The following is a 57,671-nucleotide window of genomic DNA, read 5'->3' as shown; positions in this document are numbered from 1 at the left end:
TGCTGATTCCCGCAGCCTCCGGGGCAGACGCAGTGCCTGGATCAAGAGAGGAATAAAGCGCCGAGTGGGCGGGCAAAAGCGTTCTCACGCGACGTTTTGCCACCCGGGGGTCGATCGCATCGATGGGACAATTTCCTTGTTCCAGATCAAAACGAACTAAAAGCGAGCGAGCCATGCAAACCGTCCACGAGACCCCCGTTCCTCTGCCCAGCGCCCCCTCGCGCCACGCCGCTCATTGCTCGACCTGCGCGTTGAGGCATTACTGCCTGCCGCAAGGCCTGTCTTCCGACGACGTCAACAGGCTGCAAAAGGTGATCATCAATGCTCGCACGATCAAGCGGGGCGAAACCCTGTTTCGCGTTGGAGACACCTTCGACACGCTCTACGCCATCCGCTCCGGCTCGATCAAAACGGTTGTAGCAACACCGAACGGCAACGGCCGCGAACAGGTCATGGGCCTTCATCTCGGTGGCGACGCGCTCGGTCTGGAAGGATTCGACAATGGCCGGCATGCGTGTCACGCCATCGCCCTCGAAGACAGCTCGGTTTGCCTGGTCCCCTATGTGCACTTGGAGCGCGCCTGCCGCGAAACCAGCGCCCTCCAGCGCCGGCTGCTGCAGTTACTGAGCCGTGAAGTCGTCCGAAAGGCGACGCAAACCCTGATTCTTGGCACGTTACGCGCCGACGAGCGGGTCGCCGCCCTGCTGCTGGATCTCTCCGCCCGGCTGAGCCACCGCGGTTACGCGGGCAACGAGTTCAACCTGCGCCTGACGCGCGACGACATGGGCAGTTTTCTCGGCATCACGCTGGAAACCGTCAGCCGGACGCTGTCGCGTTTTCAGGCAAAGGGCCTGATCGAAGCAAAGGGCAAGCTCATCCAGATCCTCGACTTCGACGGCCTGCGCGCGATCTAGCACGCCGTCCAGTTTCCGGCCCGCTTTCCCCGCCCCTCCTCCGGCCCGCTTGCGAGCCAAGCAGGCTTGGCATGTCCTCTGCTACGATTTATCGTTTTGCATCGGCCCGTGCCCGGAGACAAAGCGAAATGAATCGCGAACCTACCCCGCTGCATCCGCTGCTCGCCCGCCTGCGTGAGGCGCGCCAGATTACCGACGCGTTGTTCACCATCGTCAAACGCGAATTCCTGTATGAGCGCCCGATTTCCGAGCGGCATCGGATCGTGTTCTACATCGGGCATTTGGAGGCCTTCGACCGCAATCTGTTCGACCAGCGCCTCTTTGTCCTGCCCAGCCCGAATCCCGAATTCGACCAGTTATTTGCGTTCGGCATTGATCCCGTCGATGGCGGCCTGCCCAGCGATCAGCCTCAAGACTGGCCGTCGCTCGACACGATTCGCGCCTATGTGCAGCGAATTCGTGATGACATCGATGCGCGTTTCGATTCCGTCGAAATTACAAAACGTGCAGATAAGCACGACAATTCCAGCGCACCGGAGGCCACGCCCGAGACGCTGCTGGAGGTCGCTATCGAGCATCGGCTGATGCACGCGGAAACGCTCGCGTACATGTTGCATCAGTTGCCGCTGCATCAGAAGACCGGCCCCGCGATCACTGAAGACACCGCAGAACATCCGCTCGACAGCACGATGGCGCGGGAAATGGTCCACGTGCCTGCGGGCCGGACGACGCTGGGCTTGGCGCGTGATAGCGGCACGTTCGGCTGGGACAACGAGTTCGGTGAACGGGGCGTGGACGTGCTGGCGTTCGAGATGGACCGCTACATGGTGACGAATTCGGACTGGCTGGATTTCGTCGATGCCGGCGGTTACGCGCATCGGGATTACTGGCGAGACAGCGACTGGGCGTGGAAGGAACGCGAAGGCATCGACAAGCCGGCGTTCTGGGTGCGTGATGAATCGCAAGCGGAATCGTCAGTGGGTTGGAAGCTGCGGACCATGTTCGCCGAGATCCCATTGCCCGCGGACTGGCCGGTATATGTGAGTCACGCCGAAGCCAGCGCGTATGCGAAATGGGCGGGCAAGTCGCTTCCAACTGAAGCGCAATGGCAACGTGCCGCCGACACCGCGCCGCACGCCCGGCAGGGCAATTTCGATTTCCGCCGCTGGGAACCGTCACCGGTCCAGGCTCACCCGGAGAACCGCAGCGCGGCGGGCGTGGTGGGACAGTTTGGCAACGGCTGGGAATGGACGTCGACGACCTTCGCGCCATTACCCGGCTTCGAACCGTTTCCGTTCTACCTGGGTTACTCCGCGAACTTCTACGACGACCAGCATTTCGTGCTCAAGGGCGGCTCGCCACGCACGGCCGCCTGCATGCTGAGACCGAGTTTTCGTAACTGGTTTCAAGCGCATTACCAGTACGTGTATGCGGGGTTTCGCTGCGTGCGGGGGTGACGAGCAGTACGGCTACGCCTCCGCGCTTAACAAAAAGCAGACACGTGACGCACGTGATCAAATTGGAGTTGCTCCAATGCCGCTATCCATCTGCGTATTTCAAGTACCTGCAGTACGAATTGCCCGCGCGGCCTGTTAGCGTCCGGGCTCACTCGCCTAGAGGCGAGCAAGCCTCAACCGCGGAGCGCTACCGTGACCACAACGAGAGCCGAGAAGATCAGCGCCGGGGCGAGATGCTGAAACGGCTCCCGATTTCGTAGCAATGTGAAGAGCGCGCCAATCATGATCGCACCGGCCAGCGTCAGGCCTAAAACTCTGGTTTGTTGTCCAGGAAGAAGTGCTGCACTGAGCAACTCGAGAGCGCCACAGAGCAACCGAAACCATGCCGGGTAACCCCAGCGTGCGAAGTCGCGCTTCACCGCGCCGCGTCCGGCGAGATTGACCACGCCGGCAATCGCGAACAGGACCGCTACGATCATCGCGAGAATCGATTCAAAAGATGCTGTGTCTAACGCCATCGTCATGCTCCATTGCTTGGCTGAAAGTGCTTCTGCACGGAGAGGTCCGCAATCAGGCCGGGGCCGCGGGGTTCCCACGCAAGAACTCGCCGGGCATGCTGGCCGCTAACCGTCTGATCGAGTGCCAGTGCGTCAGCGAACGGTCCAAGCGATTTGCGAGCATCGTCGAGCGGCCATGGTTCGACGCGGTCGGCGCCGACCGAGGCCCGAATCGCTTCACCCATTTCAGCAACGGCAACAGCGTCTTCCGCGACCACGTTGAAGATCTGTCCCGCGACTCGGCCGTCCCCACTTGCCGCCCGCTCCACCGCGCTCAGGTAGGCCGTGGCGAGATCATCGACATGAACGGCAGGCCAGTGGTTGCGACCATCTCCGATGACCCTCACACTTCCTGTCTGACGAACCATGCCGGCATGCATGCCGAAGACACCGCCGCCGTAGCCGTGCACCATCGCCGGCCTGAGGATCACTGCAGAAATCGAGCGGCGTGCTGCTAGCGCCAGCACCTGCCGCTCCACTGCGGGCCGCCAGGCGACGAGTGGTGTCGGGTTCAGCGCCGATGCTTCAGTCGCGGGCTCCCCCTCCGTATTGCCGTAGACCCAGGTGCCCGACGTATAGACAAACGCCGCGCCCGGATGCAAATGCGAAAGCATCGCTACCGCCGAGTCCTCATCAACAGCAGCGGCGGAAGCATCGTTGGTCGACGCCATGTGCACCACGCCATCAGCGGCGCCCGCAGTCGCAGCGAAAGACTTTGGCTCACGCAAGTCGCCGCCATGCAGTTTCACGCCGAGACTTGCCAGCGCGCTCGCGGCCGCCGACCTGTCATCGCGCACCAGCGCCGTCACCCGATGGCCGAGGCTGATTGCTTTGCGCGCGACCGATTGCCCGATGTAGCCTGTACCACCTGTAATAAATAGTTCCATAGCGTTCTCCTCAATGATTGCCTGCGAAATTGGTCAGTCACACGAACGAGACTCATCGGTCTCGTTTCGACAAATTTAAACGAGACTGACCAGTCTTGTCAACTAATCGATGATCTGTTATTTATCTGGCATGAACACGTCCTCCCTCCCCGACCTGAGCCCGCTGCAACGCCGTAAGCGATCCGCCATCCTCGACGGCGCGAAAACCGTTTTTTTAAGCCAGGGTTTCAGCCTGGCGACGATGGACGATGTCGCCGCAGCCGCGGGCGTCGGCAAACAGACGGTCTACCGCCACTTCAAGTCGAAGGAGGCGCTCTTCGTTGGTCTGGTGAGCTCGATGTGCGCTCAGGTGGGTGGATTTCTTGCCAGCGCTCAGGACGAGCAATCCGATGGATCACCCGAAGTCGAGTTGCGCGAGTTGGGATGGGTGTTGGCACGAAGCCTTATTACGCTGGACAATCTGCGGCTTTACCGCGCCATTGTTGCTGAGGCCGAGCGCCTTCCGGAACTTGGCCAGGTGTTTTACGAAAATGGTGCAAAGGTCGTGCGTGCCTTCGCCGCAAAAATTCTGCGAAAGCGATTTGACGAATCGACTGCTGCATTGCGGGCGGCGACATTCGTTCAGTTGGTGCTTGGCGACGCGTATCTGGAACTGTCAATTGGCTACACGGTGCCCAATGTTGAAGCGCGCTTTGCGCTGCAGATTGACGAGGCGGTGGCGGCTGCACTTCGCTAAGGAGCCCCGCTAAAATTGCTTTCGCAAATGACGACGCGAATTGCCTTGCCCGCACATCAACTCTGCGGCTTCGATTTGACGGGTCGGACGCATCGCCTTGAGGGCTATGAACGTGTTGCCAGCACGGGTTTATCGGCGAGAAGCGCCTGTACTTCTCGGCATATACCGTCGAGTAACGTCTGCTTCCGCCCTACCGTCCCCGGTTCAATACCCAAAACGGTCGCGAGCCGTTCGTGAGATACGTCGTGCGCCGTTGCTTTTGTAAGCATCCGCGCATCTTGCGCCTGCGACAGGCGACCGATGTGTTTGTTGTATGTGTAACCGCTAGTCGAATGAGAGCTTGCCGGCCGAGTTATCCCTTTCATCTCCGTCCAGATCCCGCGCCTGCCCCCGCCATGCCACACGCAGGCGGCATTTCAAAAGCCGTAGAACCGGGCGGCGTTATCCACCAGAATCCGCTTGAAGTTCTCGTCGCTAGATGACCATTGCTTCAGCAAGTCCAGCAGAACCGCTCCGTCAACCATGCGAAAAGGCGTGACTGCATCGCTGGAATGAACGTCGCTGCTGTGCCAGCCGATATGGGGCCAGTCCGAACCCCACACCACCTGGTCCGGATTCGCCGCTATCAACGCCCGCGCGAACTCACCGGCGCCGGTCAAGTTCGCCTGCCCCCGCGTAATGCGATCGGCGCCGGACAGCTTCACCCAGCAGCGGCCGTCGCCCAGCATCGACAACAAGGCAGAGAAGCCGGGTTGATTAAGCCCCTCCGCGGCGACTGGCATTCCCATGTGATCGATGATGGCGGGCACCGGCAAGCGATTCAGGAGCGGCGCCATCTCAAGCAACTGCTTCGACGTCGCGAAGAACTGCATATGCCATCCAAGGTCCGCGAGCCGCTTGGCCAGTCGTTGCGTTTCGTCCCAGATGCCCGATGCTGTTGCCTGGCCGACGGAGACGAGGTTGATGCGTACTCCGCGCACGCCCGCAGCATGAAAGCGCTTCAATTCCGCGTCGGCGATGTCCGCGTCAACCACGGCCACGCCACGTGCGAGATCGCCGAGCGAATCCAGCGCATCGAGCATGCACCGGTTGTCCGTGTGATAGCCCGAAGCCTGAACCAGCACATTGCGCGTTAGTCCCAGCCGCTCCTGCCGCTTGCGATAGGCTTCCACGGGCGCTTCGCCCACGGTGTAGCTCCGAAACCCGGAAAGCGGATAGCGCGCCGGGTTTCCGAAGACGTGCATATGACAATCGCAAGCACCTTGAGGTATTGCGCCACCGGGCGCCCTGTTGTCTTGAGGATTCGACACGAAGTTATCTCCGTCAGATTGACTTGCTTAATAGAATGGAAGGTGACCGCGCAGATAAGAAAAAGCTCAATCACGCCAGCTTTTCCTATAATGTATACTGCTGTATTTTTAAAACCATCAAGACTCCAGGCCTGCCCCATCGCGGGCGCAGGCGGCTTGAAAGCAACGACAGAGGAAATTTAATAAATGGCTGAGAGCAGCGCTCGCGGGTTGGGTCAGAAAGCGTATCAAGCGCTCGTCGAAGCGATTGAGGACGGATCCTTGACGCCGTCTTCCAGAATTGTCGAGGTGGAATTGGCCGCGCAGCTGAACATGAGCAGAACCCCTGTGCGCGAGGCGGTGCAACGTCTGGAAGCAGAGGGCTTGCTTGTACATGAACCACGCAAGGGCCTCACGGTCTCCCGTCTCACACAGGAACGAGTCGTCGAACTTTACGACATGCGCGAGGTGCTCGAGGGCGCTGCTGCGGCGTTCGCCGCACAGCACGCCTCGAACGCCGAAATCGAAGTACTGCAGCAACTTTGCCGCCATGAGCACGAAGTTATCGGGGACCCGGTCATGGGGGCGCGGCACAATCGCTATTTTCATCAGAATATCTTTCGCTCCGCTCACAACAGCTATTTGCTGCGCAACCTGAGCACGCTTACCTCATCAATGGCACTGCTCGGTAACTACACGCGCCATATAGAAGGGCGCGCCGAAAAAACCGCGCTGGAACATCTGGCGATCGTCGAGGCAATCGCGTCACGCAATCCGGTCCTGGCCGAGCAGAAAGCGCGAGCGCATATCCGCTCGGCCCACGAAGCCCGGCTCAAGGACATGTCGGGCTTCTAGGTGCCAGGGCTTTCGGCGCTTCCCTGTCAGGCAGCTCCAGCTGCAAGGGGCGCCACGCTTGCGCCACGAATAGCATGACGCTCCAGCGCAGCAGCGACAAACCCCTGCACCTTCATCTCCTCCACGAAGCTCAACAGGTACTCGCCACCCGCCACGCCGCGTGCCTTGGGCGTGCCCATCGCCTGGTTGATCACCATGAAGCGGCCTTCGAGCATGCGCAAGCCGGCGCGCTGTCGGGCATCGCTTTCGAGCTGCTGGCGCACGCCCGCCGCCACTTCCAGCTCTTGCGCGATCATCGTCTCAACGACGGACGGCGAAGTCGGCGCGCGCACGATCGTCGCCTGCTTCAGTTCGCGACTCAGGTATAGGTCATAAGCACTGCCCTTGCCGACTACGACCCGATGAGCTTCACGGTCGACTTGCTCATTGCAAGTGATCGTCGAATCCGAGGCCACCAGATAGGCCCCTTCGATTACGACATACGGCGCCGTCTGAATGATGTTCGCGCCGCGGATGGGATCGACGGCCACGAACGCGATATCCCATTCGCCGGTCGTCGCAGCGTCGACCACTTTACCCGCCGCTGAATAGCACACGAGCTCGAGCGGTATCCCGAGCCGTCTCGCGAGTTCCCGGGCAAGATCCACGGACACGCCGTACAGTTCGCCGCTCGCTGTATCCTGCGCCGCGAGAATCGGATTGCCGACGTTGATTGCAGCGCGCATGACACCCGACGGTGCAAGGTCACTGAGAATGGCTGTTGATGACATGGCGGTCCATGGTTCCCAATTGATGTTTCATGAAGTGATGAATTCGTGCCCCGGTGAAAGCACAAATTTGCTTCGCACTGCTTCTCGGGTTCACGCGCAGGTTCACGCGCGATACAACGGCCTCAGTGAACATACGTCATCGATATTCTCGAAGCTCCACAACGCATCGAGTAGCCGTTCCGAGCGGTCCTGCCCGAGGATGGGCACGATCAGATCGAGCGCCTTCGCGTTTTCTTCGTCTGGCGTCAGCGGATTCTCGAAGCTGCCCTTCGCGGACATGGTTTGTCCCTTGAGCACCGCGCCGTTCCTGAGATGCACCTCCATCACGCAGCGCCACCGGCGCTGGACGTCCGTCAGGGAAGGATCGGGCACTGCATGTACGCGTGAGCGGACCTCCAGCGCCTGCGGATCGTTCATACGCGCGTAGTCGTGCGCCGACTTGAAGGTCAGTTCGCCGTCGATCAGCATGATGGCTAGCAGATGCTGCGCGTTGATATCGGGCATCGGCCGGTTGTCGACGATCATCAATTCCTTGTCAGGCATGTTGGCGACGATCTTCTCCACGTCGGGCGCCCGGAAGCCGTGCTCGCGCATGAGGTCATTGAGGACGTGCATCGGTCCCTGGATAGGACCGCCAATGGGCCAGCGCTTGATCGACGCCCGCATCATTTCGTAGTCCTCGCCCAGCCCACGCGCGAGCGCTTCGCGATCGAAACCCTCTGGTCCAAACGCATGGAAGAAATCCCGCTCGCCTGAAAAAATATCCTCGACGCCCGTCCATCCGTAGGACGCCATGGCGGCCGCCTGCAGGCCATTATGCGAAGACATTCCGCCCATGGCGAACGCCTTTTCGATGTGCTGAGGATCACGAAACATCGTGTAAAGACCTGAATGCTGCTGACCGACATAAGACAATGCATACCGCACTTGCAGCGGCGTGAGCTTCAGCAGACAAGCGGCCGCCCCCGCCGCGCCCCACAATCCGCCAGCCGATGCGGCATGGTGCCCGAGCAACTGATACGGCACAGGCCGCAAGGCCAGCAGCATGCGCGGACCAATGTCATAACCCGCAACGATGCCCCTCAGCACTGCCTCGCCACCAAGCCGGTCGCGTTCGCCGATCGCAAGCGCCGCTGGAATCACCGCGGTGCCCGGATGCGTGGACGACGGCGGATGGGTGTCGTCGGTTTCGTCCGCATGCCCCAGCATGCCGTTCGCGAGGGCGGCGTTCTGGATTGTCGTCAGGATGTCCGTGCCGATAATGCCGGCCTGCGGCGTTCCTCCCTGTGGTCCGATATATTCGATGGCCTTCTTTCCCGGCTCGAGTCTCGAACCTGAAATCATGGCTGCGAAGGTGTCGATCAGGTGCAGCTTGGCCCGTTGCGCCACTTCCTTCGGAATCGGCCGATCACGCGCTTCGGAAATATACTGGCTCAGCTTCAGCATGACGGGCGAGACATAGGCATTGTTCATAATGATCTTTGGCAAATTGATGGTTTCGTAAGAGGCCGGCTTGATACGATTAACGCGAGTGTCGAGTGTCTATTGGACCTTGATGCCGAATTGCTTGATGAGCTTCGACCAGGTATCCGTGTCGGCCTGGATCCGGGCTGCGAACGCCGCCGGCGTGCTCGATTCCGGCGTCAGGCCTTCGTTCTCCATGCTCCTTTTCACGTCAGGGTCGGCGAGCGCCTTGAGGAGTTCTTCGTGCAGCTTGGTGATCACCGGGGCGGGCGTTCCGGCGGGCGCCAGCAATCCGTACCAGGTCACGACGTTGAACCCCGGCAGGCCGGATTCGTCGACCGTGGGCAAGTCGGGAAACACCGACGAGCGCTTCGCTCCGCTGACGGCAAGGGGCTTGAGCTTTCCCGACTTGATGAACGGCAGCGTAGACGCAATGCTTCCGAAAGCCATTTGCGATTGACCGTTCAGCACGTCGAGAATGGAAGGACCACCGCCGTTCGCCGGTACGTGGACGACGTTGATTCCCGCACGCGACGCGAACAGCGCGCCCGCCAGATGCAAGGGACCGCCCACGCCCGATGAGGAATAGTTGAGACTGCCCGGGTGAGCTTTTGCGTAATCGATCAACTGCTTGACTGTATCGATGTGAAGCGATGGACTCACGACCAGCACGTACTGAGCGTCTCCAACAAGACTGATTGGCGAGAAGTCGCGCTGGACGTGCACGGTCAGATCCGGGTAGAGCGACGGATTCACCACGAGGGCCGTACTGAAGCCCATCAAAAGCGTATAGCCGTCCTTGGGTGCACGCGCCGCAAGCACGGTCGCAATATTTCCCGCCGCGCCGGGCCGATTGTCGATGACGATGGTCTGCCCCATGGCGTCGCCCATTTTCTTCCCCAGAATGCGCGATAAGGTGTCCGTGCCTCCGCCGGGGGGAAACGGCAGTATCAGGCGAACAAATTTGCTGGGGTAAGCGTCGGCAGCGGCAGCCGGCATCGAAGCTGAAAATAAAGCCAGAAACAAAGCTGCAAAAAAGCACAGCAGCGCGGACGCAGACCGCTTCATCCGGTTCTCGCCAACATCATTCATAGTGTCTCCTGGGCGTTCTCACGCCATCGGGTTATCTTGTTGCTGGATCGATGCCGGGCGTCAGGCGGCGCTTGTCAGGCACCGCGCTAATTCCTCGATGCCCGCGTTCTCCAGATTCCACGCGAGGTCGATCACGCGTTCGCTCTTCACGTCGGGCCAGCCCGCGAACACGGCGCACGCGCGGAACTTCGCCTCGACTTCGGCATCTGTCATCGGGTCGGCCAGGCTGCCCTTTCCGAAGTTCCGCCGACCTTTGAAGACACGTCCGTCTTTCATCGTAATGTCGATGAATGTTGTGACAATCGTATAACCCTCTTCACGTGCCCGCGCCTCGCTGAACGTACGATAGTCGACGCGTTCGATCAGCGCCTGGATGTCGGGGCGAGTGACGAAGTCGTCTGTAAAACATGAAAGCGTGAGCGTGCGTTCGGCAAGCAAGCCGGCCAGGCAAAATTCGAGGCTGAACTTGGCCTCGAGTTCGTTTTTCGGCCGATGATGCAGCAGCGTTCGATGAATATTCTCACTCGTGGTCAGCTCGATGTGCTCGACCCCGGTTGCCTCGATGCCGTGATCGACGATGAGCTCCAGCATCAGCGTCATGCCAGGATGGCTCAAGCTGCCCGTGGGCCACGGCTTGAGCCAGACGCCCCGGTCCGCGAATGCCCACGGGTTGCCCAAGCGCGCTTCGATCCGCTCGGCTTCGTAGCCGCCGCCTTGCGCGCTGAAGAATCCGCGGCGTGCTTCAAGGATGCCGTGCGATGCAGTGAAACCCAACGCTGCCAGCTCGGCCGACACAATGCCGCATTCAGCCGAGTGACCGGCATGAAACGGCTTGCTCATGGTCCCGAAGTTCTCGGACAAGCCGCTCGCCTGCGTCGCGGCGATCCCCAATGCGATTTCCATTGTGTCGGCGTCGCACCCGGTGAAGCGGCCGACGGCAGCCGCCGCACCCAGCATGCCGCAGGTTCCCGTGCTGTGATATCCACCGAGAATGTGTTGCGGCGCGGTGGCATCGAAGAGTTTGCATGCCACTTCCACGCCGACGTGATAGGCGACCAGCAGGTCGCGACCGTCTCCACGCGCCTCCTCGCCTTTTGCCAGCAAAGCTGCCAACACTGGCGCGGACGGGTGGATACCCTGGAACTTGCCCGTCGCGGCCTGCTGCGTATCGTCGAAATCGTCCACGTGCATTGCCGTGCCGTTGATCACCGCCGCGAAGCGCGCAGGCATCCGCTCCTCGCCACCGATGATCACCGAGCCGCCACCGGCTTGCGCGCGCAAGCTGCCGTGATAGTTGCGCAGCAGCGCGACCGTCGGCGAAATCGAACCCGACAGTGCGCAACCGAGCACGTCGAGGATGGACTTCTTGCCGAGATGCATCACTTCATCGGGAATATCCCGCCACTGTGTCATGGCCGCAAATTCAGCAACGTAACGGGTCAAGCTGAGGGCGACGTACTCGGAATTTCCGCTTGTCTCTTGCGCCTCGCGATGTTCAATCGTCATCTGTACCTCTTTCACGTGTGTTGCCTGGTTTGCGGGCTAATCCGCCGTGTCCGCCGGCGCGGTGGCATCCTTGCCCGGCGATGGCATTGCAGTGGGAAACGTCACCCCGAAGTCGCGGCCGACCGTGGCAAGCGCAGCGGCAATCTCATCCTTGAGCGGTACGCCCGTAACGAGGTGTGCCTCGCGGGCCCTCGCCTCGGGTTCCCCCGGGTACATGACTTCAGAGAAATTTGCCGCGGGCTTCAGCGCTTTCAACCTGCCGATCAGCGTTTCCATGCGAACGGTGAAAGAAGCCATATCGATGAAGGATTCAATCTTCCAGCCCATGAAAAAGTGCCCGACGTTCTGCGGCGCTTCAAAATCGAAGTTCATGTCGCGGATGTCGCCGCCAAACGCCGACCCCGACATCACGCCGCCGAATATATCGATCATCATGGCGAGCGCCGAACCCTTGGAGCCCGCGAAAGGCAGCATCACGCCTTGCAATGCGAGATTCGGATCTGTGGTCGGACGCCCCTCTTTGTCGAGCGCCCAGCCCTCGGGGATCGGCTTGCCCTCCTTAGCGGCAATGCGGATATGACCTCGTGCCGCGATGCTGCTTGCCATGTCCATGGTCCATGGCGGGTAGCGCCCCGCCGGAGCCGACACTGCATACGGGTTAGTGCCCAGCAAAGGCTCCTGGCTGCCGAAGGGCGCAAGCGAGCGCGACGCCGGAGACATGCAGATGCCGATGCCGTCATCGCCTGAAATGGCGCGAGCGTAATAGCCCGCCGTGCCAAAGTGATTGCTGCCCCGCACCACCACGGAGCCAATGCCGGATCGCTCGATCATCGCCCTGACTTCGGTGACGGCGCGCTGCGCGACCACCGCGCCCATCGCGTTGTCTGCGTCGATTGAAGCTGACCAGTTGCTCCGGTGCTCGACCTTGATATCTGGCCGCGGATTGACCATGCCCTTCTTCAACCGGTCGACATACGACGGCAGCCGCGCGACCCCGTGCGTCGAAACGCCTATCAGGTCCGCATGGACCAGACTCGCGGCGACGGTCCTCGCATCGTCAGCCGGCAAGCCTGCCTCCATAAGGACCTGCGTCGTGAAATCTTCGAGTTGCGCATGTGGGAATCGCGCGTTTAACGCCATAAAACCTCCTAAAAACACAAATGTATACCGTTGAATTCAAATGTCAACATCGAATCGACGGCAGCGGGACATGCTTTCAGAACCGATGCCGAATCGCGAAGCGCACAGCTGCCTGATGGTTATTGCTCGATGGAGATAGCTGGTCGATCGCGGCGACCGCTTGATGACCCGTGGAATCCACGCCTGACGCTTTTTGATAGCCCGCGACAAACATGAGGTCAGTCCGTTTCGACAGGAAATAATTGGTGCCGAGTGCAAACTGGCTATATTTCGCACCACTTAGCGATCCGACCGAACTTCCATTCGTGAAGTTGTACGAAGCCGCTACCTGGAGCGATGGTGTGAACAGGTACTTTATGCTTACTTCGAAATTATTGAAAATTGCGGTTCCGCTCAGGTGGGGGGTTGCTCCGGCGTTGCCGGGGTCCGCGCCGAGTTGCTGATACTGCGTATTCGAATAAGTGGCGCCCAGGGTCGCCTGGCCGATCCGGTAAGACGCGCCGGCCACAATAATCTGCAGCGTGCGCGCCGACGCGTAGCCGGAAAAGACTGGCGACTGAAGAGCCGCCGCAGCATTGGCGCCATTGTTGTACGCCGATATGTACGGGTCTTGCAACGACTGATAAGCCGCCCCCAGCGCCAAGGGTCCGTTGGCATACGAGAAGCCTCCGCCAACGCCTGAGAATCGGTTGAATTCCCCTGCCTGGCCGCCAAAATTGTACATGCCGCCAAACTTGAAGCCGCGGTAATCGACGCTCATGTACTTCACGGAACTGTTGACGCGAAACGTATTGTTCAACTGGTCGAGGTCACCTGGATGCGTGGCGAACCATCCTCCCCAACTCTCGGATGCGGTCAAGGTCGCACCGACGAAATCGATGATGGAACTATATTGGCGCCCAGCGGTAACCGCGCCGTAAGGCGTCGATATACCCACCAAAGCCATTCGCCCAAACTCGAGTCCTCCCTGCCCCAACGTACCTGTATTCGAGTCAAAGCCATTTTCCAGTTGGAAGACCGCTTTGTAGCCGCCACCAAGGTCTTCCTCACCTTTAAGCCCCCAGCGGGCTCCGTTGATCTCGCCACTCACCATGGACACCAACTGCTTGCCTTTGGAATTGCTGACGTAGTCGATGCCGTCGTCGAAGACGCCGTACAGCGTTACGCTCGACTGCGCCTGAGCCATACCGGACGCAGCGGCCAGGATTGAAACCATGACAGCTTTTTTCATCGAAGATCTCCTTGAAGTCATTTTTCTTAGTTTAATTCGTCATGCTAATTAATTGCCTGGACAAGGAGAAGATCGATAACCTTCTCTGCCTGGGATCCAACCGACTGCGGCCCGGTGCCTCACTAAGACGAGGTCAAGGAAACGGCGAACTCAATGAGGCAGATCTTCCGGTTCGTAGGTTCGGGACGCAACGGATGGCCGTGCTCGTCCAGTGCCTCCTTTGATACGTCGCAACCACGGCAGCGACGTAGACAACAGCAGGGCCAGGGCGACCAGCAAGAACCCGAGGCTGATCGGACTTGTGACAAAGATCAGCGGGTCGCCGCGCGAAACCACGAGCGCGGTTCGCAAGTTCACTTCGAAGATCGGTCCGAGAATAAAGCCCAGGATCAACGGCGCCGGCTTGCAGTCGAGCTCCAGCATCAGATATCCGAACGCGCCGAAACCAGCGGCCATGAATACGTCAGCCGGGGAATTCGACACGCTATAAACGCCGATGCAGCAAAACACCAGGATGCAGGGGAACAAAAAGCGGTAGGGTATCGTCAATAGACGGATCCACAGTCCGACCATCGGCAAATTGAGGACCAGCAGCATAAGGTTGCCGATCCACATGCTCGCAACGACACCCCAAAACAAGTCCGGGTGGTCCTGCATCACCATGGGCCCGGGCGTGATGCCCTGGATGGTCAATGCGCCGAGCATCAATGCCATGGCGGCGCCGGCCGGAATACCGAGCGTCAGCATCGGGATGAAATGCGTCAACGCGGCGCTGTTGTTGGCCGCTTCCGGGCCCGCCACGCCTTCTATCGCGCCCTTGCCGAAACGCGTCGGATCATCGGCCAGTTGCCGTTCAAGGCTGTATGACGCAAATGAGCTGACCAGCGGTCCCGTACCAGGTAGCACGCCCAGCGCCGCTCCAAGCGCCGTGCCGCGCAGTATTGGCTTCCATGACGAGCTGAGGTCCTGCCGTGAAGGCAGGAGATTGCGTAACTTCGGTACAGCTTGGCTGATATCGCTCGCCGGCGCTTCTTTCACGCGCGATGCGTGGCCAATACGCGCAGCAATCTCGGCGATAGCGAACAGACCCACTGCGATCGCAACGAAATCAATACCAGCGGCAATATTGCCAAGCCCAAAAGTGAATCGTTCACGGCCGGAATTGACGTCCGTGCCCACCGTACCCAGCAGCAGTCCGATCGCCACCATGCCGATCGAATTGACCAGCGATCCGCCAGTCAGTACCGCCGCAGCGAGCAAGGCCAGGACGACCATCGACGTGTACTCGGGTGCGCGAAAATCGAGCGCGAGGGAAGCCAGCAGCGGAGAGCACAACGCTATGACGACGACCGCCACGCAGCCGGCGAAGAACGACCCGAGCGCGGCCACGAAAAGAGCCGGGCCGGCCCGCCCCTGTCTTGCCATTGGATGGCCGTCGAAGCAGACGACGACGGACGTAGGCTCGCCGGGCATGTTCAACATGATGGCGGTGGTCGATCCGGCATGATGCGCGCCGTAGTAGATCCCCGAAAGCATGATCAGCGAGGAGACAGCCGGCATCTTGAATGTCAGCGGCAGCAACATTGCGATGGTGGTAAGCGGGCCGAGTCCCGGCAGGACGCCAACCATCGTACCGAGCGATGCGCCAACGAGACAGTAGAGGAAATTGATGGGAGACAAGGCGACACCAAAGCCGCCCATCAGGTTGTGCAGGTCGTGAACGATATCCATCGTATTTTAACTGTCTCGTTTAATTATATATAGTCGTACTGATTATTGGCTTGGCGTCAGAGCCTGATCAGATAGCTCACCGGCAAACCCATTCCAAATACAAACAACGCACCGGAAATCACGCATAGCACAAAAAGGATGATCGCGACCTCCCACATCCGGTAGCGCACGCCAACGCCCGTGGCGCAAATCACAAGGCCAAGCACCGAAGGCAGCAGGCCGAAACGATCAATACACAAACCAAACAGCGCGGCCCCGAGCACCAGCAAAGCCAGCGCGCGCAAGCCCGGCAATCTGAAAGCAGACGCGGGCGCATTGCGCAGCGACGAGATCATCTTTATTACACCGAGCAATACCAGCAATGAACCGATGATCATGGGGACGTAGCCCGGCCCCATCGCCATTGCACTCCCTATTTGATAGGCTTGATCAAGCCACAATGCACCTGCCCCGATTGCGGAAAATACCAAACCCGTCAAAAACGTCTTGTCGCGGGCGAGACGCAAAGCGACCATGAAAATGCTCCCTCTTCTTTGAACGGTTCTGCTGCATCAGTCGGATATCAGATCATGCGGTCAAATATACGGTTGTATACAGATGAATAATATACGGTAAACCCTCATTCCGACCTAGGGGATTCCCGCATGTTTGACTCAATTGATTCAGCGCCCGCTCGAAGCGATCTCGGGATAACTGAGCGAAAGACGGAAGGCCGATCAGGCGAGCTCGACTGATGTGTCGCGAACTTGCTGCATTGGGTTATAAGCCGTTCAAAACGGCTTATAACCACAAAAGGTGTGCGCGAATAGTCCAGGTTCCTGCAACGCAAGACTCGGACATGAGCTTTCGGTATGGCATTCGCAGCGCCGGGCTCAGGCTCGCTTGCGCAACCGCCGGGTGAATGCTTCGCCTGTTTCGCGTGTTCCCAGATCCCCTCCAACGTCCTTCGTCGCTTCGCCCGAAGCGATTGCCTCTTCGGTCACGCTGTCTATAGCGGCGGCCGCGCGGACAAAAGCACTTTGCTTCGTTCGTTGTCCATACCAAGCTAGCAGCAGGCCGGCCGACAATATCAAGGAGAACGGATTGGCGATGTTCTGACCCGCGATATCCGGCGCCGAACCGTGCGCCGCCTGGGCCATACCATGATGCTCGCCCGCGTTCAGCGATCCGGCCAATCCAAGGCTGCCCGACAATTCCGACGTCAAGTCCGACAGGATATCGCCGTACATGTTGGTGGTCACGATCACGTCGAAGCGCTGCGGCGCACGGACGACATGGGCCATCATTGCATCCACGATGAAGTCGTCCACCGTCATGCCTGGATACTCGCGGGCGACCATGCGGCAGACATCGAGAAACATGCCGTCACCAATCTTCAGCACGTTCGCCTTATGAACGAGGCTAACGTGTTTCGAGCGATGCATCGCCAGTTCGAAGGCGCTGCGAGCGATACGCTCGCAACAGCTACGCGTAATACGCCGCAGGGAGATAGCGACGTCCGGAGTCACCAGGATTTCCCCGTTGCCCTGCTCCATGTTGCGATCGGCATAAAAGCCTTCCGTATTCTCGCGCACCACTACGAGGTCGAACGGACCGACCGGCGCCTTCAATCCAACGTAGGTTCGCGACGGACGGATGTTGGCGTACAAGTCCAGACTTTTGCGGAAAAACTTGGACGGGTTGATCTCTCCCTTGGCTTCGTCTTTGAACTCAAAGGTAGCTGTCGGACCGAGCACCAAACCGTCCGAGGCCTTCACGCGTTCAAGGAGAGCCGGGGTGACCGTTGCGCCGTGTTTGACAAGGCTCGCGTGCCCGGCTAAATCGTGAATAAGTTGCAGATCCAGTCCGAACGCGTCCGAGGCCGCCTCGAGCACCTCAACCGTGGCGGACGTAATCTCTGGGCCAATACCGTCTCCTGGCAATACGACGATCCGCATGCGCTACTCCGTTTTAAGTTATGAATACCGTTGTATACTATTGTCTACGAAAGTTATAAGTCAAGGTTTGTTGCGCGGTCGCGGGGATATTTGCCAGAACAGGCGCGTGATCATTAAGGAACACTCGTTTTCGGCAATCAGTGACAACAAAAACTCAGTTAATTTATTGATTTTGCTGAAATTTCTGTCGACTTGAGGCGCATCGAGACCGCCTCGCCGATTCAAGTGCAGTGCGTACAAACGAGTTCTCCGACCGCTCCTTCGACAATGGGTAGACGCTGCAGCGTCGCCGGATCGATGATTTCCGCAAAAACCACATCGCTCGCATGAAACAGCAGGTCATTCGTCCAGTCGGTCTGCCCGCCTAAAATACTCAGGACTTCTGATAACCCAAAGTTCGCGTTGCGTACCTTGAAACCCCGCTTATCTTCCATGGCTGCACGCAAATCCGGATTGTTGAGTCCCGCCTCGCCACCAAAGAGGCCTAGTCTCAGCTTGAGGTCACGCGGCCTGATCCCATCGAGTTCACGCAACACCTGTTCGATCAACCCGGGATAGGACGGCGTGCATGAGATCGCGTTAATACCGAGATCGAGAATTGAATCGATCAGCAATCGCGTACTGCCGACCCCGAATGGACAAGCGTTATGCCAGTCGCGCAGCGCCTTATCGGGCAAGGATTTCAGCAGGTCGAACCGTTGCTGGAAATGAAAAACGGAAGCGAACGTAACGTGGAGATTGTTTACAGGCGTTAAATGTTTTAACGCTTGATCACGGGCTCTAAGTGCTTGCACCGAACCCGCACCGTCAGGTTCGATACCGACCAGACTGAAGCGGGAATGGTGTTGTGTGTTGTGGTCTTCAACCTGTGAATCGCTGCAGCCAATGCATAAGTGACAGCTGCCGGGCTCGCTAGGAGAGTTGAACAACTTGATGTACGAGCCGTTGGATTTTTATTCTAGTTCGGGTTTGAACAGCATAGGGCTGCCCACGGTTCAGCGGCGCCCATTCTCTCGCTCAGACTCCGGGCACCGGTGAGGCGATGCCTCGCGAAGCGACCAACCGGAATCGCCAAGTAGTTGAAGGTCGGGCGCCCTGACAGCGAGAATGTGAAGCCGCTTGAACAGCCCCAACGCGCGTAACCATCGTTGCAGCATGGCTGCCTCCGGTCTAAAGATCCAGGACCAGCTCCCGGCTCGACGCCCGCGATACACAACAAGTCAGATACTCTCGTTTCTCGTCGTCTCCGAGAATGCAGTCGTTGTGTTCGACCTCGCCCGATAAATACCGCACCTTGCACGTACCGCACAATCCGGCCCGGCACGAGGTTTCAATCGCCACACCCGCCTCCTCCAGCGCATCGGCAATGCTCTGGTCGCCTGACACCGGGATCTGTTGTCCCGTGCTGGCAATCTTCACGATGAACTCGCCCACAGCCGCCGCAACGGTCTCACTCTCGGCCCGTTCCGGCGCCTTGAAATGTTCAAAATGAACTGTTCCGGACGTCCAGTGCTCAGTCGCCGCAGCGCAGGCTTTCATGAACCCACCCGGGCCGCAGTAATAGACATGCACACCAGGCGCGGTCTCGCTCAACAATCGCTTTAAATCCACTCCCTTCGAAGGATCTCCGTTATCGAAGTGAAATTGCAGCTTGCCGCTGGCATGCAGCGGCGCAAGCTCGGCCGCGAATGCCGTGCAACTTGCATCCCTCGCGCAGTAGTGCATCTCATAGTCGATGCCCACTTCTTCAAGCCGATGCGCCATCGCTTTCAAGGGTGTCACGCCGATACCGCCGGCCAACAGAACGACCTTGCTCGCATCGGCGGCGAGTTCGAAGTTGTTGCGCGGATAACTAATGCGCACCTTGTCCTGCACGCGCAAGGTGTCGTGCAACGCTTTCGAGCCGCCCCGTCCCGCTTCGTCACGCAAAACCGCAATCACATAGCGATGACGTTCGTTCGGCGAATTGCTTAGCGAGTACTGACGGACGAAGCCATCGTTCAAATGGATATCGATGTGCGCGCCCGCGGTGAAAGCGGGTAACGCTTCGCCCGATGGATCGACGAACTCGTATGAGTTAATGCCTTTGCCTTCAAAGCGGATCTGTCGCACCATCAACTCGAGCGTGCGAGCGTCCGCCGGTTTGTCTGAACTTGCCATTAGTTTTCCTTGCACGACCTGACCTGCAGGTCTTCATAAGGTTGGGCAACTCGCGTTGCCCAACCCTTTGCGATGATCCGTTCAACCCTTGACCGACGCCTCGAGCGCATCAAACTTTTCGCGCACAAACGCGGCACGCTCTTCGCCCTTCAGCGTCTCGCTTTCGGTCAGGATTGCGACGATTCGCTTCGTTACATTGCGGCGATTCGCCACCTCCTGTTCGACGGTCTCGCCTTCCGGGATATCGAACACGTTGCCCGAGCAATAGCTATTCGGCGCGCCTGAGTTGGCACGGAACCATTCAGCAAAGTTATCCGCCGACGCGGCCGGGTTCGTACCCCGTACCGCATCACGCAGCATCTTGCGGAACAAGAACAAGCCGGCGTCGAACTTCGTCGGATTCTCGAGGGCATGCACCGCGATCGGCCGCTGACTGATGATGGCTTCGTAATCGCCGGGCGCGTATTGAGCGTCCTTGTAGTTCTCGCGCTCGCGATGGTTCGGCGGGATGGGCGGCAAGTCCTCCAGCTTGTATTTGCCAAAGCGCTCAGGACGACGCATGGCCACCTGCCCTTCAAGGAAATCGATCGACTCGTAGCCGACCAGCGATTTATCGCAGATGCCGCGCGTATCAATGCCCGGCCCCATCACGCGCCAGCCGATCATCTTGCTGTTTTCATCGTCGACAGGAACCGTCCAGCGAATGATGTGAAAGCGGCTGAACAGCTTCTTCTTTGAACCATCTTCCGACGTGTAGGCGTGCAGGCTCAGATTCGGCAGGACCTGATGCTGGACGCGCACGAACAGCCTGTCTTTATCGACCCGGCGAGCACCCGCGCAGGCAAGACTGCGACCCTGCTGCACCGGCACGAAATGCATGTCGGGTGCGACTTCCATGGACTTCGCGCCGACTTCGTCGAACGTCGTGCCCTGGTACTTGCCGTTCACCACGTTCTTGCCCGCGTGAAGCGCGGTCGGATGATAATTATCCGCGGCGTTGTCCTGCACTTGCAGCCAGTTGCAATGCTGGAAGTTGCTGTAGGCCACGAGTTCATCGCCGGGCGCAACGGTAAAGTCGCCCTCCCATTCCGGGAACGGCGGCTCCTTGTCGGGCGGCCCCATGTACGCAAACACCAGGCCATTGCGCTCTACAGCCTTGTACGCGCCCTGCTGGATCGAGCACGCATATTTCTCGGCTTCCTTTTCTTCGCCATTCGGAAACGGGACGTGAAGACAGGTGCCGTCCACGTCGAAGACCATGCCGTGATAGCAGCATTTGATACCGTGCTCCTGGATCGCACCATATTCAAGCGATGCCCCACGATGCACGCAATGCGCGTGCAACACGCCCACGCGACCACTGCCATCGCGAAATGCAACCAGCTCTTCGCACAGGATCTTCAAAAAGCGCGGGGTATCGGTGAGTTCGATCGACATGCAGACGGGATGCCAGAAAGCCCGCATGTATTCGCCCATTGGCGTGCCGGGTCCCGTCTCGGTCAATTCCGGATCGTGGCCCGGAACCTTGCTGGTGTAGTACCCGCCAAACGGCACGAGCTTTTTCTGCACCACACCGCCACCGGCGCTTTTCTGACCTTCTGCTTTGTCTGACTTGATATTCATGGGGTCCTCTGCTGGGTTTATCCATCGTGCCGAGCCGGGTTGTCGTCCGTCTCGATTGTCTTCGTTCGCTTTGTGCTTTAGATTCTGAACTCCGAACTCTGTATACAAAGATACGATTCAGAGTGCCGCGCTGTCTCTACAGGTAAACGCTTGGTCGCCTCCGCTGCACGCTATCCGGTCAATCCGTTTGACGCTGTCCCGCGCCAGCCTGTAACCTGTTGAACTCAGTATCCAAACTTATCGAGAGCCATCATGGTCGCCAAACTTCTGAAGCTTCAGGCACGTACCGACTATGTCGATGAAGTCTATAAAGTGCTGCTCGACGCCATTAGCGAAGGATCGCTTGCACCAGGAACCCGCATCACGCAGGAAGAAATTGCCGACCAGCTTGCGGTCTCCCGGTCACCCGTTTTGCAGGCGCTGCGCCTGCTCAAGAAAGACGGGCTCGTGCAGGACGCGCCAGGGCGCGGTCTTCTTGTCACCCCGCTCGATCCCACCTGGATCGCCCATCTCTACGAGATCCGCGGCGCGCTCGATTCGCTTGCGGCGAGTCTTGCGGCACAACGCGGCGCCAAGCTCGATAAAGCGCTGATCACGCAAGGGCGCCGCGCGTCGAAAGGCGACGACGTGAAAGCCATGATCGATACAGACTGGGCTTTCCATTCCGCCATCTACCTTGCATCGGGCAATCCGTTGATTGCGGAGACCGCGCATCTTCACTGGGTTCATCTGCGCCGGGTAATGGGCGCCGTGCTGCAATCGTCGGCTCAACGCAAATCCATCTGGGACGAACACGCGGCGATTACCGAGGCTATCGCCGCAGGCGACGCTCGCCGCGCCGCGGAACTCACCGACCTCCATACCAGCCGCGCCCGTGAGAACCTGGTGCGGCGGCTGGGGGAAGTGCTGAGTGAAGAAGCCGAAGACGCGGCGCATCAGTCTTGAATAAGCTTCTTAAGCACGCGTCTGCACGCCGGTTTCCATCACACGCTCAGTGTCTTTCATCGCTTCTTTCGTCGCTTCGCGCTTGCGGCTGTTCACGAGTTTTGCAGGCACCGTGAACACGAGCACGCTGCCAATGATCAAGCTCACTGCAAGCCCCAACACGCCGTTTCCTGTCGACCCCGTCGAGGTCTGGATCAGCCCGATCACATAGGGGCTGACCACGCCCGAGATGCTGCCTACCGAGTTGGCAACGGCAAGGCCGGCCGCTGCGGCCGCACCGCCGAGAATAGCCGGGGGCAAGACCCAGAACTGCGAGATGGTTGTCATCACACCCATCGTGCCGACGGTCAGCGCAAGCATTGCGATCGGCGTGGAATGCGCATAGGAAACGCTAAAGTACAAACCCGCTGCGCCAACAATCCCCGGCAACGCGAGGTGCCAGCGGCGCTCGCCGCGAGCATCCGAACTATGGCTGACGAGTACCATGGTGACGGCCGCTGCGGCATACGGAATCGCGCTTAGCAAACCGATGTTCAGCGGATCGGCCACGCCACTTGCCTTGATCAAGGTAGGCAGCCAGAAGCTCACACCGTAAAGACCCATTGTGAAGAAGAAATAGATCAGGCTGAGCAGCAAGACCTTCGGATGCATGAGGCCGTCCTTCACGGAATGCAGGACATGCGCTGACCGTTCCTCGACCAATGCCCCTTCAAGGAAGGCTCGTTGTGGTGCGGAGAGCCACTTCGCGTCGCTGACTTTGTCGTCGAGATAGACCAGCGCGATCAGGCCGAGGATCGCGGTCGGAATGCCTTCGAGCACGAACAGCCATTGCCATCCAGCGAGTCCGTGCGTGCCGCCCATGTGGTTCATGATCCAGCCGGATAGTGGACCGCCGACCACGCCCGACATGGGGATACCGGTCATGAACAGCGCGGTCACCTTGCTGCGTCGCGACGATGGGAACCAGTAGGTGAGATAAAAAAGGATTGCGGGAATGAAACCCGCTTCTGCCACGCCAAGCAGGAAGCGCATGATATAGAAACTGGTTGGCGAGGTGACGAACATCATGCCGGCGGAGATGATGCCCCACGTGATCATGATCCGCGCGATCCAGCGGCGGGCGCCGACCTTCAATAACAGCAGGTTGCTGGGTACTTCGAACAAGAGGTAGCCGACGAAGAACACACCCGCGCCCGCACCGTAGACGGCATCGCTGAAATTGAGATCTTTGAGCATTTGCAGCTTGGCAAATGCCACGTTAATGCGGTCCAGATAAGCGCACAAATAACATAGGAACAGGAACGGCAATAGTCGCCACGTAATCTTGGAGAACGTGGACGCTTCGTCGCGTTTGCTGAATGCGGCCGGGCTAGCGGGATTCATGTCTTGTCTCCTGGGGGTCGGATAAAAGCGGGACGCCGGCCTTCTCTTGATGGTGGCTGTGTCGTCCCTGCTTGATGTGGTACATGAAGCAATACATGCTGCGTGCCTGCGTTCAACGCATGGCGTCATCAGTCGAACATGTCGGGCTGCTTGGCAACGAGGTCATTCCAGATCGTCTGGAAATGCAGCCAGCCAATGTATTCGCTACCCACATGCTCGCGGCTATAGCGAGCCCGTTCGGGCGTGACGAGCTTCGGCGTGATGCCGGTCGCATCAATCATTAACTGCTGCTGACAGCATCGCTCCAGGGCGATAAACCAGAACGCCGCTGACTCTATGCTGTGACGGCTCGCGGTAAGCAAACCGTGATTCTGGTGAATGGCAGCCTTTACACCCTTGAACGCATTCGCAACTTTATGGCCCGCCTTTACTTCGACCGCGACCTGTCCAGCTTCATCGCCGATCACCACGTGGTCTTCGAAAAATGCGGCGGCATCCTGCGTGATCGGCTCGAGATTTTTGCCAAGTGCGGCGAACGCCGTGCCATACACTGTGTGCGCATGGCACATCGCCACAATATCCTGATGCATTTCGTGAACGGCAGCATGCAACACAAAACCGGCCCGATTGATCGCATGATTGCCTTCGACCACGCGGCCTTCGTGATCCGCGCAAATCAGATTCGACACCTTCACTTGCGAGAAGTGAATGGCCATCGGATTGGTCCAATACAAGCCCGGGTTTTCCGGATCACGCACAGTCAGGTGGCCGGCAAAACCGTAGTCAAACCCCTGTAGTGCGAACGCCCTGCACGCCCCGACCAGGCGTTCCTTCAAGTGCTGCCGCTGCGCCGCGGGATTCGCGAACGTCGGCAATTCCGGGAAGATCAGCCCTTCCTGGTCCGGCTGATAAATCGATACCTTGCCGTCCTTCACCAGATTTTCGGGTGCGTCGGAACGCGCTTCCATGACAGCCGCCATTTGATTTATCTCCTGTAGAGCAAGTGGGATTGTTTTCAGGACTTAATGGTCGTCCCCATGACATTTATTGACAAACGATGACTGTTCATAGAAAGATGAACAGGATTCATGTATCGGCGAAAAACATTCCATCGGAGACGGACCGCGCATGCGACGGATACCGAATTTCGTGCTGCTGCGCGCTTTCGAAGCGGCTGCGCGACTTGAAAGCTTCACGCTGGCGGCGGAAGAATTGCATTTGTCGCAATCCGCGATCAGTCATCAGGTCAAGGAACTGGAGGCGTATTTCGGCCTGCCCTTATTTCATCGACGCAACCGCCGCGTTGAAACCACGGCTGAAGGCAGAAGGCTTTTCGACAGCCTCGGGCGTGTATTCGATGTGATCGAGGCCGCGTGCAGCGAGGTCGCTTTATCGCCGCAGGCACAGGTGCTGGCGGTTCATTGCGCCCCCAGTCTTGCGGTGAAATGGCTGGGTCCGCGCTTGCCTAAATTCATGCAGGCTCATCCCGACATCACGATCCGGCTCTCGTCGGGTGCAGAACCGATCGACCTGACACGCATGCATGAAGTCGATATCGCCATCTCTTACGGCATGGCGGTGGAGCGTCCAGGGCTGCATGTGTATCCGCTCGGCGCGGAGCGGATCGTGCCAATGTGCTCGCCCGGCATGTTGCGCGAGGGTGTATCGCTTGAGCAGCAGATTGTCGACTTCACGCTCATCGATTCGCAACTCAGCCGGGTGACATGGCGTGACTGGTTCACGTTGAATGGGCTGGCGTTCCCGAACAAGCCGCGCCCTTCGTTTGACCGCGGCGCGCTGGCGATATCCGCCGCAGTCGACGGCATGGGTATCGCACTCGAAACCACGCGTCTCGCAGAACGCGAATTCGCGCGTGGCGAATTGATCGAGTTCGGTGAAGGGCACTTCAAACCCTTCATGCGCGAGACGCACTTCCTGTCGTACCGGACGAACGAACGCAACCTCGACAAGGTTAAGCTGTTCAGACTCTGGCTCGCCGACATAGCGGGAATGACCGCGCAGTGGCAAGCCGACGCGCCGTTGTAAGCGGCTCTCGCCGCAAATCGCGGCTAAGACTTTTCTCGAGCAAGGGATCGAGGTGGCCGCGGGCGTGAAACAACAACTGGAAAGCGACGCTGCGAAAACACCGGGTCTTCGGTTGCTCGGTGAACGCTTCATGGTCGTTCAGCAAGCAATGGGATTGGCGAAGAACCGTGGTGATGCTGCGGCTGACTATCTCCGGCGTTTCGTGGAAGAGATGAAAGCGTCGGGCTTCGTTGCGGACTCATTGCAGCGGCACAAGATCAACGGCGCATCGGTGGCACCCGCGGTCTGATGGTTTGTGCGCGGCCTGCCGAAGGGAAAAACAGGGATAGACGTTTTAGTTTGTTTTCCTAACTTCTATTCAACACCCTTCCCAGCTGAGCGCGGCATCTGATGAAGAACACCCTGTTTTCCCTCATCACATGGCCACTCCGGCTCAACGTCGAATCACATCAATAAGCACCTGTCTAGTGCTGTTTTCAGCGCGAGATTGTGGCTGATGAAGATCAGCGCGGTGCCTTCCTCGCGCGGGTCACACCATCGGCTTGCTGAGCCGCGATCAGGTTCACGGCGGACGCAGCACCGCACTCCTCGAGATTGTCCGGCATCGTCTCTCCTGCTGATTGAAAACGGGGCGTGGCTTTTATCGTTGGACCGATCGCTAGCCCGATGGTTGACCCGGTCCGCACCTGCCAGGCATAGCCGGGCGCGCGACCGCACGCATCACGCCATGCTATGTGCAACAGCACCCTGGTTTTCGGATTAGCGGCCGGCTTAGTGCGGGGAGTATTACCCAAGCCGACCTGCCGTCCTATTAGCGACTGGGCTCGCCAAGTGCGAAAACGCGCTTGTCACCAACACGCCGCTATCGCCAATGCTTCGTCAATTACCCCTTGCCCTTCGCCAGCGCACCGGCACTGTTAGCGCCGCCGAACAGTTGCGTCAGGTACTGCGAATTCTTGTTCATCGTCGCCATGACTGTGTTGAGCGCGGTGAACTGCGCCTGGTACTGGTGAGTGAGCTGGGCCGAGTAGCTCGCCAAGGTGTCTTGCTGCGTGCTGATGCCCTTGAGGTCCGCGTTGAGCGGGTCCTGGTTATTCGCAATCAGGCCGCCTTCGCCCAGGAACCCGTTCAGGCTCTTTGTCATCTTGGCAGCCACGCCGGTCGTCGAATTGAACAGGGCCGCGACGCCTTGCGGATTGCTCGTCAGCTCGTTGGCCATCTTCGTGCTGTCGGCGGTAAGCGTTCCGTCCTTGTTCAGGGCAATGCCGATAGCGCCAAGCGAAATATTGGAGCTGCCATTCTTGACGCCGCCGCTGACAATGCTCGCGAGCGTGCTCTTGACCGTGTTGAACATCGAGTTGCCAAGCAGCGGGCCGCCTTGCGCGCCCTTGGCTTTCGAACTGTCGAAACCGGCAACCTGGCCGTAGGTGGTGACCAAGGTGTTATAGAGATTGACGAAGTTGTTGATGGCGGTCGATGCCGACGTGGTGTCCTGCGCCACGGTCAGCGTCTGCGGTGTGCCGGCAGGCACGCCAATGGCCGCAGCGGTCAAGTTCAGGGTGACGCCCTGAATCGCGGTGGTCACCGTGTTGCGTGAACTCGTGCCGGCCGTACCGTCGATGGTGAACATGGCGTCTTTGGCCGATCCCGTCTGCGTCCACGGGCTCACGGCGGACTCGGATGCCGAAGCCGATGCCGATGCCGAAGCCGATGCCGATGCCGATGCAATGGTCGACGGATCCGCGGCGCTGGCGCCGGCCGTGGACGTTACGCCGAGACTGGACAGACCGGCGTCGTCAGTCACCGTGCCCACTGAAACATCGATCGTGTTCGATGCCCCCGTGGCCGACGAACGCAAGATCAAGTGCGCGCCGTCCGTGCCCGTCACGACGGTTGCCGTGACGCCCGGATTGCTCGAGGACGAGTTGATCGCGCTCGCAATGCCGCTCACGGTGTTGTTCGCCGACGTGATGTCGACGCTCATCGACTTGTCTCCAACCGAGACGTTCATCGTGCCGGTACCCAGTGCGGTTGTCGCGCCGAATGCTGCCGACGAGAGCGTCTGCGCGCTGGCAATTTGCGTCACCGCGACGGAATAGCTGCCCGTCGCCGCGCCGCTGCTGCCGCTTGCCGTCAGCCCCGTGCCGTCCGTGGTTGCCGTGAACTGTCCGAGAGCAGTACCGTTCGACAGCGGCGCAATGCCTGCCTGCAACGCCGACAAACCGGCCTGCAAAGCGCCGATTGCCGAGAGCTTGGTGTTGTCGTTTCTCTGCTGTGCGATCAGCGAGCCGGTCTGGCCCGCCACCTTCGCGTTGACGAGGCTCGTGACCAGGGCCGACACATCCAGCGATGCATTGCCCGTCGAGCCGCTGATGACGGACTGTGCGGCGGATGCCCTGGCCGAGGCGGCGGCGGCAGTCGTATCGGCCGCGGTCGAGATGGCATTGGCCGAAGTCGCGGGGGCCGGGGTAGGCACGCTTGTAGCGCTGGACGCGCTGGAAATCGTCGACATTAAAATGCTCCGTACGTCGGGTTTGCTGTTGAGCCTCGACGGAAATCGCCCGCTGAAGGCAAGCCTCAGGGGAGGCTTTACGTGATGCCATGCGATGCGGTCGCCGCGCGTTGCCCGGGCTGTGCATCGTTGGCTGGACATCGTCTATCGGCGCAGTCATGGTTGCGCACTTCCACCAAGGGTGAAACGGCGAGCAACACGCGCCTCCCGCAGGTTCTTTCCAAATCTTTAAAAAGATTTCCACGCGTGGGCCAGCCGATCTGAGGTCACCGAAGCCTGGCGCGACTGGCGGGCCGCAACAGCAAACAGGCCGTATCTATCAGTGACGTGGAAAAGTTGCGCGGAAATTTTCCGCAAGCCTCGGGGAAGCCTTCTTCTCTCGCGGCTCACCGGTATTTTTTGATTTTCATTTCATTATTTTTCGCGGATGCTTGAGCGCGATTCCGAATGCGCCCGGCCTTTCCGGCTTGGCATACTGGATGGAAGCCTTAGCGGCGGCAACGTTCAGTTGCCTTTTTATCGAGGCATCATTCTTGCGGCTTATGGACCGTCTCGCGATCCGCACGCGGTGCAGTCCGGAGTGCGGGCAGGAAGCATGAGCGGACGGCCCGAAGGGCGTGCGGTCAGAGCCAGAGAAGTAATTCTGGCGTCGGTTCATCCAGGCGATGCAAGCGGTCGCACGGAATTGTGACGCGCGTTAGTTCGCTTTTACAACCCGTCAGGAAACTGGAAATCAACCTGAACTTGCGGCTTTGAAGGCGGCGGCCATCGGCGATTGATCCGCTGAAAATTCAAACGCCTATGCGTGAATGGAAGGCGAGTTGAGGAGCGGTAAGCCGGCCCCTCGCTGTTTCGACTAGCGTGTCGGACAGTCGCTCGCCCGGCACATTCGGACAAAAGAGTCGACCGCCGTTTGTTTGTTTTCGAGGCTCATCCGCCAATCCAGTACACTTATTACATCGAAGGCAATGGCCCAGACCGGGGAAACCTGGTCCGGGGTTTGATAGTTAAGAGGGAGAAATGTACGTGGCTAATGACAAGATGCTGGCGCAAATGAGCAACAAACCGGGGTTTATCGCGGCCCTCGACCAGAGTGGCGGATCAACGCCCGGCGCCCTGAAGGCGTATGGAATTCCGGAGAGCGACTACAACGGCGACGCCGAGATGTTCGCGCTGATGCACGAGATGCGGGTACGCATCATGACCGCACCAGCCTTCACCGGCGACAAGGTTATCGGCGCCATTCTTTTCGAAGCCACCATGGACGGGCAGGCTGAAGGAAAGTCCGTTCCGGCCTTCCTGTGGGAAGACCGCGGCGTAGTGCCTTTCCTGAAAGTGGACAAGGGGCTCGAGGCGGAAGCGAACGGCGTGCGTCTGATGAAACCGATCCCTGGACTGGACACGCTGCTCGAGAGGGCGGTCAAGCTGGGCGTATTCGGCACGAAAATGCGCTCTGTTATCGACCATGCGTCCCAGGAAGGGATCGCGGCCATTTCCAAGCAGCAGTTCGAAGTCGCGGCGCAAATCCAGGCGCATGGCCTTGTGCCAATCCTGGAACCCGAGGTGTCGATCAACAGCCCGGACAAGGCGGCAGCGGAAACCATTCTCCGGGCCGAACTGCTCAAGGGCCTTGAAGCGTTGCCCGAGGGCAGCAAGGTCATGATCAAGCTGACCATCCCGGACGTCGCGGATTTCTATCGTCCGCTGATCGAGCACCCGGCCGTCGTACGCGTGGTGGCGCTCTCAGGCGGTTATGCGCGGACCGACGCGTGCAATCGCCTCGCGAAGAATCACGGCATGATCGCCAGTTTCTCCCGTGCGTTGATCAATGAGCTCAAGAAGTCGATGAGTGACAGCGAGTTCGACGCAACGCTGGCAACGTCGGTCAATGAGATCTATCAGGCCTCAGTTGAAAAGGTCTGATCAATAGGTGAGAAATTAAGTGAGAAACCTGCTTTAAAGCAGGTTTCGAAGCGACGTTAGATACCGGCCGCACTTGAGGCATGAGTGCGGCCGGTTTGTCATGCAGCGCGAGCAACGCTCGCTTGCGCCAGTTCAAGACGGCGCGTCCACGCTGCAAGGTGGCGGAAAGCGACTGGCGGTTTACACAGAATTGCACTGTCATATTGCTTGCCGGCGAACCTGACGAAGTCGGCAATCCGGAAGCCCTGGCCACGGTAGAACTCAATCAAATGTGCAGCGGGTTGCGGTGTATCCAGCGCAAGCTCAGCGTAGCCGCGAATGGCGGCCCAGTGATCCGCATAGGCCAATAGCGACTTCCCGATCCCCCTGCTCTGATAGGCAGGATCAACGCCGAACTGGCGAACGCTCGCAATATCATCCCGCCGATAAAGCGCACAGAGCGACTCGCCATCCTGTGCGTAAAGCGTCATGGTTCCAACCAGCCGTCCGTTGCATACCGCAACATAACAATCGCCGCGCGTGGCGCGCGCGCGGGTAACCAGCGCGGACTGGTCAACGCACGTGCAATTGAGCCCCATCCCGCCAAGCCGTGCAAACGACCGGTGCAGCATCTGGGTCAACTCATCGAAGGAATCGCACGCCGGGTCAAAGCGTCTCAGTACTACGCTGCCTACACCACGATGAACGTAGCTGATACGCGTGTGATTCTTCATTGCTGTACGTTGCTTCGACATGACACCCCCGGTCTCATCATTTCCCAGAAGTGTAGGATTCCTCGCCGGTTGATAACAAGAAAAAATGCCGTAAATATTTCGTGTTTTACGGCATATATATGCGGACCACTTAGGGCTTTACAGAATTTTTATTCGCGACAATGCAGGCCTTCATTTGCACGCACGAGTGCTCAGATAACGCGTACGCTTTCCGCATTCATTTTTTCGACAGTGAGATTCACGGATCGCGAGGTCAAAGGGCTGGTCCGATGCCTGACCCCGGCTGGCACGGTCAACATCTCGCCTGCCTTCAACTCGTATCGCGCCGTTTCCAGTTCGACAAGCAAGACGCCTTCGAGAACGATGAACACTTCGTCCGAATCAGGATGGAAATGCCAGAAAAATGGCGCGTCCATCACGCTCAGATGAACCGCGTGATCGTTCACCTGAGTCAGGACCTCGTTGAAGTAGCCTGCTTTAGACTGCGCAGCCACTGAGCTTAGGTTGATCAATTTAGCATCCAGGATCGTCCCCTCCGGATTCATTGCGGCCAAGCGTGTGAGCGACGGCTAAGAATAGCGCGCACGTCACCCGCTATTTACAAGCCTAACCATCCGGGACGAGCGTGCAAAGCGAGAAATTTTCACCGCGACGTGAAGTAAATTCACAAGGTAAATTCACAAGGTGTCACCGCCTCAGCGCAGATCCGAATCAAGCGATGAAGGCACGAAGATGTTCCCTTCCATGAGCCGACGCGCCGTCCGGCTCATGACCGCCTTGGTGACGACCCACGACCCGTCGCGCTGCTCGGCTTCTGCACCGACCGCCAATACGCCCGACGGATGGCCGAAGCGGATCCGGTCGGCCGTCTTGTTCGCCAGGAGCCGATGCACGATCGTGCCTGGAATCACGCCGGCAACCGCAACCGCGACTGCGCCGGTACCGGTCATGGCATGGTGCAGCTTGCCCATGGAGAAAATGCGGGCGTTGATATCGAGTGTCGCCGGGTCCACCGGCTTGCCGCTGGATGCCACATAGGCGGAGGGCGTGGCCACGAACGCGAGTTTCGGCGTGTGGGGCCGAAGTGTCGAGGCTTCATCAGCAGTCCTGGACAGTCCCATCCGAACAGCCGCATGCGCGCGAATGGCCTCGGCCTTGCTAAGCAAATCAGCATTGCCGTTGATGTCTCGTTGCAGTTCGCTGCCCTTCAGCCCGAGAGCCGCGGCGTCAATGAAAATTGCCGGATTGCCCGCGTTGATCATCGTGAGTTCGATGACGCCGACACCGGGTACGTCGAGTGTATCGATCGGATTTCCCGTGGGAAACATGCCGCCGCCGGCACTATCGTCGTCGCCCTCACCGCTCGGGTCCAGGAACTCGATCCTGATTTCGGCCGCGGGAAAGGTCACGCCATCGAGTTCGAAGTCGCCTTCTTCCACCACTGCGCCATCTTGCATCGGCACATGCGCAATGATTTTTGCGTTGATGTTTGCCTGCCAGATACGCACGGTGGCCGTGCCGTCGCGCGGCGCATCGACCAAGCCCTGCGCGATCGAGAACGGACCCACCGCCGACGTCAGGTTGCCACAGTTACCGGACCAGTCGACGACAGGCTTGTCGATCGCCACCTGGCCGAACCAATAGTCGACATCGCAATCGTCCCTGGAAGAGGGACCTACGAGTACGACCTTGCTGGTGCTTGACGTAGCGGCGCCCATGCCGTCGATCTGCTGGCCATAGGGGTCGGGACTGCCGATCACGCGCAGCAGGATGCGGTCGCGCAGCGCCCGATCGGAGGGGAGTGAATCCGCACGGAAAAAGACACCTTTGCTTGTGCCTCCGCGCATATAGGTTGCCGGAATCTTTCTTTGCACCTTGGTCTCCTGAGATTGAGCTCGCCTGCCGACGGCGGCGCGCGGGGCGGGCGCTTCAGGTCGAAAAGACTATCACGTTCGCATCGCACGCGTGCCATGCAGGCACGACTCAATCAGGACAGTAGGAACCGTCAGAACAAAATATCCTGCAGCCGATAATACGCGCCGACCAAAGGCAGCGTCCACGCGCGGCCGGCGTGTCCGGGCACGGGGGTCCAAGGCAGCGAACGCCACGGATTGGCCTGCTCGGAACCCGACATCATGTCGGCCATCATGCGCCCCATATGCGTCGACATCTGCACGCCGTGGCCGCTGTAGCCCATTGAATAGTAGAGCCCTTCGTGCTGTCCCGCACGGGGAAGCCGGTCCACCGTGATGTCGATCAGACCACCCCAGCAGTAGTCGATCCTCGTGTCGGCAAGCTCCGGAAAGTACTTGGCAAGCCCCTTGCGTAGTACGTTGCCGCTCTTTTCATCGGAATGAGGATTGGACATCGCGAAGCGCGCGCGACCACCCCACAGCAGCCGGTTATCGGGCGTGACCCGAAAATAATTGCCGATGTTGAGCGACGTCACATAGCTGCGCCTGTGAGGGAAAAACGCGTCGAGTTGCTGCGTGGAAAGCGGCTCCGTCACCACAATAAAACTGCCCACCGGCGCCATGCGTCGCTGGAACCACTGCAACGGCCCCACGCGCGATGCACCCGTAGCCACGAGCACCCGGTCTGCCCTGATGACGCCACGCGCCGAGGCGATTTCGTAGCGCTCGCCATCAATGCGATTCAGTTGCGTCACCGCCGCGCCTTCGAAGATACGCGCGCCGTGCCGCGTGGCAGCCTGTGCCAGCCCGACTCCGAACTTGCCCATGTGCATCTGCACGCCGTTGCGCTGCAGCAGCCCGCCATGAAAGCCATCCGAGCCGATTTCACTGCGCATGCGATCAGCCGGAATCAACTCGACTTCCGGGTCGACCTCGCGACGCAATACCTCATAGGTACGCGCCAGTTTTTCGAAGTGCTTGGGCTTGGCTGCCAGCTTTAGCTTCCCTGTGCGGACAAGGTCGCAATCGATCTGATGACGGGAGACAATGGACTCCACGCTCGCCACCGCACTTTCATACGCGCGATAAAAGCCCCGGGCCTGCTCCAGTCCGACTCTCGCGGCAAGCGAAGCAAAGTCCTGCGCGACGCCGGTATTACACTGGCCGCCGTTACGCCCGGACGCCTCGCTTGCTATCCGCCCTGCTTCCAGCACGGTCACCGACACACCGCGCGTGGCCAGTTCGAGCGCAGCCGACAAGCCCGTGAATCCGCCACCGATCACTACCACGTCGGCGCGGCCCTCCACGGGACCCTGTGCACCTTCGCTGAATACGGGAGCCGTATCCAGCCAATACGAATCAAGCTTCATTGATTTTTTAGTTGAGTGTGGCGCGACGAGTCTGCTTCTGAATTCTGCCTCGTGCGCCACGATAGACGCTTCCGCTGCTTCACTGACCCGCCTGGTCAGGCAGTCCACCAGACATGTTCGGCAAACGAGAAGCCCATCATCGCACCGGTCGGGATCGAGCCCAGCCCTTTCAAGCGCTTGTCGTTGGCATCGAGCAGGCTGATGAACGACGGGATACCGATGCCACCCTGATCCGCCACCAGCACCTGCATCTCGCCGTACATCTGCTTGCGTTTGGCTTCGTCGGTCTCGGCGCGCGCGCTCAGCAGCAACTGGTCGAAGCGCGGGTCCTTCCAGCCGGACTCGTTCCAGGGAGCGTCAGACTTGAAGAACTGCGTGAACAATACGTCTGCGCTAGGACGAGGGTTGATGCTGCCGAAACCGAGCGGATGTTTCATCCAGTGGTTCGACCAGTAACCATCGCCGGGAACCCGGTTCACGACGAGGTTCACACCAATCTTCGCCGCCGTCTGCTGCATCAGCTCCGCCATTTCGATAGAACCGTTCGCGTCGGTCGTGGCGTAGATCGGCGGCAGGGCCGGACCGACCGCACCGGCCTTCTGCATGTAGAACTTGGCCTTGTCGAGATCGAACTTGCGCTGCGGCAATGAAGCGTTGAAGTAGCGGTGACCCGGCGGGATCGGCTGGTCGTTGCCGGTCACGGCAAAGCCCCGGAACACGGCCGTGCGGATCTGTTCACGGTCGAACAGGTTCTTCATGCCCATCACGAAGTTGGGGTTGCCCGTGAGCGTGTTGTCGCGACGCATGATCAGGTCGGTGTAAAGACCGGATTTGGTTTCCTTGACCGCATAACCCGGAGTCGACGCAATACGCTGTGTCGAACGCGGATCGACGGAGTTGATCAGGTGCACGTCGCCCGCGAGCAGCGCGTTCACGCGAGCCGCGTTGTCGCTGATGCTCACCAGTTCGATCTGGTCGAGGTACGGTTGCCCGGTCTTCCAATAGTTGTCATTGCGCACGCCGACCGTGCCGACACCCGGCTTGAAACTCTTGAGCTTGTACGGGCCGGTTCCAATCGCCGAAGCGAAGTTCGTCGTGCCGTCCTTGACGATCACGAGTTGCGGCGTGGCAAGGATCGCCGGCAAGTCGGCGTTTGGCACATCGAGCACAATGGTCACTTCGTTCGGACCGCTCGCCTTGATATCGGTGAACTGGTCAGCGAGGCTCTTCACCTTCGATGCCGTCTGCGGATTCTTGTGACGCAACAGTGAATACGCCACATCAGCAGGCGTGAGCGGCTTGCCGTCGTGGAAAGTCACACCCTGGCGCAGCTTGATGATCCACGTCTTTGCATCGGAACTTGATACGGACTCCGCAATGTTCATTTGCGGCGTCAGGCTCGCGTCAAACTGGGTCAGGCCGCTATAGAACATGAAAAACCGGATGTAGTCGCTACCCGTCGAACCCACGGCGGGGTCGAGGGTGTCCGAGACCGAGCCCGCGTCGTACGCCACCCGGATACTGCCGCCTTTCCTGGGGGTATCAGCGGCCAGCGCAGCGGCAGACACCGACAGCAGGCCGCCGCCGGTGACCGCCATCATGCCGGTGCCGGCCAATACGCGGATCATGTCGCGACGACTTAGACCACCGCTTTTTATATCATCTTTCACTTGAGTGACTCCGGACGGGTAAGGGATCTGAAAGAACGTTCAGGCGACGACGGGGGCCAGGTTTATCGCGTCTCTTCAGCAGCATCGTATGCTTGCAGAATCCGCGTGAAACGCCGACAAAAACCGCAAAACAGCATAAATCGCTTGTTATCGCATCGCTAACGCGGTGCTTTGCATGGCCGTCAACCAGCCGATGAAAATGTCCTCGTTTTCCCCATGTCTCAGGCAACGACGGCCTGCTCTGCGTCGAGCAATTGGGGGTATTGCCGCAGTACGTCGGCATACAGTTCGTCGATAATTCCGGCGCCGGCCGTCAGCGTGCCCGCCGCTTCCCTCGCGTCGAGCGCATCGAAGATCTTGTGCTTGAGGAAATGACGCCACACGACCGGCGCGCGAGCCAGGATGCCGGTCAATACGTCGTAACGTTCGCGTGTCCACTTCGCCTCATAGGCGTTGCGCTCCGCGCCATAGTCGAAGTGGGTGGCGACGGTCTGGGCCGCTATCCGTTTGGCCTCGTCGCGCAATTGCGCCGTGCTGGTTTCGTCGATCACCCCGTCGACCAGCACGACGCCGTACGACTCACGCGCCTGATCGACGCGAAGGTAACCGCGCCGCACGTCCTCGGCCACCTGCTGCGCGTCGCGTTCGTGCGGATGGCCGTAGCCGCCACCGCCGCAGCCTTCGAGGCGGATGACATCGCCTGGACCGCACATCACGAGGTCGGTCACGCCGAGGTCCTCTTCGTCCTCGCGGCCCGGATTGCGGGTAAAACGCGAGACAGCGCCCGCCTTACCCCCAAGCACGCCCCAGGACGCGAAGCGCGAGCGGTCACGATTGCGCGCGGTCACCAGCGTGCCCGGCGAAAACACCCTGAACTCCATCACGGTTCCCAGCCCGCCGCGGTACTTGCCCACGCCCGCGCTACCGGGCACGACGCCGTACTTGGTGATGCGGATCGGCACTTCGGCTTCGTTGATCTCGACCGGCGTATTGCGCAGGAACGCCACGTTCGCGCCGGAAGCGTCCGACCCGTCGCCCGAGATCATGCCGCCCGCGCCACCGCCAACCGGACCGATCGACGCGATCACCGTACGACCGCGGCGATCCACGGTCTTGACGTTAAGTATCGACATACCGCCGGCCGGGCAAGCCGGCAAACGTTCCGGGCACACCATCGAGAACGCACCGAAGGTCACGTACTGCGCGACCTTGGCGGTCAGGCTGCGCATCCCCACCGCCGCCGGCGGAACGCAATTCATGATCGTGCCTTCAGGCAGGATGCAGCGTGCCACTTTCAGCATGCCTGCGTTGAGCAGCAGATCGGGATTGAGTGAGTACAAGACATAGTTGAGGCCGACGAGCGCGAGGACGTGGCGCTCCTTGCCGCCGGTGGGCATGTTCAGCGACGAATTCAGTTGCGGATCGCTGCCGGTGAAATCGAAGACGAGCGAACCGTCCGCAACAGTCAGCGTCAGCGCAACCCGCAGCGGTTTGCCGTTGACCGAATCTTCGTCGGCATATTCGGCGAAGAAATATTCGCCATCCGGCATGCTCCTCACGATCGTGCGCGCCTGCTCTTCCGAGTACTCGAGCAGCGCGTCCATTCCGGCGCGGAATTGTTCGATTCCGAAGCGTTCGATGATCTCCAGCACCCGGCGCTCGCCGGTCATCAACATTGCAACCTGTGCCTTCAAGTCGCCGCGATTCTGCTCGGGCGCGCGCACGTTGATCGCCATGTGTTCAAGCAGGACCTCGTCCAGCACGCCGGCGCGAACAATCTTGGTTGGCGCGAACCGGATGCCCTCCTGGTAGATCTCGGTCAGCGTGCGCGACAGGGACGCTGGCACCGCGCCGCCCATGTCGGTGTTATGAATATGGCCACCGACATAACAGACGATCTCGTCGTTGAAAAACACCGGCTTCCACATCATCACGTCGGGCGTATGAGTTGCCACGTAGCCGCTGTATGCGTCGTTGGTCATGCAGATATCGCCCGGTTCGTAGTGGTCGATCATATCGATCACCGCACCGAAGTCGAGACCGGGATACCACGTGGCGCCGAGCGTCTTCGGCGAAGCAAACGTTAGTCCGCGGGTGTTCATCAGCGTGCAGGAGAAGTCTTCCGTTTCCTTCACGAAAGCGGAATGCGCGGTGCGCACGAGCGTATAGGCCATGCTTTCCGCGGCCGCGACGCAGTAGTTCGCAAAAATCTGCAGGACGGATTTATCAAATGTCATGTTGCGTATCCAAAGTCAGCTAGTCAAACGGCTTCAAGAAAAAGATTGCCGTACTCGTCCACACGGGCGTTGAAACCCGGCAGCACGCAAGTGGTGGTGTCGTCCTGGGCAACGATCGCGGGACCAGGGAATCGATGCCCCGCCAGCAGCGCCGTGCGCCGGTAGAGCGGTACGCGACGCCAGGCGCCGTCGAGGTAGGCGTCGATTTCTGATTCGGCTTTTGGCACGCCCTCGCCCGCCGCGATAGTTGGCATCTCGGGCTTGGGCGTGGGCGCGGTGATGACGAGCCTGAGCGCAACTACCTGGATCGCGGACTTTTCATCGCTGTGGCCATACAGGCGTTCGTGCTCGCGATGGAACGCTTGCGCGATCCCTTCAATGTCACCGTTGGCAATAGCGTCGGTGGTGAGCGGCGTGTCGATCTCGAACGATTGCCCGCGATAGCGCATATCAGCCGAGACCACGAGTTCAGCCGTTGCGTCGGTGCCGGTCTCGCGGATCACCCAGGCGCGCGCATCGGCCTCCAGCAGCACCAGATCGTGGCCGAGCCGTTCGACGGATGCACGGTCGAGTGGATAGTATGTCGTGCGAACAAAATCGTTCTTGGTGTCCGCGATCAAACCACCGAGTGCGCTCAGCACGCCCGGTGTAGTCGGGACCAGCAGGTTGCGCACATTCAGCGCGCGGGCGAGGAAGCAGCCGAGCATCGGTCCCGCTCCGCCGAAAGGCATGAGCGAGAAAGTCCGAGGGTCGATGCCGAAGCGCGAACTCAAGCGGCTCACGCCTGCATACATGCCCGAGATCGATACCTCGATGATCGCCGCCGCCGTCTTATACACATCGAGTCCCAGCCGCTGCGCAAGCGGTTCGATTGCACGCAGCGCCGCGTCGACATCCACCTTTACCGCGTTATAGCCAAGCGCCGCGCTGCCGAGCACGCCGATCGCGGCAAATGCGTCGGTGATCGTCGGGCGCGTGCCGCCGCGACCGTAGCAAACCGGGCCCGGATTCGACCCCGCGCTTTCGGGTCCGACCTTGAGCACGCCGAACTCGTCGACCCAGGCAATCGAGCCGCCGCCATCGCCGATCGACGACACGGAGACCGACGGAATATGGATCTGGAATTCGCCGATATATTCGCCCGTCGCGTATTGCGGTTTGCCGTCCACGATCAACGCAATGTCCGCGGTCGTCCCGCCGATGTCGAGACTCATGCAGTCCTTCACCTTGCAGAGCTTCGCGAGATACGCCGCGCCGATCACACCGGACGCGGTGCCCGACAGGATCATCTGCACGCAGTTCTGTTTGCCGTTCTCGGCGCTCATCACGCCGCCATTCGACTTGGTGACCTTCAGGTCCGCGCCAATCCCGCTTTCCGCCAGCGCCGCCTGCAACTTCGTGAGGTAATTCGACACGCGCGGTTGTACATAACCGCCAATGGTCGCCGTGACGGTGCGTTCGTATTCGCGGATGATCGGCCAGACTTCATGCGAACATGAGACAAACATACCCGGCATCGCGCGCTGGATGATCGCCTTCACCTGCTGCTCATGCGACGGGTTGCGATACGAGTGCAGCAACGACACCACAACACCCTCGCACCCGGCCGCTTGCATGCCGCCGACCGCGTCGAGCACGCTGGCCTCATCGACGGGGGTTTCTTCGTCCCCCTCCGCCGTCAGCCGGCCCACCACACCGAACACCCGGTCGCGCGGAATCAACGGGACGGGACGGCTGGACATCAGGTGGTACATATCGGGAATCTTCAGGCGCGCAATGTCCAGCACGTCCTCGAAGTTGCGCGTAGTGACAAGGCCGAGTTTCAGCCCCTTGCGTTGCACTACCGCGTTCACGCCGACGGTCGTGCCGTGCGTGAAATAAACCACCTCTCGCGGTTCGATGCCGTAGCGCTCCCGCAGGCCTTCCATTCCGGCAAGTACTTCGCTCCCCGGGCTGTCTGGCCGCGAAAACACCTTCAAGGTCCGTATTGTTCGCGTCGCTTCGTCGAGCACCGCGAAGTCGGTGAACGAACCGCCAATATCCACTCCGATTCTCAAACCCATTGCGTTGTCCTTGCCTGTCTAAAATGATGAACGACTGGACGCGCCGGCTGACTTGACCGCCTCGCGTCGCGAGGCCAGTCAGCGGCCAATCTGTTTGTTCCACTGTTCTATCCACTGGGGTGAATGCCCGGAGACCTGCTCGAACTCCACCCAGATCGATTTATCCCTGGTCGCGACCCGTGGCTCCACGCGCGTGTCGCACTTCACAGGCGTGCTGTCTGCGCTTGTCGATGACATCGCGGATCTGGTAATAGCTCCCCAGCGCCGGCATGAACCACGGCTTGCCGCGATAAAGCGGGTGCGTGAGCATCGGCGTGCCATAGGCGCTGCTCTCGGGCGCTTGCCCTTCGATAATCAGGCGAGCGAGCTTGTAGCCGAGGTAGGTCATCATCACCACGCCGCTACCGTTGCAACCGAGTGCGTAGTGGATACCGTCGGCGGTGCGGCCCAGATGCGGCAGGAAATCGAGTGTGAGCGCCACAGTGCCGCCCCAGCTGTGAGCTACTTTTACGTCGGCCATCTGCGGAAAGCGCTCAACCATTTGCGCATGCAGGATCGCACCCGACTGGCGCCGGTCCAGGTTATAAAAACGCGCGCGGCCACCGAAGAGAAAACGCTTGCCGTCGGGCGAATAGCGGTAGTAATTGACCACGCGGCGCGTCTCCGAGATACCGCGACGCTTTGGAATCAGCGATGCCTGCAAATCGGCGGGAAGCTCTTCGGTCGCGATCTGATGCGACACGACGGGCACCACGCGGCGTTTGAGATCCGGCATCGATTCGCCCGTGTAACCATTGGTGCAGATCACCACGTGCCGGCTCGCGAGCGTTCCTCGCGCGGTCTCCACGCGATACCCCGCCCCTGAACGCGCAACGCTCTTGACCGGGGCCTTGCTGCACACCGTGGCACCCGCGCCGCGAGCGGCGGCGAGCAGCCCGGCGAACATCTTCGACGGGTGGACTTGTCCCGCGCGCTCAATCAATACGCCGCCCGCGTAAATATCGCTGGCCAGTTCGCTGCGCAGTTCGTCGCGCGAGAGAATTCTTGCATCCGCCGACGCGTACGCGTTCAGGTTCACGATGCGCTTCTTCCACGCGGCCAGGTGCGCGTCGGTCCACATTGCGTTGATGCGGCCCGCCTTCAGATAAGCGCATTCGATTGCGTTGTCCCTGAGGATGCTTTCGAACACGCCGTAGGAAGCCGCGGCTTCACGCAGCAGCGCTTGCTGGTGTTGTTCCGATACGGCGTTGTCCAGCTTCTTGCCCGAGGGGGCCTTGCCTACGTTCACGCCTCCCGACACCTGTCCGCCGCTCAGCGTGCTCGCACCGATGCCGGGCACGTCAGCTTCGAGGACGGTCACGCTCAAGCCATGCTTCGCGAATTCGAGCGCGCACGACAACCCCGCATAACCCGCGCCGACGATCGCCACGTCGACTTCGCTCGGCACCTCGGACATCAGGTCGTCGTGAGGACGCCAGTCTTTCCACCAATATGGGGTATCGGTGAAATCGGATGAAAACACTTGGCTGCGCGTCGACACAATAAGGACCTTGGTGTGATGGCGGTAAATAATAGGACTACGACACACCGTGACTTCAGTGCGTTGCTACTGGTCGTGAAGCAATCAGCCGGACACGGGCAAATCCTCGCTCACTGCATGCAGTGCCTGCTGTGCAATGCCAACAATTTCGTCGATATCCGCTCGCGTGGCGACCAGCGGCGGCGCAAATCCAATGATGTCGTTAATGCCAAGCGGACGAACGATCAGGCCACGCGCAAGTGCCGCCTGCGCGACCCGGTTGCTGACCTTGAGAGCAGGCACAAACGGTGTGCGTCCGGTCTTGTCGGCCATTAGCTCAAGCGCCGCCAGCATCCCCTCGCCTCGTACATTCCCGACGAGCGGGTGATCATCGAATGCGGCGTGCAGGCGCTGTTGCAAATACGCGCCGACGTCAGCGGCATTGCGCGTCAGTTGCTCGCGCTCGAGGATGTCAAGGTTCGTCAGCGCCACGGCGGCACACACCGGATGGCCCGAGTAAGTCCAGCCGTGGCTCATTGCACCTTGCTCCCGCGAGCCGCGCTCGATCACGTCCCACACCCGCTCCCCGACAATCACGCCGGACAGCGGCAAGTACCCGCTCGTGAGACCTTTCGCGACCGAAACCAGATCCGGTTCAATACCGTAGTGCTCGGAGCCGTTGCGCGAACCAAGGCGCCCGAAACCGCAGACGACTTCATCGGCGACGAACAGGATGTCATGCCGCTTCAGCACGGCCTGGATGGCTGGCCAGTAGCCGGCCGGCGGTGGCAGGATGCCGCCCGAGCCCATGACCGGTTCGCCAAAAAATGCGGCGATGGTGTCCGCCCCTTCGCTTTCTATCAACCGTTCAAGCAGCTCGACGCAATCCGCCACGAATGCGCTTTCGCTGTCGCCTGGCCGGGCGTCGCGATAGAAGTCGGGACACGCCGTGTGCAGCACTTGCGGCAAGGGCAAGTCGAAAGCCGCGTGAAACTTCGCTTGTCCCGTGAGGCTGCCGGTTGCAATACCCGAACCGTGATAGCTGCGATGCCTCGCGATGATCTTCTTCTTGCGCGGCCGCCCGAGCACATTGTTGTAGTACCAGACCAGCTTGATCTGTGTCTCGTTGGCGTCCGAGCCGGACATGCCATAGAACACCTTCTTCATTCCCGGCGGCGACCAGTCCTCGATCAGCCGGCGCGACAGTTCGACAGCAGGGTCGTTCGAGAAGCCTGCATACGTGTGATAGAACGACAGCTTGCGGCTCTGGGCCGCCATCGCCTCGGCCATCTCCTCGCGTCCATAACCGATGTTCACGCAATACAGCCCGGCGAATGCATCGATATAGGAACGGCCCGCGTGATCCTCTATGCGTATCCCCGACGCACGCCTCATCAGGCGCCCTTCCAGCTCACCGGAAGCATGCTCGGACGCATGCGTTCCGGGATGCATGAAGTGGCGCCGGTCTGTTGCGAAGATCGCATCACTCAGCGAGACGGATGAGGGGTTCATGATGCTGTCGATCGGGTTCATGGCTGCACCGCGGGTGAAGAGGGGTGCGAGGAGTCCGCGATGTCCCATTCCGGATGCCACGCCGGCTTGCTCACGCGGCCATCGGCACGGGCGAGCGCGCTGATGCGAGCCATCGACGCGGCATCGAGTTTGAAATCGAATACCGCGAGGTTTTCCCCTATGCGCACCGGATTCGACGACTTCGGAATTGCCGCGACCCCGGGCTGCTGGATCAGCCAGCGCAAGATGATCTGCGCAGGTTGCTTGTCATGCTGACGCGCGATGTCCGCGATCACTGGGTCCGCAAGCAGCTTGCCGCTGCCAAGCGGTGAGTGCGAGATGAGGGCCATGCCATGCCGCGAACAGGCAGCGAGCAGCTTGGTCTGGTCGAGATACGGATGGTATTCGCACTGGTTCGCGACCAGCGGCAACGGCGAGAGCGCCACTGCACGATCGAGCAGCGCCACCGGAAAATTCGATACGCCGATATGACGCGTCAAGCCACGCCGTTGCGCGTCGTTGAGCGCACCGATCGTCTCTTCCAGTGGGATTTTCGGATTGGGCCAGTGCACGAGCAGCAGATCGACGTGATCGAGTCCTAGCCGCGCGACGCTCGCTTCTGCCGCGCCGCGAAAGTCGGCCGCGCGCAGCTCGGTATGCCAGACTTTGGTGGTGACAAACACATCGTTGCGCGGCACGCCGCAGGCGGCGAGTGCCTGGCCGACCGCCTGCTCGTTCTCGTAGCGGGCGGCCGTGTCGATATGCCGGTACCCGGCGTCGAGCGCCGCGCGCACGGCACGGACGCCTTCATCGTGGGTGGATTGCCATGTGCCCAGACCCAACCGGGGAATCAGGGCGCCGTTAGCGACAACTACCTGCAATTGCGCAGGCGCATGAAGAGGAAATTTCATCGCGAGAGTGTTTTCGGGATTCCCTGATTGTTATTGCCGTGCCACAATACGGCACGCTGTTCCATATTCAACAGGTGCAAAGTAACACGCGCTTTTTCGCGGCGCAAGGAACGACGACGCGTGGGGACGAGCGTGCGCTCTTCCTGCGGCCGCAAAACACCGGAGGAATGCATGAACAGTTTGTTGAAGAGCCTGGAGATCCTGGAAGCGGTATCGCAGCACCAGCCGGTCAGCGTGGGTGTGCTGGCGCGTTTGCTGGACATGCCGAAATCCAGCGTCCAGCGCGTGCTGATGACCTTTCTCGAAGCCGGCTGGCTGCGCCAGACCGGCGGCGACCTGACGCGCTGGGAAGTGGGCGCGCGGATTCTCGGCGTACGCCCTGCGGCGCTTCGCGGCGGCGCACTGTATGCCGCTGCGCGCGAGCCAATGCGCGAACTGCGGGAGCTGACCAACGAGACCATTCACCTGTCGATCCCGGACAGCACCAAGTCGATGGTGCTCATCGATCGCGCGGATTGCACGCAGACGGTACGCACTTTCAGTCCTATTGGCGACCTCAGCCCGTTCCACGCGACGGCAACGGGCCTCGCCGTGCTCGCGTACATGAGCGAGGCCGAGGTGGAAGAAATCCTGGGCCGCGACCTGCCGAAATTCAGCGACACCACGCCGTGCGACCCCGCCGAGATACGACTCGAACTCGAGCGCATCCGCAAGCGCGGATATTCGATCAACCTGTCGCAATATCGACGCGCGGTGTGCGCTATTGGTGCGGCCATCATCGATTCGGACGGCGCACCGGTTGGCAGCATCTGCATCTCCATGCCCGAATCCCGCTACGAACCCAAACGCCTCGATAAATGGGGAAAAGCCGTTGCGAAGGCAGCGGCGGCTATCAGCGTTTAGGGCCGCTATCGATGAAGCGCGACGCGTACGCCGCATCAGCGACAAGATCAGGCGTACGCTATCGTAAAGCTCATCACGCCGCCTAACTTGACGCCAACGAACCTACTGCCAAAGGATCCCATCATGCGAATCGAAACTTCATTCCTCTTCGACCTCGACGGAACGCTGGTCGACAGCGTGTACCAGCATGTTCTTGCATGGAAAGAGGCGCTGGACGCAGAAGGAATCGAGCTGTCGGTCTGGCGCATTCATCGCAAGATCGGCATGAGCGGCGGCCTCTTCACGAACCAGTTGCTGCGCGAAACGCACGGGGATATCAGTCCCGAACGCGTGGAGCGTTTGCGCCGCACTCATGCCGACGCTTACCAGCGGCTGCGTGCGCAGGTTTGCCCGTTGCCCGGCGCACGCGAGTTGCTTGCCGCGCTCACCGACGCGGGCACGCGCTGGGCCATCGCGACCAGCGGCCGCATGGAGACGGCGGCCGTGAATCTTGAAGCGCTCGGAGTCGATCCGGCCAAGTCGGTGGTCGTCACACGCGACGACGTGAAGTACGCCAAGCCGGACCCCGACCTCTTCATTGCAGCGGCGTCGCGTCTGGGCGTGTCGATCGAGCATACCGTCGTGGTGGGCGACAGCATCTGGGACATGCTCGCCGCGAGACGCTGCCGCGCGCTCGGCGTGGGGCTGTTGTCGGGCGGATACGGGATGGATGAGCTGGAGCGGGCCGGCGCGCTGCGCGTGTATGAAGACCCGGCTGACTTGCTGTTGCATCTGGATGAAGTGGCTGCAAGACCTTAGGCCTAAATAAAACTTCATGAATACGCCGCTTTCGGGATAGGGCTGGGTCGCTAATCTGCATGAACCGGACAACAACGACGGTTCATCGCAGGTCCGGTAACCCGCCAACCCTCGTTCCAGGAGCACACCATGAAGACCCCAATGATCGCCCTCGCCATTGCAGGATTGCTGGCCACCGGTTCCGCATTCGCAGCACAGACGGCCCCGTCGACGCAGACAGGCCAAACGGCAATCCAGGCCGCCGGCCAATGGGTTCCACCGTATGGACAGGCCGTCGCACCGAAGACACGTGCAGAGGTCTATCAAGAGCTCGTCCATGCGGAGCAGGACGGCCAGCTAGCGTATCTGGACGCCACACTTTATTCGCATGGCTAAGTATTAAAATCCGGCTCTCGCATTGGCAGCGAGAGGCCGCGCAGTAAAGCGCCATGACTATCAGACGCTATAGGCGAGTCGCAATCCGCCCCAATGACGGCCTGCGACCATGATCGGCGCGGACACGTCTTTCATCAGCGCATATTCCCCCGCGCCCATGTCGCGTCGGTATGTCTGCAACAGGAACGGCTTGGTGTGGGACCCCGAAGCCAGGCCCGTGCGGTCGTTGAAGATGCGCCGGTTACGCGAATGGGCCGCGTTCCAGGCAGGATCAGAGCCTTGCGGTTGTGAAAACTTCTTGTTGTGCGTGGGTAAGTAGCCCTTGGTATCTACTGCTGCGCAAAACACCACGCGCTTATCCAGCGCGAGCAAGGGCTCCTGTATTGCCGGCAGGATACGATCGGCAAGCTGAATATAGCGGGTCGTGAATTGCTCGGGATTGGTACCAGCAATCGGATGATATGCATGATCGAACAGGTCCGCAGCCGAGATCTCGCCGCGCGAAATGGCATGCTCGAATGCCCGGCCAATCTTCTGCGCGGCCGTCGTGACCGCGTCTATAAACCGTGTGTCGGGCGTCGCTATGCCCGCTTCCGCCGTCAGCTCGATCAAGGTTTCGGACACGCTCAACAACTTGCTCAACTGATCGCGCGCCTTCGTGAAGCTGCCGCTTGACTGCTCGACGCCTCCGACCATCTCGGAGACCTGGGACGCGAGTCCGCTGCATTGCTGGTCGATTGCCTCGGTTTGCGAAGCGATTTGCTCCGCTTCAACACTTAACTCTGTAATCGCTTTCCCTGTCGCCGACACAACCTCGCCAATAGCATGCGTGCCCTCCTTGACGCGCTGTGCACGTGCCGCGCTGGCTGAACCTTCAGCCATCAACAGGTCGGCCTGACCCGACAGCCTGGTGAGTGTTGTCCCGATCTCCGATGTAGCCTGCGCGGTCTTGGCCGACAACGCCTTCACTTCAGAGGCGACCACGGCAAAGCTTTTGCCGGACTCACCCGCGCGGGCCGCTTCTATCGCGGCATTCAACGCCAGCAGATTGGTCTGGCGCGCGATGATCGAAATTTCTTCCGAGATCTTGCTGACGTCGCTTAATGATTCTCGCAAGGTCGCGATCTCCGCCGCCATTACCGAGACGCTGTCCACCAGATTATGGATGTCTGCCAGCGACACCCTGACCGTCTCCTGCGACTGGCTGACGTCGGACGCGGCCTGATCTGCCACGATACGCATCTGACGCGCCGCCGCGGCAATCCGCTGGTTGCCCTCCATGGTCGACATGGCGGAACGCTGCAAACCGTGGCACAGATCCGTCTGACGCGTAGCGCGGGCCGCCACTTCCTCGACGTGCCCCGATACATCGCAAATCTCGATACCCAGCTTGCCCGCATGTTCGGCGATCTTGCCGACCGCCGCCAGCGTGCGCCCACGTTGCCCGAATCCGAAACCCGTCATCCCTTGCCCCCAGTGTTTTAATTTGCGTGGAATTCCCCGGTTGCGTCTCGACATGCCGGGCTCATCGAATTCCGCGTGACGTCCCTCGGTATATCGTCCGATTGAAGGGAAAACTAAAGGGTGCGAAGGGAATGGATGCGATACATCGGGTTTGCCCTGCGTCGGGGCCGGTACGCCGGCATGCCGGTTCACCACCACGAATAATGCCGACTCCAGCGCGCCGCGATTCAATCACGGTCGACAGGCGCTCCCAGCGGAAAAAACGGCCGATACGGGCGCGCCTCGTCAACCGCTCGCGCGAATGACGGACGTGCCAGCAGTCGTTGCCGGTATGCGATCACGTGCGGGAACGAAGCGTCAATTCGATGCGTCCAGTCCGCATAAAACAGGAACGGCGCCGCGCCGCAATCGGCCAGGCTGAAGCGATCTCCCGCAGCCCATTCGCGCCCGGCCATGACGCCATCGAGCCAGCCGTAAGCGGTCTCGAGCATCGAGCGTGCATCGGCAACGCCTCGTGCGTCCCGTTCCGTTTGCGGGCGCAAGCTGTCGCCCACGATCTTCTGCTGCGGGGTCGAGATATAGTTGTCGAAGAAACGATCCATGCTGCGGACCTCCAAAGCGCCGCGCGCATCTTCAGGCAGCAGCGGCACGGGGCCCGGATGGTACAGCCCAAGGTGCTCGATAATAATGCTCGCCTCAACCACGGTCCGGCCAGCATCCACGAGCACCGGAAAGCGCTTCATTGGCCAAAGCGCCGTCAGCTCCTCCATCGCCTGTGGGTTCTCGTGCGACAACGCGCGCCATTCGAACGGCGTGCCATTCTCGTACAGCGCGACCAGGACCTTCTGGCAGTAAGACGAAAATGGATGGGCGTAGAGTTTCAATGTCATTGGGATCACCTCGGGTTGAGCAAGACTGCTTTCCCTGACGACGGGCGAGGCTGCCGAAAATCGACATCCACTCTGAAGAATTTTAAAACCCCTTCTGCCGCAAGCGGTTCGCTTTACAAAACGGTTTCGGGCGCAGGGCAAATCGAGTGAAGCCAAACGAACCTACGGGAGGCGCTCGCTTCATCCCCCCGAGGAATGATCCCCGCTTGAAAATTCGGCGATACACGCCAACCGCACCCGCTCGACAGCCGTCGGCCAACTCTCATCGGCCGCTCGCCGGAACAGGCGCAGCGTCTGCGGATACCACGGCGAATCTTCACGCTCGCGCATCCAGCGCCAGTCGATGTCTTCTCGCGGCAGCAACACCCAGCACGGCTTGCCGAGCGACGCAGCAATGTGTGCCGCCGAGGTGTCCACGCAGATCACCAGATCGAGCTCGCCGATGATGGCAGCGGTATCGGCGAAATCGCTCAGCGCTGTCCCGAGGTGCAGCAGCGGAAGACCCGCGGGTGGCGACTGCCCCTCTTCTTCCCCCTGCCCTTTTTGCAGGCTCACGAAGCTGACCCCGGGCACGCTCCAGAGTGGCGCAAGCGTTGCAAGCGACGGCAGCGAACGGTTGGCATCGTTGTGATGCTTGGGATTGCCTTTCCAGACCAGGCCGATTTTGCGGCCGGGTGGAAGCGTTGCCAGCCGCACGCGCCAGTGTTCGACCAGCAACGGATCGGGCGTCAGGCGGATGGGATCGGGAATGGTGTCCGTAGTCGTGCACAGATGCAGCGGCACGCTCATCGGGCTCGTCCAATAATCGTACCCGGGAGCCTGGCCTAGCGCGGCCTCGTGGTCAAGGATCGCATCGACGCCCTCTACAGTCGCGAATAGCCGGTGTAGCGCAGGCGCGCAGGCGAATGCGATATGGCCTGCGCCTTGTGCCTTGAGCAAGGGTAAATAACGGCTGAACTGGACCATGTCGCCAAGACCATCTTCTTGCCAAACCAGCAGCGACTTGCCGGCAAGCGCTTCACCGCGCCACCGCGGACACGCGAGCAAGGACTGCGTCTGGTGATGAATGAATCCCGGCTGGTCATATCGGGAGTCGTAAAGCCGCCATCCCTCTTCGAATTCGCCCATGCCGAGCAGCAGCGTTGCAAGACTGACTTTCGCGTCGTGATAGTCCGGACGGATCGCGAGTGCTCGCCGGAAAGATGTCTCGGCATCGGTCAGGTGGCCGCGCTCCTTCAGCACGTTGCCGAGGTTATGGTGCGCCTCGGCGAGATCAGGTCGAAGAGCAAGCGCTCGCCGGTAAGCCGCAACGGCTTCAGGCGAGCGACGCAACGCCCACAGCACGTTGCCCAGGTTGTTATGGGCTTCAACACTATCCGGGCGGATCAGCAACGCTTGGCCATACGCCGCTTCGGCCTCGGGTAGCCGCCTGAGCGCCTGCAGCACGATGCCCAGGTTGTAGTGGGCTTCCACATAGTCGGGCCGGACTGCGAGCGCCTGCCGGTAAGACGCTTCCGCTTCGGGGAATCGCATGAGGGCAGCCATCAAGGCGCCGAGGTTAAGGTGAGCTTCAGCGTAATCGGGGCGGAAAGTCAGCGCCATCCGGCAGGCCAGTTCAGCCTCGGGCAGACGGCCCAGTTCCTTGAGCACGTTCGCCAGGTTGTTGAGCGCCTCGGCGTATTGAGGCCGGAGAACCAGCGCTTGCCGGTACGCCGCCTCGGCTTCCGGCAAGCGGGTCAATTCCTTAAGCACGTTGCCCAGATTGTTGTAGGTCCCAGCATCGGGAGATAGAACCAATGCCTGCCTGTAGGCACTTTCCGCTTCAATCCAACGGCGCAGGTCATAGAGCACGATGCCGAGGTTGTAGTGCGCCTGCGCGTAATTCGCACGGATAGCAAGCGCACCCCGGTAGGCCGCCTCGGCGTCATGCAGGCGGCCGAGAGCGTAGAGCACTGCACCCAAATTGTTACTGGCTTCGGCGAGGTCCGGGCGAATGCTCAGCAGTTGCCGGTAGACAGCCTCCGCCTCCACTAAAGAGCCAACTCCCTTAAGCAACATGCCGAGATTGTTGTAGGCATCGACGAAATCAGGCTTGGCCTCAATAGCCCGTCGCCAATACGCTTGCGCGTCCGCCAGTTGGCTCAGGCCTAGCGAACAGACCGCCGCTATGTTCAAGGCTTCTGCCAACGCGCTTCCCGTCAAAGCTGGATGCGGTTCAAGCATCGGTTTAACTATCGACAACGCTTGCCCGTATTGTCCGGCGAGGCATAGCGAAGCAGCCGACTGATGCCAGTCCGCAATGGGGGGCGCGCTTGTTGGAACGGGGAGTGTTGTCATGGGTCGGTCGTCGAAGCTTGGGTCAGCGGATTCCTTCGGGATGCGATCACCTCGCTCTACACGACATGATATCGATAAGCCGTGGTTCGAACGTCTACGGGAAAGGGAAAGGGAAAGCGCCCATCACATCACTGAGGTTACGATAGTTGCTATCGGCGTGACGGCGGGAAATGAGCGCATTGCTGCACGCTATTCGGAGGATGGGGGTGCTAAAGAGCGGTTAGACAAGCTTGGCAAGCTAGCGTAATGCGTCTAGTCCGCGGCCAAGCTCTTGGTGAACTGTAATGACTGTATTCAGCTTGGCTGAATCGACGCTTACAAATAAGCTTAAGGATTCTTTAACGCAGCCCAATGCGCAGACACGCCATTTCATTCTCCCTTCAAGAGCGGTGATCTGCGCTTAAGGGAACACGCCGGCATTGGGCCACTCACTAAACAATCGCTTACTGCTGCGTGCCGCTCGTTACGCCATAACGTGCTGCCGGCGCCCGATGCGAAAGGTTAGGTATCAACGTCTGCCGAGCCGCCTCGAACGCGTTCCAGTCAGCCGCTTCCGGCAGCGAGGGAATCGTCACCAGCTCGCCCTGGTCGAGACCGGCAAGCGCCGCGTCCACCATGTCCTGCGACGTCATCACGATACTTTCGGGCAGATAGCTCACCGGCGTGCCCGCGATGTCCCAGAACTCCGTGCTGGTTGCGCCCGGCAACACGGCCTGGACCCGCACGCCCTTCGCGCCAAGCTCGTGGTGCAACGACTGGGTCAACGCGAGCACGTACGCCTTGCTGCCGCCGTACACACCGTTCAGCGTCTCCGGCGACACAGCGACAATCGATGAAATGTTCACGATCGTTCCGCCGCCACGCGTGACAAAACCCGGCACCACCGCCTTCGTCAAATGTGTGAGCGCGACCACGTTGAGCGTAATCATCGCGTCCATTTTGTCGATGTCAGAGTCCACGAGCGGCGCGGTCGCGCCCACGCCGGCGTTGTTCACGAGCATCGTGATGCTGGAGTCGTTGCGCAGTACGTCTTCAACTTTGCGCACGCCTTCAGGCGTTCCCAGATCCGCGACGACAACCTCGAAATTCCGTCCCGTGGACGTTGTCAGCGTCGATGCCAATTCATTCAGGCGGTCGCGATTGCGTGCCACCAGGATGACGTCGTAACCACGTTCCGCAAGCCGTTGCGCATAGACCGCGCCAATTCCGCTAGAAGCGCCCGTCACCAAAGCCGTGCCTTTGTTCGCTACATTGCTCATTTCCGTTCTCCAGTTTTTCAGGTGTTCCGGCAGAAGCGCCGGTGTCTGAACGGAATAGTAGAAGTGTGCGATCATGTCATCAATGACATAGATGCAACTTTTTAGGACATTGCCCGGAATCCCCATCCCGGCGCGCAGGAGGCCATGTGAAAACGATCGGAATCATTGTTTATCCTGACTTTCAGGTGCTGGGGTTGGCGGTCTCGACCGTGTTCGAATTTGCCAACGCAACCGTCGAACAAGCCGCGTACGAGGTGAAGTTGCTGTCGGAACATGGCGGCTCCGTGCGCTCGTCGTTGGGGTTCGGCATCGATACCGCGAGTTTCCAGGGCAGCGCGTTCCACACCCTGATTGTCACCGGCGACAACTTGGGCACGCCGCATTCGGCCGGCGTGGCGGCATTTCTTCGCGACGCGCTGGAGACGTCCCAACGCATTGCGGCGACCTGTACGGGCGCGTTTGTGCTGGCCGAGGCGGGCTTGCTGGACGGCCGCCGCGCTACCACGCACTGGTACTACGCACGGGCGCTTCAGCGCGCGTATCCGCAGGTCAAGATGGAGGAGGACCGGATTTTTATTGTCGATGGCCCAATTTGGACGTCCGCCGGTGCGAGTGCCGGGATTGACCTTGCGCTGGCGCTCGTCGAGAAAGACCTGGGTACCGACACGGCGCGGCTCGTGGCGAAAAAAATGGTGGTCTATCATCGTCGCGCCGGGGGCCAGTCGCAGTACTCGGCGCTGCTCGAACTCGACGCGAAATCGGATCGCGTTCAGACCGCGCTGGCCTATGCGAAATCCAACCTGACCGCGAAGCTGTCGATTGAAGAACTAGCGGAAGTTGCCCATCTCAGCCCGCGCCAGTTCAGCCGGGTCTTCACGGACGAAACCGGACAATCGCCTGCCAGGGCCATCGAAAATCTGCGTGTGGAAGCCGCCCGCCTGATGATGGAAGCGGGACGGCATTCAGTTGATGTCGTCGCACGCGAGAGTGGCTTCGGCGACCGTGAACGAATGCGGCGTGCGTTCCTGCGTGCATTCGGACAGTCACCGCAAGCAATGCGGCGGATGACGGAATCGCAGCTGGTTTGATGAAGAGCCGGCTTTGTTTTGCGCGGCAGATGGATCAAGCTCGCGTTAAGGAGCTATGCAAATACTTGCTGAATCAACCAGAGCTGACGCCACCGTCGCACCCTCGGGCCGACGTTACACGGTCGGCGCCAACTGCGCGAGCACAGTCGTCATGCTCATGACCTGCTGGTCACCCTCTGATATTCCCGCGTCCTCGGCAGCCTTCGCCAATTGAGCATTGGTGAGTCTGGCAAGGCCGTCAAAACTATCGCGGACAATGGTTGCAGTCGTGGCGGAACTGGTCCGAAGTTCCCAGGTCTTGTCTTCGACAAGGCGTCGAAGCACATACTCACGTGCAGCCGTTTTGGCGGCAAGAATGCCGCGCGCTTGTTCTTCTGTCATGGTGTTCTCCCCGAGTTCGCCCTCGTTTTATATCAACGCGGGGCACCCTTGGCGGTTCGGAAGAACACACTTGGCTCAATTCTTTTCCGGGCGCGCTTCTGAGCGCTGGTCTTCAGGCCAACGCCAGACGTGCGATCGCGCGCTCCACGCCGCCGCGACCGAACGGAACACCCTGCACCGTCATCGCGGCTTCGACGCCCCCGAGACATCCAAGGATCATCGCGGGGTTAATGTCGCCGAGATGGCCGATACGAAATGCGCGTCCCGCAAGCGGCCCCAGCCCCCCCGCAATCGCAACTTCGAAGCGCTCGCGTGCAACGCTGCGGATTGCTTCCGGATCGATACCCTCGCTCACCTCGATAGTCGTCACCGACACTGAGCGCGCCGACGGCACCTCGCAGAAAAAGCGTAACGCGCCCGACTCGCTCCAGCACTCCACGGCCGCTTGCACTGCCTCCGCGATTCGTCGATGACGTTCCAGCACTTGGGGCAAGCCTTCACGGAAGATCAGCGCGAGCGATGCCTCCAACCCGGCGATCAGGCTTTGCGGCGGCGTGCCGCAAAACTTCCGATACGACAGCGTACTTTTGCGCCGCTCCCAATCCCAGTAGAAACGCGGCGTGGAATTGCGGCGCGAGACTTCCATGGCCGCTGCGTCGACGGCGACGAACGCGAGTCCCGGCGGCACCATCAACGCTTTCTGACTGGCGCCCAGAACCACGTTGATGCGCGTTGCGTCCATCGCGAACGGCGCGGCTGCGAGCGATGCAACCACGTCGACTACGAGCAGCGCCGGGTGATCGGCCCGGTCGATCGCCGCCCGCATGGCCGGCAGATCGTTGGTGATGCCGCTGGCGGTATCTGTGTGAACGATGAAGACCGCCACAATCTCGCGCTTCACATCTTCCCGCAGCACGGCTTCCACATCGGCTGGATCGATCGGACGACCCTGAACCCAAGGGGTACGAATCACACGGCCGCCCATTGCCTCCGTCTGTACCGCCCACGATTCCGAGAAGTGACCCGTGCCTGCCACCAGCACCGCCTGACCCGGCGCAACCACGTTGGCGATGACTGCCTCCCACGCACCATGCCCGTTCGCGGCATAGAGGAAGACGTCCGCTTGCTCAGTCTGCAGCACGCGCTTAAGGCCCGCTTCACACGCGGCAATACAGCGATCCAGTCGCGGGTCAGCCAGGTCCATCGGCTGACGACTCATTGCGTGCAGGACTTCATCCGGCACACGGCTTGGGCCCGGCGAATGCAGGAAACGATGACCGGGCAAACGAGTGGAGTCGTTCATGCGATGAGGATTCGAAACGGGTAATTGCCGCTGGAGTGGGCGCGCGCTTGAGCTTTGTTGTCAGTCAGTTTCATTGCAACCCTGGCTAGTTGTTGGCCAAAAGATTCTACAGGGCTGCACCGGAGGATGCACTTTCGATTCGCTTACCCGGCGAATTCAAGAATGGGTATTTTGTCGACGATGTTTCCCAAGGCCAACGAACGGCATGCACTAAATTGAAGACTTCGAATGGATCATCGGCATTATCGCCATGCCGACGCAGGGCGCATACAATGCCAGCAAATTCGCAGTCCGCGGCTATACCGAGGCGTTGCGCATGGAACTCGAACTGGAGGGCGTGACTGTGAGTGCTACCTGTGTTCACCCGGGCGGTGTTGCGACCAACATCGCAACCGCGGCACGGATCGACGACAACGCCCGGTTGCTGACGGGACAGGACGCGGAGGCGCATCGCAGGCAGGCTAATCGCCTGATCGACGCAACCAGGCCGGACGATGCGGCGCGCCAGATTCTTGCCGGCGTCCAGCGCAATGCGCGCCGCGTGCTGATCGGCAGCGACGCCCGGCGTGTCGATTTCATCTCGCGGCTGATGGGCGCGGCTTACCAATTCTATGTGCTGCGCTTTCATCGCAAGATGCAGAAACGCAGTGCGGGCAAATCGCATGCTGTACGGTCGGCTCAAGCCGCTGCATCCACGCCCAGGGACATCGCATGACTTCCGCAAACCACGCTAGCAGCCCCACGCCCTCATCGCGTGCCGATATTGACTATGACGTGCTCATCGTAGGCGCCGGTTTATCCGGTGTGGCCGCGGCGCATCATCTGCGCGAGCGCTGCCCGTCTGCCCGGTTCGCCATACTTGAAAGCCGCGCCACGATGGGCGGTACGTGGGACCTGTTCCGCTATCCCGCCGTGCGCTCCGACTCCGACATGTTCACGCTCGGCTACAGCTTCCGCCCGTGGCATGGCGATAAATCGATATCCGGCGGCCAGGCGATCCTCGACTACATCCGGGAGACGGCCGAAGCAACCGGCATCGACAAGAGCATCAAGTTCGCTCACAAGGTGACCAGCGCAAACTGGGATTCACAGGCAGCATGCTGGACCGTGCAGGTTCAACGTATCGACGGCAATATCGAAATCGAAACACACTACACCTGCAAGTTCCTCTACATGTGCAGCGGTTATTACGACTACGACGAAGGTCACGCACCGCGTTGGCCCGACATGGAGAAGTTCAAAGGCCGCATAGTCCATCCGCAGCATTGGCCTGCCGACCTGGCCTACGCGGACAAGCGCGTTGTTGTGATCGGCAGCGGCGCCACGGCGGTGACCTTGGTGCCCGCATTGGCGGACACGGCAAAACACGTGACCATGTTGCAGCGCTCGCCCACCTACATTTTTTCGCTGCCCGCGCGCGACGAGGTCGCAAACACGCTGCGTAAATGGCTACCGTCAACGCTCGCGCACAAGCTTATCCGCAGCAAGAACGTGCTGCTGACCATGTACTTGTACAACCGGGCACGACGCAAGCCGGAAGAAACCAAACAGTTGCTCATCAGGGCGGCGGGCAAGCAGCTAGGACCCGAATTCGACGTCGACAAACACATGACGCCCCGATACAACCCGTGGGACCAGCGTCTGTGTCTTGTCCCGAATGGAGACTTGTTCAAGGCGGTGCGCGCCGGCCGCGCATCGATCGCCACCGACGAAATCGAACGCTTCACCGAGACCGGCGTGCAACTGCAAAGCGGCCAGCACCTTGACGCCGACGTGGTGATTACCGCCACCGGATTAAAACTCAAGATGCTCGGTGGATCGGTGATCTCCATTGACGGACGCCAGATTTCCCTTGGAGACACGGTGTCCTACAAAGGCATGATGTATAGCGATGTACCGAATCTTGCATCGTCGTTCGGCTATACCAACGCCTCGTGGACCCTGAAGGCCGAGTTGATCGCGCAGTATGTCTGCCGGCTCGTGAATCACATGAAGGCAAATCACTACGATGTTTGTGTACCCCGGCTGAGGGATAACGAAATGGGTTCGCTGCCTGCCGTCGACCTCACGTCTGGCTATATTCAGAGGGCATCGGACATCCTGCCCAAGCAGGGGCTTCACAAGCCGTGGAAGCACCATCAGAACTATCTGCTCGATCTTGCGTCGCTCAGGTTCGGCGCCTTGAGCGACGGCGTCATGCAGTTCGAGCGACGCCGTATGACAACAGTCGTCCTCAAGCGCGAAGCGCAAGAGCACGCATAAACGCAAGGATGAATACGTGCCACTTATTTTCCTGTCCATTGTCGCCGTTTGCATTGTCGTGGTCGCGGGGCTTGTTGCTTTTACTCTGTACATTGCTCACCGCGTCGACCAGGCGCTGCCCCCGCAGGGCCGGTTCATTGACATCGGCGCGGACCGTATTCACTACGTTGAATACGGGAGCGGGCCGCCCATTGTCTTCGTCCACGGATTAAGCGGTCAGCTACGCAACTTCGCGTATCTCGACATGAATGCTCTCGCACAAACGCATAGGGTGATCCTCATCGACCGGCCAGGCTCGGGACATTCAACGCGAGGCGCAGGCTCGTCCGCCAGCATGTCCGCACAAGCACGGACCGTAGCGTTGTTCATCGATGCCATGGGCCTGGACAAGCCGGTGCTGGTCGGACATTCGCTTGGCGGCGCCATTGCGCTGGCGGTCGGCCTCGACCATCCGAACAGTGTCAGCCGGCTGGCGTTGATCGCCCCGCTGACGCATCTGGTCGATGCGAGTCAGGCCTTTGGCGGCCTGCTGATTCGATCCCCGT

Annotated in this window: 49 protein-coding genes and 2 pseudogenes (1 of these 51 running past the window's edge); 16 read left to right on the top strand and 35 right to left on the bottom strand. The window is 60.1% G+C overall.

What is annotated here, in order from left to right; all coding sequences use genetic code 11:
• The 3 genes from JWR14_RS05530 to JWR14_RS05520 form a co-directional block, all read left to right on the top strand.
• Nucleotides 1-56: the 3' portion of a universal stress protein gene (locus JWR14_RS05530; protein ID WP_299702728.1), read on the top strand. The gene continues 424 nt to the left of window position 1, outside the view; 56 of the gene's 480 nt are visible here — the last part of the coding sequence; its start codon lies beyond the left edge, outside the window; it ends in the stop codon at nt 54-56.
• Nucleotides 57-173: 117 nt separating this feature from the next.
• Nucleotides 174-914: a helix-turn-helix domain-containing protein gene (locus JWR14_RS05525; protein ID WP_299702725.1), complete on the top strand. Its 741-nt coding sequence runs from the start codon at nt 174-176 to the stop codon at nt 912-914.
• 128 nt (nt 915-1,042) lie between these two features.
• Nucleotides 1,043-2,371, top strand: a complete 1,329-nt coding sequence (locus JWR14_RS05520) for an SUMF1/EgtB/PvdO family nonheme iron enzyme (protein WP_299702722.1) — start codon at nt 1,043-1,045, stop codon at nt 2,369-2,371.
• 173 nt (nt 2,372-2,544) lie between these two features.
• On the opposite strand, the gene JWR14_RS05515 is transcribed toward JWR14_RS05520, so the two are convergent.
• Both JWR14_RS05515 and JWR14_RS05510 read right to left on the bottom strand, forming a co-directional pair.
• Nucleotides 2,545-2,889, bottom strand: a complete 345-nt coding sequence (locus JWR14_RS05515; RefSeq protein ID WP_299702719.1) for a DoxX family protein — start codon at nt 2,887-2,889, stop codon at nt 2,545-2,547.
• A gap of 2 nt (nt 2,890-2,891) precedes the next feature.
• A complete protein-coding gene (locus tag JWR14_RS05510) occupies nt 2,892-3,815 on the bottom strand; it encodes an NAD-dependent epimerase/dehydratase family protein (protein WP_299702716.1) in 924 nt (307 codons plus the stop codon).
• Between the two features lie 130 nt (nt 3,816-3,945).
• On the opposite strand from JWR14_RS05510, the gene JWR14_RS05505 reads away from it, so the two are divergent.
• Nucleotides 3,946-4,551, top strand: a complete 606-nt coding sequence (locus tag JWR14_RS05505) for a TetR/AcrR family transcriptional regulator (protein WP_299702708.1) — start codon at nt 3,946-3,948, stop codon at nt 4,549-4,551.
• A gap of 104 nt (nt 4,552-4,655) precedes the next feature.
• Here JWR14_RS05505 and JWR14_RS05500 read toward each other — a convergent pair whose 3' ends face one another.
• On the bottom strand, nt 4,656-4,820 hold the full coding sequence (locus JWR14_RS05500) for a hypothetical protein (RefSeq protein WP_299702705.1): 165 nt from the start codon (nt 4,818-4,820) through the stop codon (nt 4,656-4,658).
• A gap of 147 nt (nt 4,821-4,967) precedes the next feature.
• The gene (locus tag JWR14_RS05495) at nt 4,968-5,795 is read right to left on the bottom strand and encodes an amidohydrolase family protein (protein ID WP_299702702.1); all 828 of its coding nucleotides are present in this window, start codon (nt 5,793-5,795) and stop codon (nt 4,968-4,970) included.
• A 252-nt stretch (nt 5,796-6,047) separates the two neighbouring features.
• On the opposite strand from JWR14_RS05495, the gene JWR14_RS05490 reads away from it, so the two are divergent.
• Nucleotides 6,048-6,695 carry a GntR family transcriptional regulator gene (locus JWR14_RS05490; protein ID WP_299702698.1) on the top strand — a complete coding sequence of 216 codons (648 nt, stop codon included), beginning with the start codon at nt 6,048-6,050 and terminating at the stop codon, nt 6,693-6,695.
• Between the two features lie 26 nt (nt 6,696-6,721).
• Here JWR14_RS05490 and JWR14_RS05485 read toward each other — a convergent pair whose 3' ends face one another.
• From JWR14_RS05485 to JWR14_RS05430, 12 genes are all read right to left on the bottom strand, one after another.
• Nucleotides 6,722-7,465 carry an ABC transporter substrate-binding protein gene (locus tag JWR14_RS05485; RefSeq protein ID WP_299702695.1) on the bottom strand — a complete coding sequence of 248 codons (744 nt, stop codon included), beginning with the start codon at nt 7,463-7,465 and terminating at the stop codon, nt 6,722-6,724.
• Between the two features lie 102 nt (nt 7,466-7,567).
• Nucleotides 7,568-8,953 (bottom strand): MmgE/PrpD family protein, encoded by a 1,386-nt coding sequence (locus JWR14_RS05480; RefSeq protein WP_299702692.1) that lies wholly within the window; start codon nt 8,951-8,953, stop codon nt 7,568-7,570.
• Between the two features lie 54 nt (nt 8,954-9,007).
• Nucleotides 9,008-10,021: a tripartite tricarboxylate transporter substrate binding protein gene (locus tag JWR14_RS05475; RefSeq protein ID WP_299702689.1), complete on the bottom strand. Its 1,014-nt coding sequence runs from the start codon at nt 10,019-10,021 to the stop codon at nt 9,008-9,010.
• A gap of 60 nt (nt 10,022-10,081) precedes the next feature.
• Complete coding sequence (locus JWR14_RS05470; RefSeq protein WP_299702686.1) at nt 10,082-11,527, bottom strand: MmgE/PrpD family protein; 1,446 nt, start codon at nt 11,525-11,527, stop codon at nt 10,082-10,084.
• A gap of 36 nt (nt 11,528-11,563) precedes the next feature.
• Nucleotides 11,564-12,667 (bottom strand): Ldh family oxidoreductase, encoded by a 1,104-nt coding sequence (locus JWR14_RS05465; RefSeq protein ID WP_299702683.1) that lies wholly within the window; start codon nt 12,665-12,667, stop codon nt 11,564-11,566.
• A 76-nt stretch (nt 12,668-12,743) separates the two neighbouring features.
• The gene (locus JWR14_RS05460; RefSeq protein WP_299702679.1) at nt 12,744-13,898 is read right to left on the bottom strand and encodes a porin; all 1,155 of its coding nucleotides are present in this window, start codon (nt 13,896-13,898) and stop codon (nt 12,744-12,746) included.
• A 150-nt stretch (nt 13,899-14,048) separates the two neighbouring features.
• Nucleotides 14,049-15,629, bottom strand: coding sequence for a tripartite tricarboxylate transporter permease (locus tag JWR14_RS05455; protein WP_299702676.1), 1,581 nt, complete (start codon nt 15,627-15,629; stop codon nt 14,049-14,051).
• Nucleotides 15,630-15,685: 56 nt separating this feature from the next.
• On the bottom strand, nt 15,686-16,144 hold the full coding sequence (locus JWR14_RS05450) for a tripartite tricarboxylate transporter TctB family protein (RefSeq protein WP_299702673.1): 459 nt from the start codon (nt 16,142-16,144) through the stop codon (nt 15,686-15,688).
• Between the two features lie 357 nt (nt 16,145-16,501).
• The gene (locus tag JWR14_RS05445) at nt 16,502-17,566 is read right to left on the bottom strand and encodes an isocitrate/isopropylmalate dehydrogenase family protein (protein WP_299702670.1); all 1,065 of its coding nucleotides are present in this window, start codon (nt 17,564-17,566) and stop codon (nt 16,502-16,504) included.
• 221 nt (nt 17,567-17,787) lie between these two features.
• Nucleotides 17,788-18,360: a hypothetical protein gene (locus tag JWR14_RS05440; RefSeq protein ID WP_299702667.1), complete on the bottom strand. Its 573-nt coding sequence runs from the start codon at nt 18,358-18,360 to the stop codon at nt 17,788-17,790.
• A gap of 376 nt (nt 18,361-18,736) precedes the next feature.
• Entirely contained in the window at nt 18,737-19,726 is a 990-nt protein-coding gene (locus JWR14_RS05435) for a PDR/VanB family oxidoreductase (protein WP_299702664.1), read from the bottom strand.
• Nucleotides 19,727-19,807: 81 nt separating this feature from the next.
• Nucleotides 19,808-21,349, bottom strand: a complete 1,542-nt coding sequence (locus JWR14_RS05430; protein ID WP_299702661.1) for a Rieske 2Fe-2S domain-containing protein — start codon at nt 21,347-21,349, stop codon at nt 19,808-19,810.
• A 252-nt stretch (nt 21,350-21,601) separates the two neighbouring features.
• Between JWR14_RS05430 and JWR14_RS05425 the strand changes: the two genes are divergently transcribed.
• Nucleotides 21,602-22,294, top strand: coding sequence for a GntR family transcriptional regulator (locus JWR14_RS05425; RefSeq protein WP_299702658.1), 693 nt, complete (start codon nt 21,602-21,604; stop codon nt 22,292-22,294).
• Nucleotides 22,295-22,303: 9 nt separating this feature from the next.
• Here the strand turns inward: JWR14_RS05425 and JWR14_RS05420 are convergent, their stop codons facing one another.
• Complete coding sequence (locus tag JWR14_RS05420) at nt 22,304-23,677, bottom strand: MFS transporter (RefSeq protein WP_299702655.1); 1,374 nt, start codon at nt 23,675-23,677, stop codon at nt 22,304-22,306.
• A 128-nt stretch (nt 23,678-23,805) separates the two neighbouring features.
• On the bottom strand, nt 23,806-24,657 hold the full coding sequence (locus JWR14_RS05415) for a class II aldolase/adducin family protein (protein ID WP_299702652.1): 852 nt from the start codon (nt 24,655-24,657) through the stop codon (nt 23,806-23,808).
• A 148-nt stretch (nt 24,658-24,805) separates the two neighbouring features.
• Between JWR14_RS05415 and JWR14_RS05410 the strand changes: the two genes are divergently transcribed.
• Nucleotides 24,806-25,723: a LysR substrate-binding domain-containing protein gene (locus JWR14_RS05410; protein WP_299702649.1), complete on the top strand. Its 918-nt coding sequence runs from the start codon at nt 24,806-24,808 to the stop codon at nt 25,721-25,723.
• A 25-nt stretch (nt 25,724-25,748) separates the two neighbouring features.
• Nucleotides 25,749-26,012: pseudogene (locus JWR14_RS05405) on the top strand (ABC transporter substrate-binding protein); the annotation flags it as partial.
• Nucleotides 26,013-26,606: 594 nt separating this feature from the next.
• Here JWR14_RS05405 and fliD read toward each other — a convergent pair.
• Nucleotides 26,607-28,235, bottom strand: a complete 1,629-nt coding sequence (fliD, locus tag JWR14_RS05400) for a flagellar filament capping protein FliD (protein ID WP_299702646.1) — start codon at nt 28,233-28,235, stop codon at nt 26,607-26,609.
• Nucleotides 28,236-29,255: 1,020 nt separating this feature from the next.
• Here fliD and JWR14_RS05395 point away from each other — a divergent pair.
• Nucleotides 29,256-30,158, top strand: a complete 903-nt coding sequence (locus tag JWR14_RS05395; protein WP_366144506.1) for a fructose bisphosphate aldolase — start codon at nt 29,256-29,258, stop codon at nt 30,156-30,158.
• Nucleotides 30,159-30,256: 98 nt separating this feature from the next.
• Here JWR14_RS05395 and JWR14_RS05390 read toward each other — a convergent pair whose 3' ends face one another.
• The 10 genes from JWR14_RS05390 to JWR14_RS05345 form a co-directional block, all read right to left on the bottom strand.
• Entirely contained in the window at nt 30,257-30,892 is a 636-nt protein-coding gene (locus JWR14_RS05390) for a GNAT family N-acetyltransferase (protein WP_299702640.1), read from the bottom strand.
• A 170-nt stretch (nt 30,893-31,062) separates the two neighbouring features.
• Nucleotides 31,063-31,383, bottom strand: coding sequence for a cupin domain-containing protein (locus tag JWR14_RS05385; RefSeq protein WP_299702637.1), 321 nt, complete (start codon nt 31,381-31,383; stop codon nt 31,063-31,065).
• A 183-nt stretch (nt 31,384-31,566) separates the two neighbouring features.
• Entirely contained in the window at nt 31,567-32,745 is a 1,179-nt protein-coding gene (prpF, locus tag JWR14_RS05380) for a 2-methylaconitate cis-trans isomerase PrpF (protein ID WP_299702634.1), read from the bottom strand.
• Between the two features lie 131 nt (nt 32,746-32,876).
• Nucleotides 32,877-34,154, bottom strand: a complete 1,278-nt coding sequence (locus JWR14_RS05375) for an FAD-binding oxidoreductase (RefSeq protein ID WP_299702631.1) — start codon at nt 34,152-34,154, stop codon at nt 32,877-32,879.
• A 95-nt stretch (nt 34,155-34,249) separates the two neighbouring features.
• The gene (locus JWR14_RS05370) at nt 34,250-35,824 is read right to left on the bottom strand and encodes an ABC transporter substrate-binding protein (RefSeq protein WP_299702627.1); all 1,575 of its coding nucleotides are present in this window, start codon (nt 35,822-35,824) and stop codon (nt 34,250-34,252) included.
• A 221-nt stretch (nt 35,825-36,045) separates the two neighbouring features.
• Complete coding sequence (locus tag JWR14_RS05365; protein ID WP_299702624.1) at nt 36,046-38,061, bottom strand: hydantoinase B/oxoprolinase family protein; 2,016 nt, start codon at nt 38,059-38,061, stop codon at nt 36,046-36,048.
• Nucleotides 38,062-38,084: 23 nt separating this feature from the next.
• Nucleotides 38,085-40,124, bottom strand: a complete 2,040-nt coding sequence (locus tag JWR14_RS05360; RefSeq protein ID WP_299702621.1) for a hydantoinase/oxoprolinase family protein — start codon at nt 40,122-40,124, stop codon at nt 38,085-38,087.
• 160 nt (nt 40,125-40,284) lie between these two features.
• Nucleotides 40,285-41,646: an FAD-binding oxidoreductase gene (locus JWR14_RS05355; RefSeq protein WP_299702618.1), complete on the bottom strand. Its 1,362-nt coding sequence runs from the start codon at nt 41,644-41,646 to the stop codon at nt 40,285-40,287.
• Nucleotides 41,647-41,748: 102 nt separating this feature from the next.
• Complete coding sequence (locus JWR14_RS05350) at nt 41,749-43,155, bottom strand: aminotransferase (protein WP_299702615.1); 1,407 nt, start codon at nt 43,153-43,155, stop codon at nt 41,749-41,751.
• 17 nt (nt 43,156-43,172) lie between these two features.
• Nucleotides 43,173-44,066, bottom strand: a complete 894-nt coding sequence (locus JWR14_RS05345) for an aldo/keto reductase (protein ID WP_299702612.1) — start codon at nt 44,064-44,066, stop codon at nt 43,173-43,175.
• Nucleotides 44,067-44,237: 171 nt separating this feature from the next.
• Here JWR14_RS05345 and JWR14_RS05340 point away from each other — a divergent pair, with 171 nt between their 5' ends.
• The 3 genes from JWR14_RS05340 to JWR14_RS05330 all read left to right on the top strand — a co-directional run bounded on the left by JWR14_RS05340 (nt 44,238) and on the right by JWR14_RS05330 (nt 46,142).
• Complete coding sequence (locus tag JWR14_RS05340; RefSeq protein WP_299702609.1) at nt 44,238-44,969, top strand: IclR family transcriptional regulator; 732 nt, start codon at nt 44,238-44,240, stop codon at nt 44,967-44,969.
• 123 nt (nt 44,970-45,092) lie between these two features.
• Complete coding sequence (locus tag JWR14_RS05335; RefSeq protein WP_299702606.1) at nt 45,093-45,767, top strand: HAD family hydrolase; 675 nt, start codon at nt 45,093-45,095, stop codon at nt 45,765-45,767.
• A 129-nt stretch (nt 45,768-45,896) separates the two neighbouring features.
• Nucleotides 45,897-46,142, top strand: coding sequence for a DUF4148 domain-containing protein (locus JWR14_RS05330; RefSeq protein WP_299702603.1), 246 nt, complete (start codon nt 45,897-45,899; stop codon nt 46,140-46,142).
• Between the two features lie 60 nt (nt 46,143-46,202).
• Here JWR14_RS05330 and JWR14_RS05325 read toward each other — a convergent pair whose 3' ends face one another.
• From JWR14_RS05325 to JWR14_RS05310, 4 genes are all read right to left on the bottom strand, one after another.
• Complete coding sequence (locus JWR14_RS05325; RefSeq protein WP_299702775.1) at nt 46,203-47,606, bottom strand: methyl-accepting chemotaxis protein; 1,404 nt, start codon at nt 47,604-47,606, stop codon at nt 46,203-46,205.
• Between the two features lie 227 nt (nt 47,607-47,833).
• Nucleotides 47,834-48,496 carry a glutathione S-transferase family protein gene (locus JWR14_RS05320; RefSeq protein WP_299702600.1) on the bottom strand — a complete coding sequence of 221 codons (663 nt, stop codon included), beginning with the start codon at nt 48,494-48,496 and terminating at the stop codon, nt 47,834-47,836.
• 180 nt (nt 48,497-48,676) lie between these two features.
• Nucleotides 48,677-50,833 carry a tetratricopeptide repeat protein gene (locus JWR14_RS05315; protein WP_299702597.1) on the bottom strand — a complete coding sequence of 719 codons (2,157 nt, stop codon included), beginning with the start codon at nt 50,831-50,833 and terminating at the stop codon, nt 48,677-48,679.
• A gap of 443 nt (nt 50,834-51,276) precedes the next feature.
• Nucleotides 51,277-52,092 carry an SDR family oxidoreductase gene (locus tag JWR14_RS05310; protein ID WP_299702594.1) on the bottom strand — a complete coding sequence of 272 codons (816 nt, stop codon included), beginning with the start codon at nt 52,090-52,092 and terminating at the stop codon, nt 51,277-51,279.
• A 146-nt stretch (nt 52,093-52,238) separates the two neighbouring features.
• Between JWR14_RS05310 and JWR14_RS05305 the strand changes: the two genes are divergently transcribed.
• Nucleotides 52,239-53,180, top strand: a complete 942-nt coding sequence (locus tag JWR14_RS05305; protein ID WP_299702591.1) for a GlxA family transcriptional regulator — start codon at nt 52,239-52,241, stop codon at nt 53,178-53,180.
• Nucleotides 53,181-53,294: 114 nt separating this feature from the next.
• Here the strand turns inward: JWR14_RS05305 and JWR14_RS05300 are convergent, their stop codons facing one another.
• Nucleotides 53,295-53,561: a hypothetical protein gene (locus JWR14_RS05300; RefSeq protein ID WP_299702588.1), complete on the bottom strand. Its 267-nt coding sequence runs from the start codon at nt 53,559-53,561 to the stop codon at nt 53,295-53,297.
• Nucleotides 53,562-53,673: 112 nt separating this feature from the next.
• Nucleotides 53,674-54,864: an aminotransferase class V-fold PLP-dependent enzyme gene (locus tag JWR14_RS05295; protein WP_299702585.1), complete on the bottom strand. Its 1,191-nt coding sequence runs from the start codon at nt 54,862-54,864 to the stop codon at nt 53,674-53,676.
• Between the two features lie 238 nt (nt 54,865-55,102).
• Here JWR14_RS05295 and JWR14_RS05290 point away from each other — a divergent pair.
• From JWR14_RS05290 to JWR14_RS05280, 3 genes and pseudogenes are all read left to right on the top strand, one after another.
• A pseudogene (locus JWR14_RS05290) lies at nt 55,103-55,579 on the top strand (SDR family NAD(P)-dependent oxidoreductase); the annotation flags it as partial.
• Nucleotides 55,576-57,126 carry an NAD(P)/FAD-dependent oxidoreductase gene (locus tag JWR14_RS05285; protein ID WP_299702582.1) on the top strand — a complete coding sequence of 517 codons (1,551 nt, stop codon included), beginning with the start codon at nt 55,576-55,578 and terminating at the stop codon, nt 57,124-57,126. The pseudogene JWR14_RS05290 and the gene JWR14_RS05285, both read left to right, overlap by 4 nt.
• Before the next feature lie 16 nt (nt 57,127-57,142).
• Nucleotides 57,143-57,671, top strand: a 529-nt coding sequence (locus JWR14_RS05280) for an alpha/beta fold hydrolase (protein WP_299702580.1), incomplete at its 3' end; no start/stop codon positions are given.

The sequence above is a fragment of the Caballeronia sp. genome, from assembly GCF_028292365.1.
Lineage (GTDB): Bacteria > Pseudomonadota > Gammaproteobacteria > Burkholderiales > Burkholderiaceae > Caballeronia.
This window is presented reverse-complemented; position numbering and strand designations above follow the sequence as displayed.

What these genes read in the sequence shown, in the direction of transcription:
- JWR14_RS05525 (WP_299702725.1), top strand. Translation starts at nt 174, where the DNA reads ATGCAAACCGTCCACGAGACCCCCGTTCCTCTGCCCAGCGCCCCCTCG.
- JWR14_RS05520 (WP_299702722.1), top strand. Translation starts at nt 1,043, where the DNA reads ATGAATCGCGAACCTACCCCGCTGCATCCGCTGCTCGCCCGCCTGCGT.
- JWR14_RS05515 (WP_299702719.1), bottom strand. Translation starts at nt 2,889, where the DNA reads ATGGCGTTAGACACAGCATCTTTTGAATCGATTCTCGCGATGATCGTA.
- JWR14_RS05510 (WP_299702716.1), bottom strand. Translation starts at nt 3,815, where the DNA reads ATGGAACTATTTATTACAGGTGGTACAGGCTACATCGGGCAATCGGTC.
- JWR14_RS05505 (WP_299702708.1), top strand. Translation starts at nt 3,946, where the DNA reads ATGAACACGTCCTCCCTCCCCGACCTGAGCCCGCTGCAACGCCGTAAG.
- JWR14_RS05500 (WP_299702705.1), bottom strand. Translation starts at nt 4,820, where the DNA reads ATGCTTACAAAAGCAACGGCGCACGACGTATCTCACGAACGGCTCGCG.
- JWR14_RS05495 (WP_299702702.1), bottom strand. Translation starts at nt 5,795, where the DNA reads ATGCACGTCTTCGGAAACCCGGCGCGCTATCCGCTTTCCGGGTTTCGG.
- JWR14_RS05490 (WP_299702698.1), top strand. Translation starts at nt 6,048, where the DNA reads ATGGCTGAGAGCAGCGCTCGCGGGTTGGGTCAGAAAGCGTATCAAGCG.
- JWR14_RS05485 (WP_299702695.1), bottom strand. Translation starts at nt 7,465, where the DNA reads ATGTCATCAACAGCCATTCTCAGTGACCTTGCACCGTCGGGTGTCATG.
- JWR14_RS05475 (WP_299702689.1), bottom strand. Translation starts at nt 10,021, where the DNA reads ATGAATGATGTTGGCGAGAACCGGATGAAGCGGTCTGCGTCCGCGCTG.
- JWR14_RS05470 (WP_299702686.1), bottom strand. Translation starts at nt 11,527, where the DNA reads ATGACGATTGAACATCGCGAGGCGCAAGAGACAAGCGGAAATTCCGAG.
- JWR14_RS05465 (WP_299702683.1), bottom strand. Translation starts at nt 12,667, where the DNA reads ATGGCGTTAAACGCGCGATTCCCACATGCGCAACTCGAAGATTTCACG.
- JWR14_RS05460 (WP_299702679.1), bottom strand. Translation starts at nt 13,898, where the DNA reads ATGAAAAAAGCTGTCATGGTTTCAATCCTGGCCGCTGCGTCCGGTATG.
- JWR14_RS05455 (WP_299702676.1), bottom strand. Translation starts at nt 15,629, where the DNA reads ATGGATATCGTTCACGACCTGCACAACCTGATGGGCGGCTTTGGTGTC.
- JWR14_RS05450 (WP_299702673.1), bottom strand. Translation starts at nt 16,144, where the DNA reads ATGGTCGCTTTGCGTCTCGCCCGCGACAAGACGTTTTTGACGGGTTTG.
- JWR14_RS05445 (WP_299702670.1), bottom strand. Translation starts at nt 17,566, where the DNA reads ATGCGGATCGTCGTATTGCCAGGAGACGGTATTGGCCCAGAGATTACG.
- JWR14_RS05435 (WP_299702664.1), bottom strand. Translation starts at nt 19,726, where the DNA reads ATGGCAAGTTCAGACAAACCGGCGGACGCTCGCACGCTCGAGTTGATG.
- JWR14_RS05430 (WP_299702661.1), bottom strand. Translation starts at nt 21,349, where the DNA reads ATGAATATCAAGTCAGACAAAGCAGAAGGTCAGAAAAGCGCCGGTGGC.
- JWR14_RS05425 (WP_299702658.1), top strand. Translation starts at nt 21,602, where the DNA reads ATGGTCGCCAAACTTCTGAAGCTTCAGGCACGTACCGACTATGTCGAT.
- JWR14_RS05420 (WP_299702655.1), bottom strand. Translation starts at nt 23,677, where the DNA reads ATGAATCCCGCTAGCCCGGCCGCATTCAGCAAACGCGACGAAGCGTCC.
- JWR14_RS05415 (WP_299702652.1), bottom strand. Translation starts at nt 24,657, where the DNA reads ATGGCGGCTGTCATGGAAGCGCGTTCCGACGCACCCGAAAATCTGGTG.
- JWR14_RS05410 (WP_299702649.1), top strand. Translation starts at nt 24,806, where the DNA reads ATGCGACGGATACCGAATTTCGTGCTGCTGCGCGCTTTCGAAGCGGCT.
- fliD (WP_299702646.1), bottom strand. Translation starts at nt 28,235, where the DNA reads ATGTCGACGATTTCCAGCGCGTCCAGCGCTACAAGCGTGCCTACCCCG.
- JWR14_RS05395 (WP_366144506.1), top strand. Translation starts at nt 29,256, where the DNA reads ATGTACGTGGCTAATGACAAGATGCTGGCGCAAATGAGCAACAAACCG.
- JWR14_RS05390 (WP_299702640.1), bottom strand. Translation starts at nt 30,892, where the DNA reads ATGTCGAAGCAACGTACAGCAATGAAGAATCACACGCGTATCAGCTAC.
- JWR14_RS05375 (WP_299702631.1), bottom strand. Translation starts at nt 34,154, where the DNA reads ATGAAGCTTGATTCGTATTGGCTGGATACGGCTCCCGTATTCAGCGAA.
- JWR14_RS05365 (WP_299702624.1), bottom strand. Translation starts at nt 38,061, where the DNA reads ATGACATTTGATAAATCCGTCCTGCAGATTTTTGCGAACTACTGCGTC.
- JWR14_RS05360 (WP_299702621.1), bottom strand. Translation starts at nt 40,124, where the DNA reads ATGGGTTTGAGAATCGGAGTGGATATTGGCGGTTCGTTCACCGACTTC.
- JWR14_RS05350 (WP_299702615.1), bottom strand. Translation starts at nt 43,155, where the DNA reads ATGAACCCCTCATCCGTCTCGCTGAGTGATGCGATCTTCGCAACAGAC.
- JWR14_RS05345 (WP_299702612.1), bottom strand. Translation starts at nt 44,066, where the DNA reads ATGAAATTTCCTCTTCATGCGCCTGCGCAATTGCAGGTAGTTGTCGCT.
- JWR14_RS05340 (WP_299702609.1), top strand. Translation starts at nt 44,238, where the DNA reads ATGAACAGTTTGTTGAAGAGCCTGGAGATCCTGGAAGCGGTATCGCAG.
- JWR14_RS05335 (WP_299702606.1), top strand. Translation starts at nt 45,093, where the DNA reads ATGCGAATCGAAACTTCATTCCTCTTCGACCTCGACGGAACGCTGGTC.
- JWR14_RS05330 (WP_299702603.1), top strand. Translation starts at nt 45,897, where the DNA reads ATGAAGACCCCAATGATCGCCCTCGCCATTGCAGGATTGCTGGCCACC.
- JWR14_RS05325 (WP_299702775.1), bottom strand. Translation starts at nt 47,606, where the DNA reads ATGACGGGTTTCGGATTCGGGCAACGTGGGCGCACGCTGGCGGCGGTC.
- JWR14_RS05320 (WP_299702600.1), bottom strand. Translation starts at nt 48,496, where the DNA reads ATGACATTGAAACTCTACGCCCATCCATTTTCGTCTTACTGCCAGAAG.
- JWR14_RS05315 (WP_299702597.1), bottom strand. Translation starts at nt 50,833, where the DNA reads ATGACAACACTCCCCGTTCCAACAAGCGCGCCCCCCATTGCGGACTGG.
- JWR14_RS05310 (WP_299702594.1), bottom strand. Translation starts at nt 52,092, where the DNA reads ATGAGCAATGTAGCGAACAAAGGCACGGCTTTGGTGACGGGCGCTTCT.
- JWR14_RS05300 (WP_299702588.1), bottom strand. Translation starts at nt 53,561, where the DNA reads ATGACAGAAGAACAAGCGCGCGGCATTCTTGCCGCCAAAACGGCTGCA.
- JWR14_RS05295 (WP_299702585.1), bottom strand. Translation starts at nt 54,864, where the DNA reads ATGAACGACTCCACTCGTTTGCCCGGTCATCGTTTCCTGCATTCGCCG.
- JWR14_RS05285 (WP_299702582.1), top strand. Translation starts at nt 55,576, where the DNA reads ATGACTTCCGCAAACCACGCTAGCAGCCCCACGCCCTCATCGCGTGCC.